Here is a 57,120-nt window from a genome sequence, read left to right as displayed (position 1 = left end):
AGCAGAATCCCCTTGTGCAGCTCGACCGCCATGTCGGCGAGTTTGGCCTGGGTGAGCTGGAACCCCCCGATGGGCCGCCCGAACTGCTCGCGCGTCTTCGCGTAGTCGACGGCGGCCTCGAAACAGGACCGGGCCGCGCCCATGGCACCCCAGACGATCCCGTAGCGGGCGTGGGAGAGACAGCCGAGGGGCCCGCGGAGTCCGGTGACGTCAGGCAGTACGGCGTCGGCGGGCAACCTCACGTCGTCGAGCACGAGTTCGCTGGTGACGGAAGCGCGCAGGGACCACTTGTGCTTGATCTCGGGCGCGGAGAACCCCGGGGTGTCGGTGGGCACGACGAACCCGCGGATGCCGTCGTCGGTCTGCGCCCATACGACGGCCACGCCGGCGACCGACCCGTTGGTGATCCACATCTTCCGGCCGTTGAGCACCCAGTCGCCGCCGCTGCCATCACGCTTGGCGTACGTACGCATACCGGCGGGGTCGGAGCCGTGGTCGGGCTCGGTCAGGCCGAAGCAGCCGATGACGTCGCCGGAGGCCATCCGCGGCAGCCAGTGCCGCTTCTGCTCCTCGCTGCCGTAGCTGTGGACGGCGTACATGGCGAGGGAGCCCTGTACGGAGACGAGGGAGCGGATTCCGGAGTCGGCGGCCTCCAGCTCCAGGCAGGCGAGGCCGTACTGCACGGCGGACGCACCGGCGCACCCGTACCCCTTGAGGGACATCCCGAGGGCGCCGATGCCGCCCAGCTCACGCGCGAGCCCCCTGATGTCCGGCAGCCCACCCTCCTCGAACCACCCGGCGACGTACGGCAGCACGCGGTCCGCCGCCCAGGTCCGCACGGTGTCCCTGATCGCCAGGTCCTCCGCGTCCAACTGGTCGTCGAGGCCGAGCGGGTCGGCGGGGTCGAAAGGGGGCAGCTTCGCGAACTCGGCCACAGGGAGCCCTCCGGTAACTCGATTAACTAGCACCGCTAGTTACGACGCTGGTCCTGACGGTACGACGGAGCGCGCACGCGCGTCCAGCGGGCTTTCACCCACCCCGACCGCCCGCCACAGCGTTTCCCACCGCGCCCTCCAGTGGCTGTCATCTGACGAGGTGGGCGTCCTCCGACGCTCCCGCACTCCACAGGAGACGTCCACCCCTCCGGATGACCGTCACGGGTGGTGCGTGGGTGGGAGAGTGCGGTGTTCACACCGGGACGCGTGCCCCCGCGACCTCCCGAGGGCCAGGCACGGCCACCGGCTCGGCGGCGCCGCCGCACATCACCCGCGGCAACCGCAACGCCATCACCGCCCCCAGCAGCAACAACCCCGCGCTCACCAGCAACGTCACATGCAGCCCGTGCACGAACGCGTCCCGAGCCGCCGCCCGCAGGGCAACTCCAGAGGGCCCCCCGAGCCGCCCGGCGACCTCGTACGCCTCGCCCAGCGAATGCCCCGCCGCGGCCGACGCCGACGCCGGCACCCCCGGCACCGACCCCACCCCCGGCGCGTACGCCGCGTTCATCACACTCCCGAGGAGAGCGATCCCGATGCCCGCGCCCAGCTGGTACGACGTCTCCCCGATCGCCGCGGCCCCGCCCGCCTGAGCCGCCGGAGCCTCGCTCAGCATCGACTCGTACGCCCCGAAGAGCGTCGTCTCCAGGCCGAAGCCCAGCAACACGAACCCGGACAGCATCAGCCCCGCGTTGTCCTCGCCGCCCATCGCCGTCAGCAGCACGACCGCCGCCGCGGTGAGACAGAACCCGGCGCACACCATCGTCCGCGGCCCGAACCTCCGCAGCAGCCGGGCCCCGGCGAGCCCGGCCGCCATCGCCGCCGCCGTCAGCGGCAGCAGTCGCAGCCCCGTCTGCAACGGCGAAAGCCCCAGCACCAGCTGCAAGTACTGCGCCGCGATCAGCTCAAGTCCGACCAGCGCGAGCATCGCCAGCACGATGCACCCGACGGACGTACTGAACGCGGGCCGCGCGAACATCCCCAGGTCCACCAGCGGATGCGTACGCCGCCGCTGCCTCCGTACGAAGAGAACCAGCAGCACCGCGCCCACCAGCAGCGGCACGACCGTCAGGAAGTTCCCGGCCCCTTCGCCGCCGCCCAGCCGCTTCACGCCCAGGACGACGCCGAACAGGCCGCCCGCCGCCGTCAGCGCGCCGACCACGTCCCACGGGCCCTCGCCCCCCTCGCCGCGCGACTCGGGCAGCAGCAGCCTGCCGATGGGCAGGCTGACCAGCATCAGGGGGATGTTGACGAGGAAGACCGACCCCCACCAGAAGTGCTCCAGCAGGAAGCCGCCGAGCAGCGGACCGACCGCCGCTCCCACCGCGGCCACCGCGCTCCAGACACCGATCGCCAGCGCCCGTTCGCGCCGTTCGGGAAAGACCTGGCGGAGGATCGAGAGCGTCGCAGGCATGATCATCGCGCCGCCGACGCCCAGCAGCGCCCGCGCCAGGATCAGTACCGGGGCACTGTCGGCGAGGGCCGCCATGCCGGAGGCGACGCCGAACAGTCCGTACCCGAGGAGCAGGATCCGTCTGCGGCCGACCCGGTCGCCCAGCGTGCCGAACAGGATCAGCAGTGAGGCGCAGACCAGCGGATAGATGTCGACGATCCAGAGCAGCTCTATCGCGCCGGGCCGGAGGTCCTCGCTGACGGCGGGCACCGCCACGTGCAGGACGGTCGCGTCGACCGCGACGAGCAGCAGGCTCGTACAGAGGACGAACAGGACGACCCAGCGGTTGGCACTCGCCCCGGCCGCCCGACGGCGCAGCGCTGCGGCAGCCGTGGTCGTCCCGGACATGTACGTACCTCCAAGATTCCCTCGCGTTCGACGGTCCGCGGGGTGGGGACTCCCCGGGAGCTTCGGCTTCGGCCGAGGAGGAGCGGTGACGGATGTCCTCGGGCCGCGCGGCGAAAAGCGAGTGGTCCGACAGCGTACGCGAGTTCACAGCGGCGAAAAGTGGCGGACCTCTCACCCGCCCGCGGGACCCGTGTGTCGTACACCACGCACCCGGCGTGGCCGCCCGCCGCCACACCCGCCCTCGTCCCGTACGCCGTCGATAATCGACCGGTGACAGATCCTGGCAGCCGCCCGCCACCCAAACCGCCCACGCTGCGCCGTGCCGCGCCCGCCCTCCTCGGGTACGCGGCCGTCCGCGTGCTGGGCCTGGTCGTGCTGGCCCTGTGGAGCGCGGCGCGGGACAAGAACGCGTACACGCTGCTCACCGCCCGCTGGGATGCGCTCTGGTACACGCGGGTCGCCGAACTCGGTTACGGCTACGAGGTGCGCCTCCCCAACGGTGACGTCCACTCGAACCTCGCCTTCTTCCCGCTGCTGCCCTGGCTGGAGCGGCTCCTGGCGTCCGTCACCCCGATGTCGTACGCCGACGCGGGCTTCGCGGTCAGCGCCCTCGCGTCACTCGCCGCCGCCTGGGGCGTGTTCGCGGTCGCGGATCATGTGTACGGCCGTCGTGCCGGCGTGTGTGCCGCACTGCTGTGGGCGGTGCTGCCCGTCGGCATCGTCCAGTCGATGGCGTACAGCGAGTCACTGTTCACGGCCCTGGCCGCCTGGTCCCTGTACGCGGTCCTCACCGGCCGCTGGCTGACGGCGGGCACCCTGGCCCTGCTGGCGGGTCTGACCCGCCCGGTGGGCCTCGCGGTGGTGGCGGCGGTGTGGGTGACGGCCATCGCCTCGTTCAGTACGTCGTCCAGTACCTCGTTCGTAGGGGAGCGGAGCGCGCCCGAGTCGTACGGCGCACCCGTCCGGCGGCGCGCCCTCGGCATGCTGATCGCGCCGCTCGGCGCCGCCGGGTACGTCCTGTGGGTCGGCCACCGCACCGGCAGGGGACCCCTGGGCTATCTGGACGTCCAGGCCGGCTGGCGCAACGGTTTCGACGGCGGCGCTGCGTTCGCCCGCTTCGTCGCCGACAAGTTCACGTCGTTCCCGTCGGCACTCGCCGGGGTCGGGCTGATCCTCGGTGTGGGCCTGCTGATCTGGCTGTTCGTCACCTGCGTACGGCAGCGCCAGCCGCTGCCGCTGCTGGTGTACGCGGGTGCCGTCACCGTGCTCGCCCTGTGCGCGTCGAGCTACTTCGGCTCGAAACCACGCCTGTTGCTGCCCGCGTTCCCTCTTCTGCTGCCGCTCGCCCTGGCCCTGAGCCGGCTGCGTACGCCCAGGTCGGTGCTGGTGACGGGCGTGGTCGCGGTGGCCTCCGCGGTCTACGGGGCGTTCTGGCTGAACGGCTCCGGTCCGCCCTGAGCGACCTTCCGGCGAATTCCGGACAACCATCCGGTGAACCAATTCGAAAGAGCCATTAAACAGTACTGCCGCATGATCAATGGAAATGAGGGGAAGACGGGCCCCGAATAGGGATTCCAGGGAATTAAACATCTCCCCTGAGAGGAATCCCACATCACATCGTCATTACAAAGCCGTGGATTGGGCGGAGATCCGAGCTCACTCGCTGTAACGTCGATTGGGTGCTTACCGAACGAAACCTCGCCCGTCTGGACCGGGTGTTCGCGAGGCTGGACCGGGAACCCGGACGGCCGACCCACATCGATGTGCCGAAGATGAGCCGGCACAGGATCGCGCTCCTTGTCGCGACCCTGGCCTTCTATCTCGCCATCGTGTGGGCCGTCGTGATCACCTCGTGGCTGGTCCGGCTCGACTGGCAGGTCATGTTCTTCCGGCCCTACCAGCAGTGGCCGGAGATCCACGCGTTCCTCGACTACTACGTGGTGCTCGGTCAGCGCGGCCCCACCGCCGTGATGATCTCGGCCTGGCTGGGCTGGCGCGCCTGGCGTCAGCACACTCTGCGCCCACTGCTCACGTTCGGCGCCGCACTGCTGATGCTCAACGTCACGGTCGGTGCCGCCAAGATCGGCATGGGCCGCCTCGGACCGCACTACGCGACCACCATCGGCTCGAACGAGATGGGCATGGGCGGGGATATATTTCCCAGCGGTCACACCGCCAACGCCGTGGTGACCTGGGGCATCCTGGCCTATCTGGCCTCGACCCCGTGGACCAGGCGCTGGCTGTCCGCCGGTTCGGCACTGATGTCGCTCGGCGTCGGCCTCACCACGGTCTATCTGGGGACGCACTGGCTGAGCGATGTCGTCCTCGGCTGGGTCGCGGGCCTGCTGGTCCTGCTGGCGCTGCCGTGGTGCGAGCCGCTGATCACCCGCACCGAGACCTGGATCCTGGACCTGCGCGACCGCAGGCGCGTCCGCGGTCCCGGCGCGGCACCCGTCCCGGCCCGGGTCGGCTCGTCGGCGCTGCTCAAGCCGCACGCGACCGCCGCGGAAGAGGCCACGGCCCGGGAGAACACCGCCCCGGCGGCCCGTTCGTCCCGAACGCCCGCGCACCCCGCGCATCCGGCACATCCGGCACATCCGGCGACGGCCACGCACGCGATCCGCTCGGAGCGCAGCCCGGTCACCCCGGTCGGCAGCCGCCGCCCGCCGCACGCGGACCGCGCCCCGCGCACCACCGGCAACCCTTCGGCCCGCCCCCTGCCCGGCAACGGCTGAGCCGCCGCCGGGGCGCCGTCCGGCCTCAGCCCTTCCAGCAGCGTGTCACCCTGCCCGCGGTGACCTCGAAGTTGAGCCGTCCCGACCGGTACTCCATGGTGATGATCGCCCCGGGCGGCAGCGACCGCACCGCGGACCAGCCTCTCCCCCGGGCGAGCCGCTCGGCCTCCGCTCCGTCGAGGCCGACATAGGTGTCCGGAGTGTCCTGGGGTTCTTCGGGCCTGGGAATCGGTGACATGCCCGCCACCGTAGGCGCCCACCGGCACCCGGGGAAGCCCGGGCCGCGACCGCACGCACCACTCCGTACGGCTCCGGTCACGCTTCTGTCACAAGATCACGCCATTCGCTTCGGACGATAATCCTCACGCGGCCCGATACGGAGAGACTGGTCACCCATACTTCCGACGGCCATTCGAACGTAATTCGCCGGCTCTCCGCGAGCCCCGATAAACCCTGTTCGCGATCGCCCGAAGGACAACTCCGGGACGGTGAATTGCGTCGGCGACCCCCACCCTGGCGCCTTACCTGCTTCTTACACACGTCATACATGTCGATGCCACACATCCCGGCCGGCGGCACGACGACAGAACGCATAAAACACCCACGACTTCCCCACATAACCTCCGCATCGCATCGTCACGACACCGCCTCCGAGCTGCTCGGAGTGCGCGGCGACCGTTCCACCGCGCGGGACAGCCGGTCCCGGGAGGTCCTGATGACGTCGACGAGTTCCACGGGCTCCAGCACCTCGAACTCGAAGCCCATCAGCATGACGTGGATGACCATCACGTCCAGGTTCGAGGCCCCGGTGCGCAGCAGACAGGCCTCTTCACCGTCCGGTTCCAGCGTCCCGGCGGAGGGCGAGATCCGCGCCGCGGCCTCCGCGCAGGGCACCAGCAGCCGGACGACGGCGTGGGAGGCGTACGCGCGCGTGGAGACGCCTCGGGAGACATAGGCGGCGAGATCGTCCGCGGGGGGCGTACGAGGGGCGAAGCGCGGTCCGTGCGGCGGCTTCGGCGTGATGCGGTCCGCCCGGAACGTACGCCAGTCGGCGCGGTCGACGTCCCAGGCGACCAGATACCAGCGCCGCTCGGTGCACACCAGGCGGTGGGGTTCGACCGTACGGCGGGACACGGATCCCTCGTGTCCCCGGTACTCGAAGCGCAGCAGTTCCGTGTCCCGGCAGAGGTGGGCGAGTTCGGTGAGGACGGCCGGGTCGACGGCGGAGGGCTGCGGCCCGCGGAGCATCGGCACGGTGAAGGCGTTCAGGGCCCCGACCCGTCGGCGGAGCCGGTCGGGCAGTACCTGTTCGAGCTTGGCCAGTGCCCGTACGGAGGTCTCGCCGATGCCCTCGATGCCCTGCCCGGCGGCGGTCCGCAGCCCGACGGCCACGGCGACCGCCTCGTCGTCGTCCAGCAGCAGCGGCGGCAACTCGGCACCGGCGCCGAGCCGGTAGCCGCCGCCGGTGCCCGGACTGGCGTCCACGGGATAGCCCAGGTCGCGCAGCCGGTCCACGTCCCGGCGGACGGTACGCGGGGTCACCCCGAGGCGGTCGGCAAGGTCGGGGCCGGACCATTCGCGGTGGGCCTGGAGCAGCGAGAGCAGTCGCAGCAGCCGTGCCGATGTCTCCAACATGGGAGGGAGTCTGCCAGCGGTCGCGGACAGCCACTGTCCTCAATGCACTCGGCGGTCTCCGATCCCCTCGGCGGTCCTGGACGGCACACCAGTCATGGCCGGTACGCCAGCTGCGGGACGTCGAAGCAGTCGGCGTTCATGTCCCCCTGCGAGACCCAGCCCCTGCCGTCCTGCCAGCGGGCGACCGACAGACACGTCCGGCGCGTCTTCGGCGGCTCGGCAGCCCGCTCGAAACGCACCGGAATCAACAGCCCGTCAGCCGTGTACCCCTTGTCCCCCGCTTCGCCGCCCTCGCCGCGGTTCATGAAGTCGTCGAGACACGCGCGCGTGACGCCCGTTCCCGTTTCCGCACAGGCCCGGGCGGCCTCCGTGAACCACATCGCCGCCGCCCACCCCTCCAACTGCCACTGCGAGTGCGTACCGAGCCTGGCGGTGGCCTCCCGGAACTCCCGTACGGCCGCCTGGTCCGTGTCCTCGAAGTTGCGGCTCGACCCGGTGACCCACAGGGCGTTGCGGCAGCGCGGGGAGTTCTTGTAGTCCTCCGGGACGGTGGAGGTCCAGTTCTGTACGTTCGTCACCTTGGCGGTGATCTCGGCACCCACGTCGTCCAGCGCCTCGCACAGTCGCGCGTTGCCGTGCGTGTCGAGGGCGTCGAAGACGAGGTCGGCGCCCTGTTCCTTCAGGTCGGCCGCCGCCGCGCGGAAGTTGGGCAGCGCGAAGTCGACCTGCTCGGTGACCACGTCGTAGCCCTCGGCCTCAAGGCCCCGGACGACCAGCCGGGCGTACGCGGCCGAGGCGGTCTGGTTGTACGAGACGACGGCGGCCGTGCGGGCGCCGTGCTCGCGCGCGAAGTAGCGGTAGACCTCCGTGCCGCCGTACAGCCGTCCGCCCCAGCCCGGGGTGCCGTCGCGGGGCGCGAGGCTGCCGTAGATCCCGTACAGGTGGGGGTAGGTGTCGTAGGCCGCGCCGATGGGCTGGCCGCCGATGTCGGGCACGCCCGCCCGGGAGACGCGGGAGGCGCCCGCGTAGTCGAGGGCGGTGGTGGCGACCAGGGCGACGACCGCGTTGCCGTCACTCCCCTCGCTGCCGTCGATCAGTTGGTGCACGCACTCGTTGTTGCCGACGCCGCTGCCGCCGTCGTCGCACAGCCGGACCTCGACCGGGCGGCCGTCGATGCCCCCGCGCGCGTTGAGCCGTTCGAACCAGGCCCTGGCGCCGTCGCGCGGGCCGGTGAAGGCGGCGGCGCCGACCGGGCTGGTGGCGCTCGTGATGATGCCGACGCGCAGGGGCGTCGCGGCGGCCGTCGGCGCTGTCGGGGTACCGCGGTGCTCGAAGTCGCTCTCCGGGAGGCGGCTGCCGCAGGCCGCGCTCAGCAGGAGCAGCAGCCCCAGGGCGGCCGGCTCAGCAGCCCGGAGCCGCCGTCGCATCGCCGCTCAGTCCGACCAGCGCGCAGAGCGTGTTGAGGGAGACCTTCCAGGTGCCGTCCTGTTCGACGGCGGTGCCGGAGGCGTTGGGCAGAGCCGTGGCGCCGTCGAGGAGGAGCACGTAGTTCACGCTCGCGGCGGTCGGCGAGGTGAACTCGACGTCGTCGACCTTCGCCTCGACCTGTCCACCGCGCTGGTCGCCGCTGAACGCCTGGAGGAGCAGGCCCAGCTTGTCGCCGTTCTCCAGGACCGCCTGCTTGTCCTTGAGGGAGACGGCCGGGTCGAAGAACTTCACCCAGTTCTGCCGGACCTCCTTCTCGGCCGCGACGGGATCGGCCGGACCGCTGCCGCCCGGCTCCGGCGATGTCTCCGCCGATTCCGCCGGTTGTGTCGGTTCCGCCGTTTCCGTGGAGGTCGAAGCGGTGGAGGTTCTCGTATCGCCGCCACCGCCGTCGCCGTCGTCGCTGCACGCCGCGAGGGCCGGGCCGAGGAAGAGCAGCAGGGCGGCCGTGATCACCGTGCCCCGCCGTGCGTTCCCCCGCCTGAGGTCGCTCCCGAGAACCATCTGGCTCACCACCGGGTGTCGGTCCGGGGCTTGGGTGCCCGGAGCTTTCAGGGTCGACCGACAGCAGGCATAGTGCAAGCCATTGGCCGGCTGGGACGGACACAGCCAGGACACACGACGTGTGGGAGCCAAGGATGCCGACAGCCCGATCAGCCCGGTCAGCCCGATCAGCCCGACCGCGGACCGTGCGTCCCGTCCTCTGGACGGGCTGGGCCGCGCTGGCGGCGGGCGCGGTGCTGTGCGTGCTCGGCTGGTACGGCGTCTCGGGAGAGCGGTTCGCCGAGCGGCAGCTGCCCTACCTCGCGTCCTGCACGGTCCCCGGCGCGGCGCTGATCGTCGCGGGCGCCGTTCTCCTCACCCACGGCCGTGACGCGCTCGCCGCGACCCGCGTGGAGGAGCTGTACGGCCTCCTGGTGACCGCCGGGCCCTCCGAGGCCGCCGGGGAGCCGGTCACCGCTCCCGTGGCTGTGAGCGGCCGTCTGCTGATGGTGCCGGGCGGCACCCTCTGGCACCGCGCGGACTGCCCGCTGGTCGCCGGGAAGCCGGAGGCGGTGCCCGTGGACGGCAAGCTCCTCGCGACCGGCGAACTGGACCCCTGCCCGATCTGCGAGCCGGACTCGGCGGACGACTGACCGATGTCCTCCCTGACGTACGACCTCACCCTCGCGGGCCTCTCGGTCGGCAGCGCGGCGGCGCTCACCGGGATCGGCCTGATCGTCACGTACCGCGCGACCGGCGTGCTGAACTTCGCGCACGGCGCGATCGCGATGGTGTGCGCGTACGCGCTGCGGGAGTGCACGGTCGAGTGGGGCTGGCCGCTGTGGCTGGGCGCGCTGGTGACGCTGTGCGTGCTCGCCCCGGCGATCGGCATCGCCCTGGAGCGGTTCGTGTTCCGGCCGCTCGCCGTCCTGGGCGGCGATCCGGCGCGGACCCTGGTCGCGTCGATCGGCGTGTTCGTGCTGCTGGTGGGCGGGGCCGCGCTGCTGTGGGGGCCGGGTGCGCGGGCGGACGCGCCGGAGCTGGTGTCGGCGGATCCCTGGGGGCAGTTGGCGGTGGTGCTGGTGCTGTCGGCCGCCGTGGGCGCGGTCACGCGGTGGACGCGGTTCGGGCGGGAGCTGCGTGCGGTGGTCGACGACCGGCGGCTGGCGGTGCTGAACGGCATCGACGCCGACCGGGTGGCCGCGGCGGGCTGGGCGTTCGGCTCGTTCACCGCCGGCCTGACGGGCGTTCTGCTGGCTCCGTACGTCCGGCTGGACCCGTACGGCATGCCGCTGCTGGTGCTGGAGGTGGTGGCCGTCGCCGTGGCCGCCCGGATGCGCAGCATTGCGGTGGCGGTGCCGGCCGCCCTGGGGGTGGGGGTCGCCCAGAGCCAGCTGACGCGTCTTCACCCGACGGGCTGGGCGCAGCCCCTGCTCCAGTCTGTCGGCGCCAACCTGTTCGTGGTCGCGCTGCTGGTCGCGGCCCTGGTGCTGCCGGGCATCGGCACCCGTGACGCGCTCCCGCGCGCGGCCGCGGCCCACCCGCCGGCACCACCGGCCCCGTCGGCCGCGTGGATCGTGGCGGGGGTGCTGTTCCTGCTTCCGCTGGGCTTCGCGGGCCAGGACCTGCATACGGCGGTGCAGGTGCCGGCCCTGGGTGTGGTGCTGCTGTCCCTGGTGGTGGTGACCGGCCGGGGCGGCCAGATCTCGCTGGGCCAGGCCGCCTACGCGGGTCTGGGCGCCCTCTTCACGGCCCTGCTGGCGGCGGGCCGCTTCCCGGGCCTGCCCCGCCTGCCGGAACCGGCCGCCCTGGCCCTGGCGGTGCTCCTGGTGGCTCCCCTGGGCCTGTTGACCGGCCGGCCGGCGATCCGCCGCCACGGTCTGGCACTGGCGCTGGCCACGTTCGCGGTGGGCGTCGGGGTCAGCCGCTTCGTCCTCACCCAGCCGTACGCCGTCTCGGGCCTGACCGTGAACCGTCCGGCGGGCTTCGGGGGCGACCGCGCCTACTACGTGCTGGAACTGGCCCTGCTGGCGGGCGCGCTGCTGGCCACCCGGCTCCTGCGCACGGGCCGGACGGGCCGGGCCCTGGCCGCGATGCGGGACCACGAGCCGGGCGCGTCGGCGGCGGGAGTGCGGGTCCCGTCCCTGAAACTGCTGGCCTTCGTCACGGGCGCCGCCCTGGCCGCCCTCGGGGGCGCCCTGCTCACCATGGGCCTGCGGGCCTTCGACCCCGGCGCGTTCGACCCCGTGCGCGGGCTGCTGTGGTTCGCCGCCGTGGTGGTCCTGGGCGCCGACAGCACCCTGGGCGCCCTGCTGGCCGCGGCCCTGCTGGTGGGACTGGACGCGGGGACCCGGGGCGGGGTGGCGGCGGCCCTGATCGGCGTTCTGGCGGTTCTGGCGGGCCGGTTCCCGGGCGGCCCGTACGAGGCCCTGCGCGCGGCGACGAGACGCCTGCGTCCGGAGCGGGAGGCGCGGCTGACGCCGTTGGGGACCGCTGTACGGGAGCGGCTGCGGGGCGAACGCGCACGACCGACCAGCGGCCCTCCCCCGCCCTCTCCGTCTCCCCCGCCGCCTCCTCCCCGGACCACCCCTCCCCGGCACTTCCGCTCCCCCTCGCCGTCCCTCGCCCCGCTCCTGCGCGCGCGTGGACTGCACGTCCGCTACGGCGGTTTCACGGCTCTCGACGGGGTGGACCTCGACGTCCGGCCGGGCCGGGTCACCGCGGTCGTCGGGCCCAACGGGGCCGGGAAGAGCACCCTGTTCCACTGTCTCGCCGGAACCGTGCGCCCCACGCGCGGGCAGGTGTTCTTCGGGGCGCGGGACGTCACACGGCTCGCCTCCCATGCCCGTACCCGGCTCGGTGTCGCGCGGACCTTCCAGCAGCTGGCCGTCTTCCCGTCGCTGACCGTGGCCGAGAACGTCCGTGTGGGCGCCGAACAGGGCCGTGTCCGCGATCCGGCGGCGGTGGAACGGGCGCTGCGGCTCCTCGGGCTCGACGGAGAGGTACGGGCGCTGCCCGCGGCCGGCCTGCCGACAGGCACCCTGCGCCGCGTCGAACTGGCCCGCGCGCTCGCCGGAAGCCCGCGCGTCCTGCTCCTCGACGAACCCGCCGCCGGGCTCGACACCGCCGAGGTCACCGCGCTGGCGCGGGTGCTGCGTGCCCTCGCCGCCGACGGCACCGCCCTGCTGGTCGTCGAGCACGACCTCGACCTGGTCGCCGGCCTGGCCGACGAGGTCCACGTGCTGACGGCGGGCCGGATCGTCGCGTCCGGACCGCCCGGCCGGGTCCTCGCCGCCCTGGAAGCGACGGTGGGCCGATGATTCTCTCCCTGCGGCACGCGCGCGTGCGGTACGGCCCGCTGGAGGCCCTGCACGGCGTCTCCCTCGACGCGCCCGGTCCGGGCATCACGGTCCTGCTGGGCCGCAACGGCTCCGGCCGTACGACCGTCCTGCGCGCCCTCGCCGGAGCGGTACCCCTGTCGGGGGGCGCGGTGGTGTGGGACGGGGTCGACGTGACCCGTGTGCCCGCGTACGAGCGGGCCCGCCGTGGACTGTGCCTGGTGCCGGAGCGGCAGGCCGTGTTCGGGTCGCTGACCGTCCGGGAGAACCTGGAGCTCGGGCTGGGCGATCCCGCCCCCGCGCTCGACGCCTACCCGCGGCTGGAGCCCCTGCTGGCGCGCCGCGCGGGCACCCTCTCCGGCGGTGAGCGGCGCATGCTCGCGCTCTCCCGCGTCCTGTCGGCACACGCACGCGTGGTGCTGGTCGACGAACCCGCGCAGGGCATGTCACCGGCGGTCGCGGCCCGCACGTACGAACTGCTGAACGCACTGGACGCCTGCGTGATCGTCGCCGAGCAGCGGCTGCCGCCGGTCCTGCACGGCCGTCGGGCTCTCGTGTACGAACTCCGCCGGGGCACTGTGGTGTTCGGTGGGGAGACGGCCGAACTGGCCGGCCCCTCGGGATGACCGGCGGCAGGACGACGGCGTGGAACACCGGTGCCCCACCCGGTCCTGGGACCGGGTGGGGCACCGTGCCCGAAGCAGGGGGAGCGGCTCAGAAGTCGAGCCTCTGTCCGGGCATGATCAGGTCGGGACTGTCGCCGATGACAGCCTTGTTGGCGGCGTAGAGGTGCTGCCAGGTGGTGGTGTACCGGGCGGCGATGCCGCTCAGGGTGTCGCCCGCGCGGACGGTGTAGTCGCCGCGGGACGAGCTGCGGCCGACGTGGGCCGTGGAACGCTCCGGTGCCTTCGACGGAGCCTTGGACGCGGTGGACTCGCCGGAACCGGTGGTCTTCCCCGCCGACTGCCCGGTGGACGGCTTGGCCGACTTCTTCGTCGGCTTGCTCGACTTGGTGGTGGCCGAACCGGAGCCCGAGTCGGAGCCCGACGCGGCGGGAGCGCTCCCGGAAGCCCCGGCGCGTGCCGAGCAGGTGGGCCACGCGCCCCAGCCCTGGGCGCCCTGGACCTTGGTGGCGACGGCGATCTGCTGGGACCTGCTGGCCCCGTCGGCGGTGGGCGCGTAGGCCGTGCCGCCGTAGGCGCGCCAGGTGCCGGCGGAGAACTGGAGTCCTCCGTAGTAGCCGTTGCCGGTGTTGATGTGCCAGTTTCCGCCGCTCTCGCACTGGGCGATGCGGTCCCACACCCCGCTGTCCGCCGCCGCGGCGTTGCCGGTCGCGGCCAGCAGGCCGAGCGGAGCGAGCAGTGCCGCTCCGGCGAGGACCGCCGTCTTGCGCGTCTTGCGGGTGTAACTATCGGCACACTCGGACATGTAGATCCCTCTCCACAGACCCGGGCTCCCCCTGACCGGGACGCGTCGGCCACGCATGAACGCGGTCGGCACGCCTCCGCCCCGTCCGTCGGCGGTGGTGCTGCGCGGTGTCTGGTTCTGCGCGGCCGACGGACGTACCCGAGCGGTGCTAGGTGCACACGGCGGAGGAATCTATGGAGCCTGACGAGCCGTTATCAACCAACTGCCTGTTGTCCCAGGCCAGTTCATGGTTACCTCCGGTATCAACGAATTCAGGCCACCCACTTCATACGTTCATTTCCTGATTTGTCGACCAACTACTCGGACAAACTGTGAGTCAGTTCACCAAACCAACTTCCGTAACCTGTCCGTTACTTGACATGGAGTGTCCGATTCCGTACCCAGTGTGACCGTCCGTACGGGGCGGTTCGAATCTGTTCGCCGTGCAGCGTGACCCCTGACACAGATCGCCGTTGTCCTCTTCATGAGCCCGGACTGTCCGGGCCCACCGGCCGGGGGCGACCCGGTCTCGCCACGCACCGCATCCCGAGGGAGCCACCCGTGCCGCGCATGCTCGATGTCAGCGACGAGGTCCGCGCCGAGATCGGCGACGAAGAAGCCGACCGTCTGCTCGCCGGCGACAACGCCCCGGGCAGTTACGACTGCACGTCCTGCCGCACGCCGGGCGACTCCGCCCAGGAGCGCACCAGCACCGTCCTCTTCATCGGGGACGAGACCGCCGTCCTCGCCTTCGCCCACGCGGGCTGCCTGCCCTCGCAGGTCGTCCAGGTCACCGAGGAGCAGCTCCAGGGCGCGGTCCGCTCCATCAACGCCGACGAGGAGGCCCCGATGGCCGCACCCGAGCAGGCCGTACTGGGCGTCACCAGCGGACTGGTCCTGATCGAGGGCGAGTTGCACCCCGCCCTGGTCGTCGAACCGACCGCCCCGATCGTCCGCCCCGGCGCGACCGGCGCAGGCGACGACTTCCTGCCGCTCCTCATCGAGCAGGGCTTCATGCCGCTGACCGAGCTGACGGAGGTGCCGCCCGTGCTGCACGGCTGGTCGGTGCTGCTCGCGGCGGGCCAGCTGCACGCCGTACTCCAGCCGGGCCCGAACGGCGGTTCCGCGGTGGCGTGGTGGCAGGCGCACCAGCCTCTCCAGGTCACCGAGAGCTGGCGCGCCGCCGCCAACAAGCACCAGCAGGTGCTGATGTTCGCGGCACCGGTCGGCTCGATCGGCCGCCAGCCCCGCGAGGACCTGCTGCGGGACGCGCTGGACAAGGCGGCGGGCATCGGCAAGCTGGTCGCCAGCGCGTTGCCTCTGGCGGGAACGTGAGCACCTTGCCTCCGGCAGGCACGCGGGCGCTGTAGACCGGGGGTGGTTCGGCACGGTGGCGACTCACGGTTGAGTGCTGGCTGGTCGCGCAGTTCCCCGCGCCCCTGAAGGGGCGCTCGCGCGCCCTGCAAAACACGTCGTCGGCCGCATCCGATGCGCGGTGGGGTCGTTTGGACGTACGTGCACACCTATGACGTCCCCCGCCGCCAGTCCTACCAGCCGATCCCGTCCGCGCGGTCGACCCAGGACTACCCCAGCGGCCCATCGGCCACGCCGATCTACGACTCGCTCTACGCCGAGTACGGCAAGTCCTTCCGCTCGCTGCCGGGCGACCGCAGCGGCGAGGACGACCTGGACTTCTCGGCCTTCGGGACCAGCCCGAACGGCCTCACTCCGTACGGCGGCTCGTACGGCCCGGGCACGGGCTCGTACAGCGCCTACAGCGCGGGGGCGTACAGCGCGCGCAACGGCGGCCAGGTCGGCGGGCAGCAGTCCGTGTGGCAGCGGGTCGGCCAACTCGACGCGCAGCAGGGACAGCAGACGGCGACCCCGACCGCCGTCTGGCCGACGGGCGGACGGCAGCAGCACTACACCGGGATGACCCACATCCCGGCGGCGCTGCCACCGGGCCCCCGCCGGGGTGTGTGACCACGACCCGCGCACGACCTGCACGTGACTGAGGGCGGCTCCGGATCGGAGCCGCCCTCAGTCACGTACGGGACGTACGACCGCTACTTCTTCCGGCCGCGCTTCTCGCGCACCCGGACCGAGATGTGGATCGGCGTGCCCTCGAAGCCGAACTCCTCGCGCAGGCGGCGCTCGATGAAGCGGCGGTAGCCGGCCTCGATGAAGCCGGAGGCGAAGAGCACGAACCGCGGCGGCATGGTGCCCGCCTGGGTGCCGAACAGGATGCGCGGCTGCTTGCCGCCCCGGACCGGGTGCGGGTGGGCGGCGACCAGCTCGCCGAGGAAGGCGTTCAGCCGGCCCGTCGGGACCCGGGTCTCCCAGCCGGCGATGGCTGCCTCGATCGCCGGGACCAGCTTCTCCATGTGGCGGCCGGTGCGCGCCGAGACGTTGACGCGGGGCGCCCACGCCACCTGGGCGAGCTCGGTCTCGATCTCCCGCTCCAGGTAGTAGCGGCGCTCCTCGTCGAGCGTGTCCCACTTGTTGTACGCGAGGACGATCGCCCGGCCCGCGTCGACGGCCATGGTGACGATCCGCTGGTCCTGGATGGAGATGTTCTCGGAGCCGTCGATCAGGATGACCGCGACCTCGGCCTTCTCCACGGCGGCGGCCGTGCGCAGCGAGGCGTAGTAGTCGGCTCCCTGCTGGAGGTGGACACGCTTGCGGATGCCCGCCGTGTCGATGAACTTCCAGGTGACGCCGCCGAGTTCGATCAGCTCGTCGACCGGGTCACGGGTGGTGCCCGCGATCTCGTTGACGACGACGCGCTCCTGGCCCGCCACCTTGTTCAGCAGCGAGGACTTGCCGACGTTCGGGCGGCCGATGAGGGCGATGCGGCGCGGGCCGCCGACCCCGGCGCCGAAGGTCTGCGCGGGCGCCTCGGGCAGCGCCTCCAGGACGGCGTCCAGCATGTCGCCGGTGCCGCGGCCGTGCAGCGAGGAGACGGGGTGCGGCTCGCCGAGACCGAGGGCCCACAGGGAGGTGGCGTCGGCCTCGCCGCTCGGCCCGTCGACCTTGTTGGCGCACAGGACGACGGGCTTGCCGGCCTTGCGCAGCAGCCGGACGACCGCCTCGTCGGTGTCGGTCGCGCCGACCTTGGCGTCGACGACGAAGACGACCGCGTCGGCCGCCTCGATCGCGTACTCGGCCTGCGCGGCCACGGAGGCGTCGATACCGAGGACGTCCTGCTCCCAGCCGCCGGTGTCGACGACCTTGAAGCGCCGCCCGGCCCATTCGGCCTCGTAGGTGACGCGGTCACGGGTGACGCCGGGCTTGTCCTCGACGACGGCCTCGCGGCGCCCGATGATGCGGTTGACGAGCGTCGACTTGCCGACGTTCGGCCGCCCCACGACGGCGAGCACGGGCAGCGGCCCGTGCCCCGCCTCGTCGAGCGCGCCCTCGATCTCCTCGGGGTCGAAGCCCTCCACCGCGGCGAGCTCCATGAACTCCGCGTACTCGGCATCGCCAAGCTCTCCGTGCTCGTACTCTCCCGAGCTCTCGGAGGGAATGTGGTCGTTCATGAAGTCCGTACCTCGTTCATCGTGGTGATCGGTGGAACCTCCCGGTATCGGGTGATCCACTACTGAAACCGCTCAAGTACTCAAGTGTCGCTCAGCGCTCAGCGGGACGCCCGGCGTTTTCCTGCCGCCCGGTGAGCCGTCTGGCGTTCTCCAGGTGCGCGGTGAGCTGCTTCTGGATGCGTACGGTCGCCTCGTCCAGCGCCGCGCGCGTACGCCGCCCGGTGCCGTCGCCCGCCTCGAACGGGTCACCGAAGACCACGTCGACGCGGCTGCGCAGCGGAGGCAGCCCCTTTATCAGCCGGCCGCGCCGGTCGGTGCTTCCCAGGACGGCCACGGGTACCACCTTCGCACCGCTGCGGACGGCGAAGTAGGCGAGCCCGGAACGCAGCGAGGCGAAGTCGCCCTCGCCGCGGCTGCCCTCGGGGAAGATCCCGAGGACCCCGCCCCTGGCCAGCACGCCGAGGGCCTGGGTGATCGCCGCCCGGTCGGCGGTCGAGCGGTCGACCTCCAGCTGGCCGGTGGCGCGCATGAAGGTGGCGAGCGGGCCGATGAACGCCTCCTTCTTGACCAGGAAGTGCGACGCCCTGGGGGCCACGCCGATGACCATCGGGCCGTCGATGTTGTGCGAGTGGTTGACGGCGAGGATCACCGGGCCGGTCGCGGGGACCTTCCAGGCGCCCAGGACGCGCGGCTTCCACAGCCCGTACATCAGGCCGACACCGATGCGCCGCCCGACCTCGGCACCCCGCTCGGTGGGCATCTCAGCCGCCTTCGGCACCTTCGACGGCTTGGCCGGAGCGCTCACTTCGCGTCCCGCTTCTCCTCGACGAGGGTGACGACGCACTCGATGACCTGCTGCAGGGTCAGCTCGGAGGTGTCGACCTCCACCGCGTCGTCCGCCTTGGCGAGCGGCGAGGTCTTACGGCTGGAGTCGGCCGCGTCCCGCTTCAGCAGCGCCTCACGGGTGGCGTTGACGTCGGCCCCCTTCAGCTCACCGCTGCGGCGGGCGGCACGCGCCTCCGGGGAGGCGGTGAGGAAGATCTTCAGGTCGGCGTCGGGCAGCACGGTCGTCCCGATGTCACGCCCCTCGACGACGATCCCCTTCTCGGCGGACGCGGCGATGGAACGCTGCAACTCGGTGATCCGGGCACGCACCTCCGGAACGGCGCTCACCGCGCTGACCTTGGAGGTGACCTCCTGGGTGCGGATCGGGCCGCCGACGTCGGTGCCGTCGACGGTGATCGTCGGGTTCTCCGGGTCCGTGCCGGAGACGATCTCGGCCTTGCCGGCCGCGTCGGCGATCGCGGCGGGGTCCGTGATGTCGATCCCGTTCGTCACCATCCACCAGGTGATCGCCCGGTACTGAGCCCCGGTGTCCAGGTAGCTCAGCCCGAGCTGCGCGGCAACAGCCTTCGACGTGCTCGACTTGCCTGTGCCGGAGGGCCCGTCAATGGCGACAATCACTGCGGCGCGATCCACTGTGGAGGCACCTTCCTGGTCCGGGGTGGTGGGGCGGGGGGCACTGGGTGCCCCGGACAAGGTTACTGGGTGCGAGTCACTCGTCCGGCCGCACACCATCAGCCCGTCCTGCGTTTGAGGACGAGGCCCCCTCAGCGCCGAAGCGGGCGTCTGGGGGCGGCAGCCCCCCGTCGAGGACCACACCGGCACCGCTCCCCTACTGCCGAATCGCCCAGCCCCGCTCCCGCAGCGAAGCCGAAAGCACCGGCGCGGCCTTCGGCTCCACCATCAACTGCACAAGCCCCGCCTGCTGCCCGGTGGCGTGCTCGATGCGCACATCCTCGATATTGACGCCCGCCCGCCCCGCGTCGGCGAAGATCCGGGCCAGCTGCCCGGGCTGGTCGTCGATGAGAACCGCCACGACCTCGTAGACCAGCGGAGCGGACCCGTGCTTGCCGGGCACCCGGACCTGGCCGGCGTTTCCGCGCCGCAGGACGTCCTCGACCCCGGAGACCCCTTCGCGGCGCTTCGCCTCGTCGGAGGACTGGAGGGACCGCAGCGCCTGAACCGTCTCCCCCAGGTCGGCGGCGACGTCCGTGAGGAGGTCGGCGACCGGCCCCGGGTTGGCGGAGAGGATGTCGATCCACATGCCGGGGTCGGACGCGGCGATCCGGGTCACGTCCCGGATGCCCTGCCCGCACAGCCGTACGGCCGCCTCCTCCGCGTTCTCCAGCCGCGCGGCGACGATGCTGGAGACCAGGTGGGGCATGTGGGAGACGAGGGCCACGGCACGGTCGTGGGCGTCCGCGTCCATGACGACGGGGACCGCGCGGCAGTGCGAGACCAGTTCGAGGGCGAGGTTCAGGACCTCGGTGTCCGTGTCGCGGGTCGGTGTCAGCACCCAGGGGCGGCCCTCGAAGAGGTCGCCGGTCGCGGCCAGCGGGCCGGACTTCTCGCGGCCGGACATGGGGTGCGAGCCGATGTACGACGCCAGGTCGAGGCCCAGGGCCTCCAGCTCGCGGCGCGGGCCGCCCTTGACGCTGGCCACGTCGAGGTAGCCGCGCGCGACACCCCGGCGCATCGCGTCGGCGAGGGCACCGGCCACGTGCGCGGGCGGCGCCGCGATGATCGCGAGGTCGACCGGCCCCTCCGGCGCCTCGTCCGTACCGGCGCCCAGCGCGGACGCCGTACGGGCCTGCTCGGGGTCGTGGTCGGCGAGGTGGACGACGACGCCGCGCGAGACGAGGGCGAGCGCGGCGGACGTACCGATGAGGCCCGTGCCGATGACGAGTGCGGTTCTCACTGGGCGATGTCCTTGCGCAGGGCCCCCGCGGCACCGAGGTAGACGTGCGCGATGTCCGCGCGGGGCAGGTCCGACTCGATGTGCGCGAGGATCCGGACCACCCGTGGCATCGCGCCCTCGATGTCCAGCTCCTGGGCGCAGATCAGTGGTACGTCGACGATGCCGAGCTTGCGGGCCGCGGCGGCCGGGAAGTCGCTGTGCAGGTCGGGGGTGGCCGTGAACCAGACGCTGATCAGGTCGTCCGCGGTGAGGCTGTTGCGTTCCAGGACCGCGGTGAGCAGCTCGCTGACCCGCTCGTCCATGTGTCCGGCCTCGTCCCGATCCAGTTGGACGGCGCCCCGGACCGCTCGTACCGCCACGGTGATGCTCCTCGCTGATGTACGTGTGCGGAGCCCATCCACGTGTTCGGATCCACCCGGATCCGCGGATCGGCTCTTGATCCGTCCAGCCTAGTCAGCCCGTGCGGAACGGACGCGCGGCGCCCGCCCGCTGAGACGCGCCGCACGACTCGGACCCGCTTCGGACCCGGCCTTGTCAATGTCACCCGATTCGCCCCAATCCGCGAGTTGGAGCGCGAACACGCCCATGCGCTCTGGACGCGGGGGCGCGGGTCCGCTCTGATAGCAGGAAACTCGCCTCGGGGGAGGCCCGATGAAACGCACCGGACCGCTTTTCACACTGCTCGCGGGACTGTTGTTGGCCCTGTTCATGCTGTCGCTCAACGCGACGACCGGGACGAAGCCGGCGTCGACGTCCCGGGCCGATTCACCCGCCGACAAGGTGTCACCGTCATCGGCGCCCACCGGTTCGAAGGCCTCTCCGTCTCCTTCCCGGCCCGCGACCCCGTCGGCGTCGCCCACCAAGGCTCCCGCACCGAACGCCGACTACGCGGGCCGTACGGACGACGACTCCTCCGCGGTGTCGGTCTCACTGCGCGACGGCAGGGCGATCGCGTACTTCTGCGACGGCCGCGACAAGGAGTCGTGGCTGAAGGGCGATGTCGAGGCCGACGGTTCCATGAAACTCACCGGCGACGGCGGCTCCGTACTGAACGGCACCCTCAAGGGCAGGAGCATCCGCGGCACCGTCGACATCGAGGGCGGGCACTACGCCTTCACCGCGGACAAGGCGGTCAAGCCGTCCGGGCTCTACCGGGCGACCGCGACCGTGCGGAACGCCAAGGTCGACGGCGGCTGGATCGTGCTGTCCACAGGGGAGCAGGTCGGCATCCTCAAGCGTGACGGCAAGCCCTCCCCCGCGCCCCGGATCGACCCGGAGACCGGCGCCGTGACGATCGACGGCCAGCGGCTGACCGCCCGCCCGGTCACACCCTGACAGCCCACTCATCGCAGGGAGCCGAACATGACCGTGGACCCGAACGCCGCAACCCAGAGCTTCCCTCCGCGTCCGCCGGCCCCCAGTGCCCCTAGCGCGGCCCGCTACCTCGTCCCGGCGCTCGTCGCCGCCGCCGTGGCGGTGGGCCTGGGGGCGTACGGCAAGGTCCACGACCCGGAGGGCACCGCCTTCAACCTGGCCGGGTTCAGCAGCACGAGCGCCGTGAAGTCCTGGCTCGCGACGACGGCGTTCGCCTTCGCGCTCGTCCAGGTCGTGTCGGCGCTGATGGTGTACGGGAAGCTGCCGGGCCCCGGCTGGTCGGCGACCCTGCACCGCTGGTCGGGACGGATCGCGTTCCTGGTGGCGGTTCCGGTCGCGGTGCACTGTCTGTACGCTTTCGGATATCAAACATACGATTCCCGCGTGATGTGGCATTCCCTCCTGGGATGCTTTTTCTTCGGCGTTTTCAGTGCAAAGATGCTGCTGCTCCGCTGGGACCGGCTGCCCGGCTGGCTGCTGCCCGTCATCGGCGGACTGGTCTTCACCGCCCTGACGATCCTCTGGCTCACTTCCGCCCTCTGGTTCTTCCGCAACTTCGGAGTGACGACATGACGCAAGGCCCGACGCGACGCACGATCCTCCTCGCGACGGGCGCGGCGGCGCTCACGGCGGGATGCAGCGAGTACGGCAACGAATCCGCGTCCCCGTCGGCCTCCGCCGGCTCTCCGGGCCAGGAGCTGGCCACCACGGCCGACATCCCGGTGGGCGGCGGCAAGATCTTCAAGGACGAGCAGGTCGTGGTGACACAGCCCAAGGAGGGCGAGTTCAAGGCCTTCACGTCGATCTGCACGCACCAGCAGTGCCCCGTGGCCAACGTCAAGGGCGGCACCATCAACTGCACCTGCCACGGCAGCAAGTTCAACATCACGGACGGTTCGGTGGCCAACCCGCCGGCGACGCAGCCGCTGGCCGAGAAGAAGATCACGGTGGCGGGAAATTCGATCCGCCTGGCGTGAGGTTCCCACGTAGTCTCCCGGAATGCGCCCGCATACCGACTCCGAGGGCTCCAAAGACTCCAGGGACTCCAGGGACACCGAAGGCCCTGAGACCCTGGTGCGCGACCACACCGTCTACGCCTGTGTGATGGGTTCGCGCGCCTTCGGACTGGCGACCGACGGCAGCGACACGGACCGGCGCGGGGTGTTCCTCGCGCCCACTCCCCTGTTCTGGCGCTTCGAGAAGCCGCCCACGCATGTGGAGGGCCCGGCGGAGGAGCAGTTCAGCTGGGAGCTGGAACGCTTCTGCACACTGGCTCTGCGGGCCAACCCGAACATCCTGGAGTGCCTCCACTCCCCTCTCGTGGAGTACGCCGACGACACGGGGCGCGAACTCCTCGCCCTGCGCGGGGCGTTCCTCTCCCGCCAGGCGCACGGGACGTTCGCGCGCTACGCGCTCGGCCAGCACAAGAAGCTGGAGGCCGACGTGCGCGTCCACGGCGCCCCTCGCTGGAAGCACGCGATGCACTTGCTGCGCCTCCTGATGAGCTGCCGCGACCTGCTGCGCACGGGCACGCTGACGATCGACGTCGGCGACGAGCGCGGCCCGCTGCTGGCGGTGAAGCGGGGCGAGGTGCCGTGGCCGGAGGTCGCGTCCCGGATGATCCGCCTCGCGGCGGAGGCCGAGGACGCGTCCCACCGCAGCCCGCTCCCCGAGGAGCCCGACCGCCGACGCGTCGAGGACTTCCTCGTCCGCGCCCGCCGCGCCTCAGCCCGCCAGGCGGACCCGTACGACGAAGTCGTGCAGGGCGTCCTGCACGGCGGGAGCATCCGGCAGCCCTGAGGCGGCCTGCGCCTCGTCCAGCACCCGGTGCAGCCGCTCCACATCGTCCGCCACACGCGCGTGGTCGACACCGGCCGGCCCGTGCTCCCGCTCCGCCTTGGCCGCGACCAGTTCCGGCAGATACGCCGGGGCCTCGCCGATCTCCCCGACCAGCGTGGGCAGATGGGCCTGCACCTCGCCGCCGCGCATCAGCTGAACGCCGGTGAGCAGCGCACGGAACGTGTAGAGCAGCGGCTTGAGTTCACCGCTCCTCTCGAAGAGCCGCCACTGAGTGACCGCGAAGCCCCGGTAGTGGTGGGCGTGGTGACCGGTGAGAACCCCGGGGGCGAGCGCGGCGAGTTCGCGATGGGTGTCGCTGGTGTGCACGACCAGCGGGGACAGCAACTGCTCCAGCACATAGCCGTTGCGGCGCAGCATCAGCCGTACGAACTTGCGCAGGTCGTGGGTGACGAGGTCCAGCTCGACACCGTCCCGCACCCACATCCGCGACCGGGTCTCGGCCGGCTCCCGGAGCCCGACCAGGTCGGCGGCCGGCAGCAGATGGACGCCCCGGAGGTCCACGTCCGAGTCGCGGGACGGGAAGCCGTAGAGGTGGGCGCCCGACACGGTGGCGAACAGCACCGGGTCGGGCTGCTCGGCGACCACGGACGCCAGATCGAGATCGGGGAGGTCCGCGAGGCCCGGCGCGTCATTCATCCGTCAAGCGTCCCAGAGCGCGCCCAGCGTCTGAAGGTCACCCCCGTACTCGATGCGGTCCGCCCAGCGGGTCGGCCAGGCGTCGGTGCCGTGGTGGGCGCCGGCGAAGGCTCCGGTCAGACAGGCGATCGAGTCCGAGTCGCCCGAGGTGCAGGCGGCCCGACGCAGGGCCGTGAGGGGCTCGTCGGGGAAGAGCAGGAAGCACAGCAGGCCGGTCGCCAGGGCCTCTTCGGCCGTCCAGCCGGCGCCGGTGGCGAGGCAGGGGTCGTCCTCGGGCGAGGCGGTGCGGACGGCGAGCCGGAGCCGGTCCAGGATCGCCAGGCACTCGTCCCAGCCGCGGGCGATGAAGTGCTCGGGGCTCGGATCGTGGCCGTGCGTCCACAGGTCGCCCAGCCAGCGGTGGTGGTAGCGGCTACGGCTCTCGTGCGCGTATGCACGGAGCAGGGTCACCAGTTCGACCGGCTCGGCACCCTGGGCGAGCAGCCGTACGGCGTGTGCGGTGAGGTCGGACGCGGCCAGGGCCGTCGGATGGCCGTGGGTGAACGCCGCCTGCAACTGGGCGGCTCCGGCGCGCTGTTCGTCGCTCAGGCCCGGGACGAGGCCCACAGGCGCCACCCGCATGTTCGCCCCACAGCCCTTGGAGTCGATCTGGCTGGCCTCCTGCCAGGGCAGCCGCTCGTTCTTGAGCAGGTTGCAGGCGACCATGCAGGTGTGGCCGGGTGCCCGGTTGTTGTCCGGTGACTGGAACCAGTTGACGAACTCCTCGCGCACCGGCCGTTCCATCCGCAGCGGAGCGAGCAGCCCCCGGTCCGTCGCCGTACGCAACCCGTGCGCGAGCGCCAGCGTCATCTGGGTGTCGTCGGTGACGATCGCTGGCGTGGGCAGCTCCATGTGCCGCCAGGGACCGTACGCGGCGAGGATCGACGGGATGTCCTTGAACTCGGTCGGGAAGCCCAGGGCGTCGCCGAGCGCGAGCCCGATCAACGCCCCACTGGCGGCGCGCTTCCTGACGGTCGTGGTGGTCATGCGGGGCGTCCTTCCGGTGACGACGGAGACGATGACGAACGAGAGGGTGCCGAAGGAGAGGGCGAGGGCGAGGAGCGGGGTGAGGCGGGCGACACCGCCGTGGTCGGGCGCAGCAGCGGCGGGTGCAGGGTGTCCGCGGTGCCCGCGCGGTACAGCGCGGCCGGTTTGCCCCGGCCGCCGGTGAGACGCGCGGCGCCCGGTACCGGTTCGACGAAGCCCGGGGTGGCGAGCACCTTGCGGCGGAAGTTGGGCGGGTCGAGCGCGGTGCCCCACACGGTCTCGTAGACCTGTCGCAGCTCGCCGAGGGTGAACTCGGGCGGGCAGAAGGCGGTCGCGATGCAGGAGTACTCCAGCTTGGCGCCGACCCGGTCGTGGGCGTCGGCCAGGATGCGGTCGTGGTCGAAGGCGAGCGGCCCGAGCGCGTTGTACCGCAGCCACTGGGCCTGTGCCGCGTCCCCGCCGCCGTGCGGTTCGGGCGCGTGCGGCAGCAGGGCGGCGAAGGCGACGGAAACGACCCGCATTCTCGGGTCGCGGTCGGGTTCGCTGTAGGTGCGCAGCTGCTCCAGGCGCAGCCCGGAGGCGTCCGACAGGCCGGTCTCCTCGGCGAGTTCACGCCGGGCCGCGTTCTCCGCGGACTCGTCGGGCAGGACGAAACCTCCGGGCAGTGCCCAGCGGCCGGCGTACGGCTCGTGGCCGCGCTCGACGAGCAGCACGTGCAGCGCGCCCGCGCGCAGGGTCAGGACGGCCAGATCGACGGTGACGGCGAACGGTTCGAAGGCGTACTTGTCGTACCCCTCGGGAGCCCGGCCCCGCGCCGTTCCGTTCACAGGTGCGGTCATGCCCGCCCACCCCCTTCACGGCCACTCTTTATGGTCACCATGACCAATAGTCATACCGACTATAAAGAGCCCGGCCGGGCCGCACAACCCTTCTTGACGACTCCCCTACGCAAAAAGCCCCTCAGTGACCCCTCAAGCGCCCGGGAGGGCCATGAGGCCCCGGGGGGCACCCGATGCCCTCCAGGGCGGCCAGGAGCGCTTCAGTGACCTTTCTGGGGACACAAAAGCGGCCGGCCCCGGAAAGATCCGGGACCGGCCGCCGACGACAGCACTCGGCGCGGGCGCTGAACGCGCCGCGCGTCTACAGATCGACTTCCTGCATCAGCATGCCGACCTCGGTGTTGGACAGGCGGCGCAGCCAGCCCGACTTCTGGTCGCCCAGGGTGATCGGACCGAAGGAGACGCGCACCAGCTTGTCGACCGGGAAGCCGGCCTCCGCGAGCATGCGGCGCACGATGTGCTTGCGGCCCTCGTGGAGGGTGACCTCCACGAGGTAGTTCTTGCCGGTCTGCTCGACAACCCGGAAGTGGTCCGCACGGGCGTACCCGTCCTCCAGCTGGATGCCGTCCTTGAGCCGCTTGCCCAGGTCGCGCGGGATCGGGCCCACGATGTGCGCGAGATAGACCTTCTTCACGCCGTACTTGGGGTGGGTCAGCCGGTGCGCCAGCTCACCGTGGTTGGTGAGCAGGATGACACCCTCGGTCTCGGTGTCGAGCCGGCCGACGTGGAAGAGCCGCGTCTCGCGGTTCGTCACGTAGTCGCCGAGGCACTGCCGGCCCTCGTTGTCCTCCATCGTGGAGACGACGCCCGCGGGCTTGTTCAGCGAGAAGAACTGGTACGACTGTGTGGCCACCGTCAGCCCGTCGACCTTGATCTCGTCGTGCTCGGGGTCGACGCGCAGCCCCTGCTCCACCACGATCTCGCCGTTGACCTCGACGCGCGACTGCTCGATCAGCTCCTCGCAGGCCCGCCGCGAGCCGTAGCCCGCGCGCGCCAGGATCTTCTGGAGCCGCTCGCCCTCCTGCTCGGCACCGGGGAACGTCTTGGGCAGCTTGACGTCCTTCTTGTCGGCGTACCGCTCCCGGTTGCGCTCCTCGGCCCGCGCGTCGTACTCACGGGAGGTCGCCGGGACCCAGCGTCCCCGGCCGGTGCTGTTCTGGCCCTGCCTGGGCCCGCCCTTGGCACCGCCGCGCGCGGAGGCACCGCGCCCGGACTTCGGACCGTCCGGAGTCGCGGCCGGCCCCACGTCGTAGCGGCGCTCCTCGGGACGCGGCTTACTGGGACGGCCCTGGGCCTGGCCCTGACCCTGGCCTGGGCCCTGACCGCGCCCCTGGGCCTGCCCGCGCCCCTGGCCCTGGCTCTGACCACGTCCCTGACCCTGGCCGCGCCCCTGGCCCTGGCCGCGCCTGTCGCCCCCGCCGCTGCCGGCGCCGCGAGAGTTACCGCGCCCGCCACCGCTCTTGCCGCCACCGCTACCGCTGCCGCTACTGCTTCGCATCAAAATTCCGTCTGGTCGTCTGCGTCGTCTGCACCCGGAGCATCGGGAGCATCCGGATCGAACGACGGAACACCTTCCTGCGTCTCGGCCTCGATCGCGTCCGCCTCCGGAAGGAAGGGTGCGAGCTCCGGGAGTTCGTCCAGGCCTCGCAGGCCCATCCGCTCCAGGAAGTAGTTCGTCGTCGTGTACAGGATCGCACCTGTTTCGGGTTCCGTGCCCGCCTCCTGGACCAGACCGCGCTGCAACAGGGTCCGCATGACCCCGTCACAGTTGACTCCGCGGACGGCCGAGACCCGGCTGCGGCTGACCGGCTGCCGGTACGCGACGACCGCCAGCGTCTCCAGCGCCGCCTGGGTGAGCCGGGCCTGCTGCCCGTCCAGCACGAAGCCCTCGACGGCCGCCGCGTACTCGGGCCGGGAGTAGAAACGCCAGCCGCCGGCGATCAGCCGCAGCTCGAAACCCCGCCCCTGGACGGTGTACTCGTCGGCCAGCGCGCGCAGGGCGTCCGCGATCTGCCGCCGGGGCCGCTGGAGTATCTTCGCGAGGTGTTCCTCGGTCGCGGGTTCGTCCACGACCATGAGGACGGCCTCCAGAGCGGGCCTGAGATCGAGATCGGCGACGGTCCGCAGCCCGTCCGTCACCTCGGCTGTCTCCTCGCTCACGCCTTCTTCTCCTCCTTCGCCGGCTCCGGCGGCCGGTCGAACTCGTCGGTGACCGTCGGCTCCCGATCACCCTCCCCGCCCGTCCAGCGCACCACCAGCTCCCCGAGGGCGGTCTCCTGGTCCAGGGTGACGGCCTTCTCCCGGTAGAGCTCCAGCAGGGCCAGGAAGCGCGCGACGACGGTAAGCGTGTCGTCGGTGTCCTCGACGAGGTCCTGGAAGGTGGCCAGGCCCAGCACCCGCAGCCGCGCGACCACGATCTGGGCCTGCTCCTGCACGCTCACCAGGGGCGCGTGGATGTGGTCGACGTACACCTGCGGCCTCGGCCTGGGCTGCATCGCCTTCACGGCGAGCTTCGCGAACCCCTCCGCCCCGATCCTGATGACGACCTCGGGCAGCAGTTCGGCGTGGTGCGGTTCCAGTCCGACGGTACGGGGATAGCGGCGGGCCTCGTCGTCGAGACGGCGGCTGAAGATGTCGGCGACCTGTTTGTACGCCCGGTACTGGAGCAGCCGCGCGAACAGCAGGTCACGCGCCTCAAGGAGGGCCAGGTCGGCCTCGTCCTCGACCTCGGCGGCGGGCAGCAGCCGAGCGGCTTTGAGGTCCAGCAGGGTCGCCGCGACGACCAGGAACTCGGTCGTCTGGTCGAGATCCCAGTCCGGCCCCATCGCCCGGATGTGCACCATGAACTCGTCGGTCACCTTGGAGAGGGCGACCTCGGTGACGTCGAGCTTGTGCTTGGAGATCAGCTGGAGGAGGAGATCGAAGGGCCCCTCGAAGTTGGCGAGCCGGACCTTGAAGATCCCGTCGTCGGCTTCGTCGTCGTCGGATTCGCCGTCATCGGGTTCGTCCGCCGCGGCGGGCTCGACAGCCTCGGCAGGCTGTTCCGGCGCGGATTCCGGCTCCGCCGGTGGAACCGGGGCCTCCGGTACTTCCCCGGCCCCGGCGACAACGCCCGCCGGCTCCTCGCCCGAAACCGGCGGCGCGCTCCCCGGACCCCGCCCCAGCACACGCCGACGACCGGCGGAGCCGGGGCCTGGGGCAGGGGCGTCGTTCGAGGTCATGGCCCAGGCAGGCTACCGCTAGCGCCCGCGCAACCGTCGTACGAGGATGCTCGCGTCGCCGCGGGACTCCAGATCCGCGAGGACCACCGCGACGGCCTCGCGCACGATCCGCCCGCGGTCGACCGCGAGCCCGTGTTCGCCCCGCAGCACGAGACGCGCGTGCTCCAGGTCCATCAGCTCCTCGGCGGAGACGTACACCGTGATCTTCTCGTCGTGCCGCTCGCGCCCGCTGGGCCGCCGCGAGGGGGCCCGTCCGCGCTTGCGGGACGCCGAGACCGACTGCGGTGACGGCCCCTGCTGCCCGGAGGCAGAACCTTCCTGCTCGCCCTGGCGACGCATCGGGCGCTCCGCGGTGGCACCCCGGCTGCGCGACTCCCCGGCGTCGGCGGAGTCCGTGCCGGCGGCGACATGCTCGTCGCCGGCGCCGTCACCGCCCTGGACGGGCACCGAGTGCGGCGCGTCCTCCGCGGCGGACCCGTCGCTCTCCCCGGCGGGGGCGGGCACCCGGGCCTCACCGTTGGTCTGGCGCCTGGGACTGGACGACTGGAGCGCCATGCCCCCGGTGGTGCGGAACAGCTCGTCGGCCCCCGGCAGACTCACTCGGCGTGACACCGGGCGAGCACCTCCCTGGCGAGCTGGCGATAGGCGGCGGCGCCGACGGAGTTCGAGGCGTACGTGGTGATCGGCTCGCCGGCGACCGTGGTCTCCGGGAAGCGGACCGTGCGCCCGATGACCGTGTGGTAGACGTGCTCGTCGAAGGCCTCGACGACCCGTGCGAGCACCTCACGGCTGTGCACCGTGCGCGAGTCGTACATCGTGGCCAGGATCCCGTCGAGCTCCAGCTCCGGGTTCAGCCGCTCCTGGACCTTCTCGATGGTCTCCGTCAGCAGCGCGACACCGCGCAGCGCGAAGAACTCGCACTCCAGAGGCACTATCACCTTGTGGGCCGCCGTCAGGGCGTTCACGGTGAGCAGGCCGAGCGAGGGCTGGCAGTCGATCACGATGTAGTCGTAGTCGGCCATGAGCGGCTTCAGGGCGCGCTGGAGCGTCGACTCGCGCGCGACCTCCGACACCAGCTGCACCTCGGCCGCGGACAGGTCGATGTTGCTCGGCAGCAGGTCCATGTTCGGGACCGCCGTCTTGAGCAGGACCTCGTCCGCGGACATCCCCCGCTCCATGAGCAGGTTGTAGACCGTCAGGTCGAGTTCCATCGGGTTCACGCCGAGGCCCACGGAGAGAGCACCCTGCGGGTCGAAGTCGACCAGCAGGACCCTGCGTCCGTACTCCGCGAGCGCGGCACCCAGGTTGATGGTCGACGTCGTCTTGCCGACGCCGCCCTTCTGGTTGCACATCGCGACGATCGTCGCGGGTCCGTGACTGGTCAGCGGACCCGGGATCGGGAAGTACGGCAGCGGGCGTCCGGTGGGACCGATGCGCTCGCGGCGCTGACGGGCCGCGTCGGGCGCGAGCGTGGCCGCGTACTCCGGATCGGGCTCGTACTCGGCGTCGGGGTCGTAGAAGTGCCCGTCGGGCAGTTCGTCGTAGTCGGCGAAGTGGTTGTGGACCCCGCCACTACCGTCGCCGGCCATGGCGTTCACGTGATGGCCATCCATGCTCATGTGTCCTGGCTGGGTCACCCCGGACGTCTGGTGACCCTGATGGGCTGCGAAGGTGCGGACCGCGACGGAGCCGACCGCCGCGAGCCCTACGGGGCCCGATTCCCGCGCCGGCATTCCTGGTTGACCACCCCCGGGAGTAAATGTCGACTCATTCACAAGTCGTCTTACCTCCTTGGTGACCAGGAAACTTCTCGATAGGTCAGCGTGGCACCATGCCGACGGTTGGCGACTCTATGGCGTGTCGGCCGTTCGCAGCAACACAATCCGCCGGACCCGGCCCGATGTGTCGGCAATGAAACATCCCTCTGTCAAGGGCGTACGGCCGTCGCACGGCAGGGTTCACCGGTGCGCGAATCGGTTGAAGCGTTACGTTCGAGGCGAGTTGAACGAGTTTCGCAAAGTGACCATACACACATCCGGCCGGACCCTGTCCGACAAGGTCCGGCGGGGTGCGGGGCGTTGACGATCCCTGTTGACGTATCGCCTTTTACCCGCTGATGACTTGGTCGTTTAGTCGACCGGGAGCACCTGCGAAGCAGCCAGGAAGGTCAGCCGAGCAGTGCATCCAACTCCACGTGCTCCAGGCCGTGCGCCTCCGCGACCTCGCGGTAGACGACCTTGCCGTCGTGGGTGTTGAGACCCCGGGCGAGCGCGGGATCACGGCGCAGGGCCGCCACCCAGCCGCGGTTCGCGAGTTCCACGATGTACGGCAGCGTGGCGTTGGTGAGCGCGTAGGTCGACGTGTTGGGCACCGCGCCGGGCATGTTGGCGACGCAGTAGAAGACCGATCCGTGGACCGGGAAGGTCGGTTCGGCGTGGGTCGTGGGGCGTGAGTCCTCGAAGCAGCCGCCCTGGTCGATCGCGATGTCGACGAGAACGCTCCCCGGCTTCATCCGCGACACCAGTTCGTTGGTGACCAGCTTCGGGGCCTTGGCGCCGGGGATGAGCACCGCGCCGATGACGAGGTCGGCGTCCAGGACGGCCTTCTCCAGCTCGAAGGAGTTGGACATGATCGCCCGGACCTTGGTGCCGAAGACCTTGTCGGCCTCGCGCAGTTTGTTGATGTCGCGGTCGAGCAACGTGACGTGGAAGCCCATGCCGACGGCGATCTGCGTGGCGTTCCAGCCGGAGACGCCGCCGCCGATGACGACGGCCCGCGCGGGCTGCGTACCGGGGACGCCGCCGGGGAGCACGCCGCGTCCGCCGACCGAGCGCATCAGGTGGTAGGCGCCGACCTGCGGGGCCAGCCGGCCGGCGACCTCCGACATCGGGGCGAGCAGCGGCAGGGCGCGACCGGGCAGCTCGACGGTCTCGTAGGCGATCGCCGTGGTGCCGGACCCGACGAGGGCGTCGGTGCACTCCTTGGACGCGGCCAGGTGCAGGTAGGTGAAGAGCGTCTGGTCCTTGCGGAGGCGGTGGTACTCCTCGGCGATGGGCTCCTTGACCTTCAGCAGCAGGTCGGCGGCGGCCCACACCTCGTCGGCCGTCGCGAGGATGCACGCGCCGGCGGCCACGAACTCGTCGTCCGTGATCGAGGAGCCGACGCCGGCGTTCCGCTCGATGACGACCTGGTGGCCGTGGCGCACCAGCTCGTGCACACCGGCGGGGGTGATGGCGACGCGGAACTCGTTGTTCTTGACCTCGCGGGGGATGCCGACCTTCACGTCGATCACGGTCCTTGGCTCAGAGGATGCGGGGGCATAGCAATACATACCCGGACGTGCGGGGGCACACCAGGAGACCGCAGGAGAAGGCGCGGTAGAGCCAGTCTAATGAAGGTGTTCTCGGTGTCTAGCCTTTCAATGCATCAATCTTCGACTGATGTACTACGGATTTCGTAGGCGTTAGCGTCGTGTTCCAGGTCGGGATCACCTTCGGGGCGGTCCGGCCCGCCCTCCCGGGGGTCCGGATCGTCGCTCAGCAGCCGCTCGGCGGCGGCCCGGTGCAGCCCGGCCGCCACCGGATCGCCGAGGTGCTCCAGCGTGTCGGCCGACCGAAGCTGGAGCGCCGCCTGGAGCCGTACGTCGTCGGCGCGGCGCGCCCACTCCAGCGCCTCCTGGCAGGTGCGCAGCGACTCCTCGGGCCGCCCCGCGTACTCCTGGACCCGCGCCAGCTCGCTCAACGCCCGTGCGTGCGCGGCCACATCGCCGTTCTTGCGGTAACCGGCCACCGCGGCCCGCCAGTTGCGCAACGCCTCGCCGTAGCGGCCCGCGTAGGTGTGCGCGGTGGCGATACGCCCGTACAGCCGGGCGGCGTCCTCGCGCTCGTCGCGCGCCAGGCGCTGGGCGAGCGCGCGCCCGTACCAGTCGGCGGCGCGGTCGTAGTCCCCGAGCTCCTGGTGTGCGCCCCCTACGGATTCCATCGCGCGCCCGGTCGCATACGGGTCGTTCGCCTCGCGTCCGGCGTCCAGGGCGGCCCGGTAGCGGGCCAGCGCGTCGTTCGTACGGCCCGTCTGCGCGTCCAGGTCGGCGAGGTTCAGCAGGGCGGCGGCCCGCTCGCGGGGCAGGTTCCGGCGCTCGGCGACATCGAGGACGAGGCGGTGGACGCCGTACAGGTCGGGCGCGGCGGCCTGGGTGCCGATGTGCGCGACCATCGCCTTGACCAGGGCGGACATCAGGCGGCGGGCCAGCGTGTCCAGCTCCCCGTCGGCCACGGCCAGCCGGGCGGCGGCGAGCAGGGCGGGCCGGCGGATGGTGAGCCAGTCGGCCGCCGCCCTCGGGTTCGGGAAGCGCAGCGAGCTGGGTGTGCCGAGGAGCTTCTCGCGGGCCTGCGGGCTGTCGGTCTCGGTGATCGCCCGGCAGGACACCAGCAGCCGTACCGTCCGCTCCAGCATCCGGGCCCGGGCCAGCTGGAGCTCCGCCGGACGGTCCTGGGACTCCGCGAGAGGGCGCAGGAGGGGCAGGAGGCAGCCGGGGACCTCGTACTGCGGCAGCGGCGACTCCACGGCCGTCAGGAGGCCCAGGGCGACGAAGTCGTCCAGGGTGGCGCGGGCGCCGCCGACCGAGCAGCCGGCCAGCGCCGAGGCGGTCTGCGGGTCGACCAGGCCGCCGGGGGCCAGGGCGAGCAGCCGCAGTATCCGGGCGGCCGGGGTGGGCAGCGAGGCGTAGACGAGGCGGAAGACCCGGCTGAGGGCGGTTCCCTCGTCGCTCTCGGCGTGCAGTTGCTTGGCGAGGTCGGAGACGGCCGCCTGGGGCCGGGCCGCGAGCCAGCCGCCGGCCAGCATCAGCGCGGCGGGCTGCCCCTGGCACACCTCGGCGAGGCCCTCGGCGGAGCGCGGGTCCACGGTGACGCGCACCGCCCCGGTGAAGCGCTCCAGCAGTTCCACGGCCGACTTGGTGTCCAGGCCGCCCAGGGTGCACGGGCGGACGTCGGAGATCCCGGTCAGCGGCCCCCCGGACACGGCGACGGCCAGGCAGTCGGGGTTGTCCGGCAGCAGCGCGTCGACCTGCTCGGCGTCGGCCGCGTCGTCGAGCAGGAGCAGCATCCGCCGGTCGGCCAGGGCGTCGCGCAGCGCCTCGGACAACTCGTCCTCGTCGGCGCCGGGCGGGGTGGGCAGCCCCAGGGCGGTCAGCAGCTCGCGGGCGGTGCGTTCGGTCGGCACGCGCGTGCCGTCGGGTTCGGCGAGCCGGGCGCGCAGCACCCCGTCCGGGTAACTGTCCGCGACCTGCCGGGCCAGCTCCTCTGCGAGGGCGCTGCGGCCCGAGCCGGGCTTGCCCGCGATGAGGAGCACGCGCGCGCGGGGCGCCTTCCGGCCCGCGAGGGTGTCGAGTCCGGCGCGCTCGATGTCGGCGCGCAGTTCCTTCAACTCTCTTGTCCTGCCGAGGAACTGACTGTCCGTAGGAACGGGCGGCCGATCGTTTCCGGACACCTTCGTGCCGCCTGTGTCCACCGCCTGATCCGTCACGGGCCACACTCCCGTCCACCTGCACGCGCAAGCCCGCCGGGACTCCGGTTCGGGCGTTTCCAGAGCCTAGTTCACGCTCTGCAACGATCTGCGCGGAGCGCGGCGGGCAGGTCGCCCGATCGGATCAGGCGATGGTCACACCGGACGCGACGGGCGACCCCCGAGGGCGCCTCGGGCCTCCTCGGACCGGCTCAGGCCTCGAAGGGCCGGGCCGGCCAAGACGCCTCTGCGGGGCGCAGTGCGTCGAGTCCGTCGCCCTTCTCGGCCGCCACCAGCGAGAGGACGCCCACGACGAGGCAGTTGTTGTGCAGTTCGCCGGCGAGGACACCCCGGACGAGTTCGTCGACGGGCACGCGCGCGTGCTCCATGTCGGACTCCTCGTCCTCGACCTCGAAGCGCTCCCCCTCGGCCTCGGACAGATTCCGGGCCAGGAAGATCCGTACGGCCTCGTCGCAGCCGCCCGCCGTGGGGTAGACGTCGGTCAGCACCCGCCAGTCCTCGGCCTTGACGTGTGCCTCCTCGTACAGCTCGCGCTGGGCGGCGTGCAGCGGATTCTCGCCAGGTACGTCGAGCAGACCGGCCGGGATCTCCCACATCCGCTGGCGGACGGGGTGGCGGTACTGCCGGATCAGCAGGACCCGGCCTTCGGCGTCGAGGGCGAGGACGCCGACGGAGCCGGGGTGGACCTGGTAGTCGCGGCCCACGACCGAGCCGTCGGGCATGACCACCTCGTCGGTGCGCACGGAGGTCTTGTTGCCCACGAAGGGGGTCTCCGTGGCCCGGATCTCCCACTCCTCCGGAGTGTCCTTGATGGTGGTCATGTCGACTTGTCCTCCCGCATCCCGCGACCCGCCCGTACACAGAGAACCGGCCCAGGGAACCGGCCCCGGGACCGGCACAGAAAACCGGGGCACGCACCCCCAAAGGCGCGCACCCCGGTCACCGTACAGCCCTCGCGCTACTTGCCCGTCTTGCGCTGAACGGCGGCCTTGACGAGGCCGGCGAAGAGCGGGTGGGGGCGGGTGGGGCGGGAGCGCAGCTCCGGGTGCGCCTGCGTGGCCACCAGGTAGGGGTGGACCTCGCGCGGGTACTCGACGTACTCCACCAGCTTGCCGTCCGGGGAGGTGCCGGAGAACTGCAGGCCGGCCTTCTTCTCCAGTTCGGCGCGGTAGCTGTTGTTGACCTCGTAGCGGTGCCTGTGGCGCTCCTCGACGTACTCCTTGCCGTCGTACACGTCGCGCACGATGGAGCCCTCGGCGAGCTTGGCCGGGTACATGCCCAGGCGCATCGTTCCGCCCATGTCGCCGTCGCCCGCGACGATGTCGAGCTGCTCGGCCATCGTGGAGATGACCGGGTGGGCGGTGGCGGCGTCGAACTCGGTGGAGTTGGCGTCCTCGATGCCGGCCAGGTTGCGGGCCGCCTCGATGACGATGCACTGGAGGCCCAGGCACAGCCCCAGCAGCGGGATCTTGTTCTCGCGGGCGTACTGGATCGCGCCGACCTTGCCGGACACGCCGCGGTCGCCGAAGCCGCCCGGGATGCAGATCGCGTCCACGTCCTCCAGCTGCTTCCTGGCGCCCGCGGGGGTCTTGCAGTCGTCCGAGGTGACCCACTTGATCTTCACGCGCGCGTGGTTCGCGAAGCCGCCCGCGCGCAGCGCCTCGGTGACCGAGAGGTAGGCGTCGGGCAGGTCGATGTACTTGCCGACCAGCGCCAGGTTGATCTCGTGGGTGGGGTTGTGGACCCGGTCCAGGAGGTCGTCCCACGTCGTCCAGTCCACGTCCCGGAAGGGCAGGTCCAGCTTGCGGACGACATAGGCGTCCAGGCCCTCGCGGTGCACGGTCTTGGGGATGTCGTAGATCGAACGGGCGTCGGGACAGGCCACCACCGCGGCCTCGTCGACGTCGCACATCAGGGAGATCTTGCGCTTGATCGCGGTGGGGACCTCACGGTCGCACCGCAGCACGATCGCGTCCGGCTGGATACCGATGTTCCGCAGGGCCGCCACGCTGTGCTGGGTCGGCTTGGTCTTCAGCTCGCCGGAGGGGCCGATGTAGGGCAGCAGCGAGATGTGGACGACGAAGACGTTGTCGCGGCCGACCTCGTGGCGGACCTGACGCACCGTCTCCAGGAAGGGCAGCGACTCGATGTCGCCGACCGTGCCGCCGACCTCGGTGATGACGACGTCGACCTCGTCGGTGGCCATGCGGCGGATGCGGTGCTTGATCTCGTTGGTGATGTGCGGGATGACCTGGACGGTGTCGCCCAGGTACTCGCCGCGCCGCTCCTTCGCGATCACCGTCGAGTAGATCTGGCCGGTGGTGACGTTGGCCGAGCCGTCGAGGTCGCGGTCGAGGAAGCGCTCGTAGTGGCCGATGTCCAGGTCGGTCTCGGCGCCGTCGTGAGTGACGAACACCTCACCGTGCTGGAAGGGGTTCATCGTGCCGGGGTCGACGTTGAGGTAGGGGTCGAGCTTCTGCATGACGACCCGCAGTCCGCGCGCCTTGAGAAGCATGCCGAGGCTGGAGGCGGTCAGCCCCTTGCCGAGCGAGGAGGCGACACCCCCGGTGACGAAGATGTGCTTGGTCGTCGTGGCTGAGCTGTTTCGAAAAGCAGCGGGTGTCATGGCCAAGGCGGGGCTCCCGTGGTCGCGGTCTGGGGTGCGGTACGGCCGCCCGGCCCGGAGCTTTCCGGGTTTTCACTGGAGGAGCCGTCGCTGCGGTTCGGGGGTTTCCTGCCCACCGGTCCACGGGCTACCAGGGTATCAGCGACCCGGGGAGATGGCTTCCGGCCACGCTCCGCGCACAGGCGGCCACGCATCCCGTACACGAGTCACCACCACCCTGTCCGGCGCTCACCCGAAACAGTGTCCGCTCACCCGAGCTTCACTCGTTCAGCGGACCCGGGTTGTCCGGAGCGGCACGCGGATCATCTGAGTGCGTCGTATGCTCCTCGGACACTCGCTGCCGAGCCCGGCCGGCAACACGGCACCACCCCAGCCCGTAACCCCGGAACAACGAGCGCTCGTCAGTCCGTTGAGCAAAGATTTGGTGTTTGCTTCATCGCTCAACGACGCTTGAAAACGAACCCTTGACCGCAAGATCGAGACCCCCTTTCTCCTTTTGGGGGCGACGTGGCCGTTCGACTGGAGTTGCACGTGGCCGGGCTCATCGAGGACTACGCACTCATCGGGGACATGCAGACCGCCGCGCTGGTCTGCCGGGACGGCACAGTCGACTGGCTGTGCCTGCCCCGCTTCGACTCCCATGCCGTCTTCGCGGGACTGCTCGGCACCGAGGAGCACGGCTTCTGGCGCCTCGGTCCCGCGCACGCGGCGGACGCCGAACCCCCCGTGGCGGCCCGGCGCCGCTACCGGGGCGACTCGCTGATCCTCGAATCCGAGTGGGACACCCCGCGCGGCACGGTCAGAGTGACCGATTTCATGCCCCCTCGCGACGGCGCCCCGCAGCTGATCCGCATCGTGGAGGGCGTCAGCGGCCGGGTGCCGATGCGCTCGGCCCTGCGCATGCGGTTCTCCTACGGCCGTGTCGTGCCGTGGGTGCACAAGCACGAGGGGCGGACGGTCGCCGTCGCCGGTCCCGACTCCGTGTGGTTCGACACCACCGCCGAGACGTACGGCAAGTCCCTGACGACGTACGCCGACTTCACGGTCGCGCCGGGAGACCGGATCGCGTTCACGATCTCCTGGGAGCCCTCGCACAAGCAGCCGCCCGCGCTGCCCGAGCCGGAGCAGTCCCTCGACGCCACCGAGGAGTTCTGGCGCGAGTGGGTCGAGCAGTGCACGTACCACGGCCCCTACCGGGAGGCCGTCGTCCGCTCGCTCATCACGCTGAAGGCTCTGACGTACGCGCCGACCGGCGGCATCGTCGCCGCGCCCACCACCTCCCTCCCGGAGGACATCGGCGGCGTACGCAACTGGGACTACCGCTACACCTGGCTGCGCGACGCGGCCATCACCCTGTCCTCCCTCCTGCGCACCGGCTACCGCGACGAGGCCCGCGCCTGGCGCGAATGGCTGCTGCGCGCGGTCGCCGGCGACCCGGAGAACCTGCAGATCATGTACGGCATCGCGGGCGAACGGGAGCTGGGCGAGGCCGAGTTGGACTGGCTGCCCGGCTACGAGAACTCGGGCCCCGTCCGGGTCGGCAACGGCGCCGCGCACCAGCTCCAGCTGGACGTGTACGGCGAGGTCACCGAAGCCCTGCACCTGGCCCACATGACGGGTCTGGCCCGCAACGACTACGCCTCCCTGCTCCAGTTGAAGCTGATCCGCTATCTGGAGCAGCACTGGGACGAGCCCGACGAGGGCATCTGGGAGGTGCGCGGTCCGCGCCGGCACTTCGTGCACTCGAAGGTCATGGCCTGGGTCGCGGTGGACCGCACGATCAAGCTCATCGAGTCCGGCGACGCGGACGGCCCGCTGGAGAAGTGGATCGAACTGCGCGACGACATCCACCGGGACGTGTGTGAGAAGGGTTACGACAAGGAGCGCAACACCTTCACGCAGTCGTACGGCTCGAAGGAACTGGACGCCTCCCTGCTGCTGATCCCGCAGATGGGTTTCCTGCCTCCCGACGACAAGCGGGTCATCGGCACCATCGAGGCCATCCAGCGCGAACTGTCCACCGAGGACGGCTTCATCCTGCGCTACCCGACGACCTCGGGCGGCGACGAGAACCTCGACGGTCTGCCGGGCGACGAGGGCGCGTTCCTCGCCTGTTCGTTCTGGATGGCGGACGACCTGGCGATGATCGGCCGGGTCGACGAGGCCCGCAAGCTCTTCGAGAAGCTCCTCGCCCTCCGCAACGACCTGGGCCTGCTGGCCGAGGAGTGGGACCCGCGTCTCAAGCGCCAGGTGGGCAACTTCCCGCAGGCCTTCAGTCACGTCCCGCTCATCGACACGGCACTGAGGCTGACCGCTTCGGGGGCGTACGGCGGCTGAGCTCGTGCGGGACCCAGGTCCCGTGTCCTCTGCCCATGGGCGATGTCCACCGGCGTAGATCACTTCACATCACTACCGGGAGAACCCATGACCGTGAGCAAGAACATCAACAACCCCGTGGGCATGGGCGGTGGCCAGCGCAAGAAGCTGTCCCGCGCGGAACGGCAGAACAACGGTCCGCACCGCAACCTCGACCGCCGGACCGCAGCCGACCAGAAGGCGGAGCTGGTGCGCCTGATGCGCGAGAAGACGGGCGCGGCCGAGGGCGGCGGGCAGGCGGGCGACGACACCGCACAGAGCTGACGTACCGCCGCCGCGGGGCGACACCACGACTCCGGTGGACCTCCCGGCGCGGATCCCACAGCGCGACCGACGGGCCGCGCCCGCCTAGTCTGGTAAGCACATAAATGCCCCTTTTTGGAAGGTGGCGGCCATGGCTTCCCTCTCCACGGCGGGCGCGGCCCTTTCCGCGCTGCGCGAGGATCTGACCGGCGACGTGCTCGCCCCGGGGGACCCGGGATACGACGACGCCCGGATCGTCTTCAACGCCATGATCGACCGGCGTCCGGCGGTGATCGCGCAGTGCGCGGACGAAGCCGACGTGGTCCGCTCCGTGCGCTTCGCCCGCGATCTGGACCTGCCGGTCGCGGTGCGCGGCGGCGGCCACAGCGTGGCGGGCATGGGCGTGAACAACGGCGGTCTGGTGATCGACCTGCGCCGGATGCACGAGGTGACCGTCCATCGGGCGGCTCATTCCGTACGGGTCCAGGGCGGGGCCCTGATGAGCCACCTGGACCGGGCGACCCAGCCGCACGGGCTGGCGACCACCGGCGGCCGGGTCTCCACCACAGGGGTCGGCGGCTTCGTGCTGGGCGGCGGCAGCGGGTGGCTGGAGCGTTCCTGCGGCCTCGCCGTCGACAACCTCATCGGCGTCGACCTGGTGACCGCCGACGGCACCGCGGTGCACGCGAGCGCCGAGCAGAACCCGGAGCTGTTCTGGGCCCTGCACGGCGGCGGCGGAAACTTCGGCGTCGCCACCTCGCTCACCCTGAGGCTGCACGAGCTGCCCGCGTTCTCCATGGCCCTGGTCCTGTACCTGCCGGAGTTCGGCGAGGAGGCGACACGCACCTACCGCGACGTGATCGAGGCGGGTCCGGTCGAGGCGAGCGGCGGAGTCATCTATCTCACCGGCCCGCCCGAGGAGTTCGTACCTCCGCACCTGGTCGGACAGCTGCTGTGCGGCGCTCTGCTGGCGTACGCGGGTCCCGAGGAGGACATGCGCAAGCTCGCCGAACCGCTGCTGGCGCTGCCCCACGAGGCGGAGGTCGTCACCGAGATCCCGTACGCGGACCTTCAGTGCATGCTCGACGACCCGCCCGGCATGCGGAACTACTGGTCGGCGGAGTACCTGACGGGCGCGCCCGACGACTTCGTGGCCGTGTTCTGCGCCGCGGGAAACTCCGTACCGGCGCCGACGGGCACCACACATGTGCTGTTCCCCCTGGGCGGCGCGGTCGCCGACGGCCCGTCCGAGTACCCCGTCCCCTACCGCGACGCCCCGTGGGCCGTGCACCCCTTCGGTATCTGGGAGGACCCGGCGGACGACCAGCGCTGCGTCCAGTGGGTCCACGACGTCCGTACCGGCGTCCGGCCGTGGAGCACCGGCGCGGTCTACCTCAACTTCATCGGCGACGAGGGCGCGGAGCGCGTGATCGCGGGCCTGGGCGCCGAGAACACGCGCCGGCTGGCGTCGGTGAAGCGCCAGTACGACCCGGACAACGTCTTCCGCTTCAACCACAACATCGTTCCGGCGTAGGCGAGCCGCCCGTGCCGCCGATGCGCAGGTCGTCAGCCGTACGCGGGTGCGGGTAGCGTCCGCTGTATGGACAGCCGTACGGACAGCCGTTTCGAGACCCGGGGCGCCGGCATCACCGTGCGGCGGGCGCTGGAGCTGCCCGGGCTGCGCAGCGGGCTGCCGGAGATCCTGGCGGGCGCCGACCGGCTGGGGCGGACCGTGCGCTGGGTGCACGCGGGTGAGGTCCCGCACATCGCCTCGCTGCTCAAGGGCGGCGAGCTGCTCCTGACCACCGGGTACGGACTCGGCACCCGTCCGGCCGAGCAGCGCGCGTTCGTCCGAACCCTCGCCGAGCGGGGCATCGCGGCGCTCGTCGTCGAGCTGGGCCCCCGCTTCACCCGGCTGCCCGCGGCGCTCGTCGAGACGGCCGTCTCGACCGGTCTCCCGCTGGTGCAGCTGCACCGCGAGGTGGCGTTCGTGGCCGTCACCGAGGAGATCCACACCGAGATCGTCAACGGCCACTACGCGCTGCTCCAGCGGGCCGAGGAGGTCCACCGGCGCTGCACGGAGGCCCTGCTGGGCGGCGGCGGCATTCCGCAGGTCCTGGGCATCCTGGCCGACTTCGGCGGCAACCCGGTGTTCCTGGAGACGACGGACGGCCAGCTCCTGTACGCCGCCGGATCCGGCCCCGAGGGCGCCGACCCGCTCCAGGTATGGGAGGGCCTGCGCGCCCAGCACAAGGACGCGCCGCCGCCCGCCGGTTCCGTGCTCGTCGATGTCCCCGGGGGCGGCCCCGGCACCGGCTCGGTCCGCGCACGCCTGGTCCTGCTGCCCGTCCTCGAACCCCTCGCCCCCGTGCACCGCATGGCCGCCGAGCGGGCCGCGGGCATCCTGGCCGTCGTCCTGATGCAGGCCCGCCAGGAGGAGGAGCTGGCGGCGCGTGGCCGCGGCGACTTCCTCACCGACCTCGCCGAGGGCCGTGTCGACGCGGAGGCCGCGCCCGCGCAGGCCCGCGTCCTCGGCTTCAGGCCGGGTTCCGGCCCACTGCTGCCGATGGTGATGCGACTCGGCGACACCATGTCACCGGGCGGCGGCTGGGCGGTGCTGGCGCGGGCGGTCACGGAGGAGCTGGCGTCGGTGGGCGTGCCGGTGCTGCTGGGCGTACGGCCGGTCGAGGGGCGTGTGCCGCTGCTGGTGGGCCTGCGTACGGAGGCGGAGCGCCCGGCGGTCGCCGACCGGGTCGCGGCGGCGCTGTGGGCGGGGGTGGAGCGCGCCGGGATGCAACGCCCGGGCGCGCGGTCGCCGGTCGTCGTGGTCGGTGTCCCCGGCGGCTGGGCGGCCGCCTCGGCGGGGCTGCGCCACGCGGCGGAGACGGCGACGGCGGCCCAGGGCCTGCCGGACCGCCCCTGGTACGACGCCCGTCGCCTGGACATCGACCTGCTGCTGTGGCGCCTGCGCGACCAGCCGGACCTGGCGGCCTTCGTGGACCGCGCGATCGGCCCGCTGCGCGCCCACGACGACCGCTCCAAGCCGCCGCTGCTGCCCACCCTGGAGACGTATCTGGCCCATGCGGGCCGGAAGGCGGAGACGGCCCGCGAACTCCACCTCAACCGCCAGACCCTCTACAACCGCCTCGCGCGGATCGGGGAGTTGCTGGGCACCGACCTCGACGACCCGCAGACGGTACTGGCGTTGAGCCTGGCGCTACGGGCGCGCAGGCACGTGACCTGAACCCGTGGACCCGTGGAAGGTTCTTCAGGTCAGCGGCCGGGGCTGAGTGAACTCGTCGTAGACGCTCAGCACTTGGGCGACGGTCTCGTCCTCGGTGGGCCAGGTGCCGATCTGCCGGGCACCCCGCTCCCGGAGGACCTCCCGGCGCTCCGGGTCCCCGAGGAGCCGTACGACGGCCCTGCCGAGCGCCACCGCGTCGCCGTACGGGACGAGTTCGGCCGCGTCCCCGACCAGCTCCGGAACGCCTCCCACGGCGGTCGCGATCAGCGGCACGCGCGCGTGGAGGGCCTCCTGGGCGAGAACGGAGCGCGACTCCCAACGGCTGGGCAGAAGTGCGAGATCGGCGGCGAGGAGCAGTTCGCTCACATCGTCGCGCCGTCCGATGAGCCGGACCGGCAGCCCCTCGTTCTCGATGCGGCCCTGCAACTCCGCCCGCAGGGGCCCCTCCCCCGCGATCACGAGGAGCGGCTCGGGATCGAGGCCCTGCCACGCGCGTACGGCGTCCAGCAGGACGTCGTACCCCCGGTGCCGGTCGAGAGCGCCGACGGCCATGAGCAACGGGCGGTCGGTGGCGCCGAGTTCGGCCCGTGTCTTCCACCGGTCGGCCTCGTCCCGTCCCAGGGAGCCGCGCGGGGCGGGCAGCGCCACGGCGGACAGCCGGGCGTCCCGGGCCCCTCGCCGCCGGGCCCGGTCCACGAGGTCGGAGGAGGTCCCGAGGACGACGGCGGCCCCCTTCACGACCCGACGCTCCAGCACCTTCAGCAGCTGGGCGCGCGGCCCCTCCGCATACGTGCGGTTGTGCCAGGTGACGATGAGCGGGGTGCGGCGCCCGCTGAGCGCGAGGGCGGCCCGGAAGGAGGCGTGCAGCCCGTGCGCGTGCACGAGGTCGGCGTTCGAACAGGCCGCGCGCAGCGCCGCCACCGAGCCGGGGTCGCTGCTGCGCGGGATGGGCACGTGCTCGGCACCGGCGCCCGTGAAGTCGTAGGCGCTGTCGGCGTCGGAGGGGGCGCACACGGTGACCCGCACGCCTCTCTCGACGAGCCCCGCTGCCAGCGAACGCACATGCGCGCTGCTGCCGGCGTTGCCGCCGCCGAGCACCTGCACGGTGCGCAGCGGCGACTGACCGTGCGGTGAGTGGCTGCTCGCGGGACTCACGTGGCCGGGGGCTCCTGGTTCGGCATCGGGCGGTCACGAAGAAAGGACACGGAGAAACGTACAGAAGGTTTGGGCGGAAGGGGTGTACCGCGCCACTTCCTCCGTGTACGGGGGTATTCCACGCTCCTTCAAGGATGCCAGTACGTACGGGTGTTCCGGACCACGGAGGGGTGGGACGGGTCACTCGCACGGGTGAGAGAGACCGCACCGGAGGTCATCCGTTCGAACGTCAGCCGTCGGCCCGGGCCGCCGCCAGCAGCTCCTCGGCGTGCGCCCGCGCCGTCTCCGAGTCCTCCTGCCCGGCCAGCATCCGCGACAGCTCCCGTACCCGGTCCTCGCCCTCCAGGACCTTCACGCCGGAGCGGGTCACCGACCCGTCGTTGGTCTTCTCGACCAGCAGTTGCCGGTCGGCGAACGCGGCGACCTGCGGAAGGTGGGTGACCACGACGACCTGTGCGCTCTTCGCCAGCCGGGCCAGCCGCCGTCCGATCTCCACGGCCGCCTTGCCGCCCACACCGGCGTCGACCTCGTCGAACAGATAGGTGGGCACCGGGTCGGTCCCCGCGAACACGACCTCCACGGCCAGCATCACGCGGGACAGCTCACCCCCGGAGGCCCCCTTGGCGATGGGCCGGGCGGGCGCCCCCGGATGCGGGGCGAGCAGCAGTTCGACCTCGTCGGCACCGGACGGCCCGTAGGCGACCGTGCGTCCGTCGACCTCGACGCCCTCCGGGTCCTCGGTCTGCCTGATGTCGAAGGACACGCGCGCGTGGGGCATCGCCAGCGAGGCCAGCTCGGCGGTCACGGCGTCCGCGAACCGCGAGGCGGCCTCCGTCCGCGCGTCCGTCAACGCCTGCGCCATCCCGCTCAGTTCGCCGCGCAGGACGTCCCGCTCGGCGGTCAGCTCGCCGATCCGTTCGTCGTCGCCGTCGAGTTCGAGCAGCCGCGCGGCGCCCTCCTCGGCCCAGGTGAGCACTCCGGCCACGTCGGAGCCGTACTTCCGGGTCAGCGCGGTGAGCGCGGCCCGCCGTTCCTCGACGGCCGCCAGGCGCAGCGGATCGGCGTCCAGGTCGTCGGCGTACCCCGCCAGCTCCCCTGCGACGTCCCCGAGCAGGATGCCGACCTCACCGATCCGGTCGGCGAGCGCGGCCAGGGCCGAGTCGTGCGACCGCACGGCCTCCAGGGCCCGATGAGCGCCCGCGACGAGCGTGGCGGCGTCGATGCCCTCGGGGTCCTCGGGGTTGCCGGCGAGGGCGGCGTGGGCGACGGTCGCGGCCGAGGCCAGCGCCTCCGCGTGCCCGAGCCGCTCCGCCTCCTCGGCGAGTTCGGTGTCCTCACCGGTGCGCGGCTCCACGGCGGCGATCTCGTCGAGCCCGTACCGCAGCATGTCGGCTTCCTGGGCCCGCTCACGCGCGCGCGTGGTGATCTCGTCCAGCTCGTTGGAGACGGCCCGCAGCCTCCGGTACGCCTCCCCGTACTTGGTGAGCGGCGCGGCGACCGCGTCCCCCGCGTACCGGTCGAGCGCCGCCCGCTGCCGGGACAGCTTGAGCAGCCCCTGCTGGTCGGTCTGCCCGTGCACGGCCACCAGTTCGTCGGCCAGCTCGGCCAGCACACCCACGGGCACGGAACGCCCGCCCAGGTGCGCCCGCGAACGCCCCTCGGCGGAAACGGTACGGCTGATGAGCAGCGCCCCGTCGTCCAGCTCCGCGCCGGCCTCCTCGGCCCGTACGACGGCGGCACCGCCCGGGGGCACGGTGATCCGCCCCTCGACGACCGCGTTCTTGGCCCCGATCCGCACCAACGCCGCGTCGGCCCGGCCACCGAGCAGCAGCCCCAGGCTGGTCACGACCATGGTCTTACCCGCACCGGTCTCACCGGTCACGGCGGTAAAGCCTGGCGACAGCTCGACGACCGCATCGTCGATGACGCCGAGCGACCGTATCCGCATCTCCTCCAACACGAACACGACCATACGAGGTCGGCCGACCAATGTGCGACGCCCCCCACCTCGAATAAGAGAACGCGCAGGTAACGAAAGGAGATCCGCCTCACTTTGTCACCCAGGGGAGTGGACCTGCCCCGACAGGGGCGCGGCGAACCGCGCGAACAACCACAGCGCACCCGCACCCGCCGACGAGACGGATCCACCCCCACAGACCGCGCTAGTGAGGCGCCCCCCGCCACCCGGAAACAGGCAACGCGAACTTGGCCACCAGCCGATCGGTGAACGACGCATGGTGCAGCCGGGCCAGCCGAACCGGCACAGCCCCCCGCCGAACCTCCACCCGCGCCCCGGGCGGCAACTCGACGGTCCGCCGCCCGTCACACCACAGCACCCCCGGCGGAATGTGCGGCAGCACCTCCACGGCGAGCACGGAATCCGGCGAGGTCACCAGCGGCTTCGCGAACAGCGCGTGCGCACTGATCGGCACCATCAGCAGCGCCTCGACCTCCGGCCACACCACGGGCCCACCGGCGGAGAAGGCGTAGGCGGTCGATCCGGTAGGGGTCGACAGGCAGATGCCGTCGCACCCGAACCCGGTCACCGGCCGCCCGTCGATCTCCAGCACGACCTCCAGCAGCTTCTCCGCGGACACCTTCTGCACGGCGGCCTCGTTCAGCGCCCAGTCGGTGTGCACGATGTTCCCGTTCTGGTGCACGACGACGTCGATGGTCATCCGTTCCTCGACCTCGTACGCCTTCGTCACCACCCGGTCGACAACCTTGTCGAGGTCGTCGCGCTCGGCCTCGGCGAGGAAGCCGACGCTGCCGAGGTTGACGCCGAGCATCGGCACCCCGGACGCCCGGGCGAACTCGGCGCCGCGCAGCAGCGTGCCGTCGCCGCCCAGCACGATGAGCAGCTCGCACCCGTCGAGGCACTGTGCGGTGGCCTCCTCGACCAGCTCCACCTCCGGCGGCAGCGGCAGGTTGGCCGCCTCCGCCGCGAGCACCCGCACCCCGAGTCCGGAGCGAACGAGCCCCTGGACCACGAGCTCGGCGCTTCTGATCGCGGCCGGCCGTCCGGTGTGGGCAAGCAGGAAAACAGTACGATCTCGGGTCTGAGTCAACGAGGCCCCTCCGCCACTGCACGGTCAACATCGGCCGGGTTGAGTTCGGGTGCGCCGGCCCGCAGCCACAGAAAGTACTCGACGTTCCCCGACGGCCCGGGCAGCGGGCTGGCGGTCACGCCCTGCACCCCGAGCCCCAACTGCCCTGCGCGGGTGGCGACTCCGCGTACCGCCTCGGCACGCAGTTCGGGACTGCGTACGACTCCTCCACTGCCCAGCCGTTCCTTCCCCACCTCGAACTGTGGTTTGACCATCATCACCAGGTCGGCATCGGGTGCCGCGCACCGCGCAAGGGCGGGCAGCACGAGACCGAGCGGGATGAAGGACAGATCCCCCACGACAAGATCCACTGGTTCCCCATCGATCGCTTCGAGCGTCAACTCGCGTACGTTCGTACGGTCCTTGACGGTGACGCGTTCATCGCTTCGGAGAGACCAGGCGAGTTGTCCGTAGCCCACGTCGACGGCCACGACGTGCGCGGCACCGGCGCGCAGCAGCACGTCGGTGAATCCGCCGGTGGACGCGCCGGCGTCCAGCGCCCGCCGCCCGCCGACCTTCAGCCCCTGCGGTACGAAGACCTCCAGGGCGCCCGCGAGCTTGTGGCCGCCCCGGGAGACGTACTCGGGATCGTTGTCGTCGGCGACGACGACGATCGCGGCGGCCGTCTCCACCTGGGTGGCGGGCTTGGTCGCGACGGTCTTGCCGACGGTGACCCGCCCGGCGGCGATCAGCTGACTCGCGTGCTCGCGCGAGCGCGCGAGTTTCCGCCGCACCAGCTCGGCGTCAAGGCGGCGGCGTGCCACTCCTGCCACGTTCGGTTCAGCTCCTGTTGCCGTACGTCGATGGGGGCGCCGGAGGTCCCGGGCGGGCGTCGAGCGCGGTGAGCGTGTCGCGCAGCCCCCGGTGTACATCCTCGTACACCTCGACGTGTCCGTCCGTGGCGAGGTGGTCCGCGTCGCCGAGCCGGTCGAGCAGGGCGTCGACGTCGGCGTTGCCCGTGGCGGCGCGGGGGATGTCCAGGGGGGCCGGGGCGGCGGGGTCGGCCCCGGTTTCGACGGCCGCCGCGGAAACCGCGTCCGGAACCGGATCCGGGACCGGAACCGGTGTCTCCTCCGGGCCCTCGGCCGGCCGCGCTGAGTCGTTCATGCCCTGACGCTACCGCGAACGGCTGAGGTACCGTCGTTCGCGATGGCGACGATTGAGGAGTGCCGCAGCGCACTCGACAAGCTCTCGGACAACATGGCGGGCGCGAGCGGGGACGTACGCGAGGCGGCGGCCCTGGACCGCTCGCTGAGCTGCCGTATCACCGATCTGGACGTCACCTTCGTGGGACGGCTGCGGGGCGGCCGTATCGAGGTCCAGGACACCCTCCAGGGCCCGCCACCGGAGAAGGCCGAGATCCGGCTCACCATGACCGGCGACGACCTGGTGGCGATGGTCTCCGGCGAGCTGAACTTCGCGAAGGCGTGGGGCTCGGGCCGGGTGAGACTGGAGGCGGGCCTGCGGGACCTGTTCCGTCTCAGGAAGCTCCTCTAGCCGCGTTCAGGAGGCTTCCGCAGTCACCCTGGTACGGGTTCTGCGCGCGGCCGGTACGACCAGCGGCGTCCCCGTCTCCGGATCGTCGATGACCTGGCAGCGCAGCCCGAACACCTCCTCGACCAGCCCGGCCGTGACGATGTCGCCCGGCGCGCCCTCGGCGACGACCGAGCCGTCGCGCAGTGCGATGAGATGCGTGGCATAGCGGGCCGCGTGATTGAGGTCGTGGAGGACGGCGACCAGGGTCCGCCCCTGTTCCTCGTGCAGTTCGGCACAGAGGTCGAGGACGTCGATCTGGTGCTGGATGTCGAGATAGGTCGTCGGCTCGTCGAGCAGCAGCAGCGGTGTCTGCTGGGCGAGCGCCATCGCGATCCACACGCGCTGCCGCTGCCCGCCGGACAGCTCGTCGACATAGCGGTCGGCGAGTTCGGCGACGCCGGTCGACTCCATGGACTCCCGGACGATCCGCTCGTCGTCGTGGGACCACTGGCGCAGGATGCCCTGGTGCGGGTAGCGGCCCCGGCCCACCAGGTCGGCGACGGTGATCCCGTCGGGCGCGATCGACGACTGCGGCAGCAGCCCGAGCGTCCGCGCGACCTTCTTCGCCGGCATCGACTGGATGACCTGACCGTCGAGCAGCACCCGGCCCTCGCTCGGCTTCAGCATCCGCGACAGGGCCCTGAGCAGCGTGGACTTGCCGCAGGCGTTCGGGCCGACGATGACCGTGAACGAGTTGTCGGGGATCTCCACCGACAGCTGCTCGGCGATCACACGCTGGTCGTAGGCGAGGGTCACGCTCTCGGCGGACAGGCGGTTCACGGTGTTGGTGCCCTTCTCGACGTTCTCGTTCGCGTTCGCGTTCGCTGAGCCGCTCGCAGCCGGCTCGCTCCCCGGTCGGCTCATATCCGCCCCGCCTTCCGTTCCGAAACCAGCAGCCACAGCAGATACACCCCGCCGAGCACCCCGGTCACCACCCCCACGGGCAGCTGATCGGCCCCGAAGAGCCGCTGCGACGCCCAGTCGGCCACGATCAGCAGGGCGGCGCCCATGCACATGGACGGCAGCAGGTTGGGGCCCGGCGAGCGGGTCAGCCGCCGAGCGAGCTGCGGCGCGGTCAGCGCCACGAAGCCCACGGGCCCCGCGGCGGCCGTGGCAGCCGCGGTGAGCAGCACGGCGGCCAGCATCAGCACCAGCCTTACGCGCTCGACGCGCACCCCGAGTGCGTACGACACGTCGTCGCCCATCTCCGTCATCCGCAGCCCGCGCGCGTTCACGAGCACCACGGGTACGAGGGCCACGCACAGCCACAGGAGCGGCCAGACCTGGTCCCAGCCCCGCCCGTTGAGGGAACCGGTCATCCACACGACCGCGCGGGTCGCGTCCACGAGGTCTGCCTTGGTGATCAGGTAGCCGTTGACCGCCGTGACGACCGCGGAGACCCCGATACCGACGAGCACCAGCCGGTACCCGTGCACACCCTGCTTCCAGGCCAGCAGATAGATGGCGAACCCGGTCACCAGCCCGCCCACCAGTGCCCCTGCCGTGACCGCGGCGGCACTCCCGGAGAACAGCACGATCATGACCAGCGCACCGGCCGTCGAGCCCTGGCTGAGGCCGAGTACGTCCGGACTGCCCAGCGGATTGCGGGAGATGGACTGGAACAGCGCGCCGCCCAGTCCGAGCGAGGCTCCGACCAGCAGCCCCACCAGCGCCCGGGGCAGCCGCAGTTCGTTGACGATGAACTCCTGGCCGGCGTTCCCGTCGCCCAGCAGCGTCTTGAGGACGTCCCCGGCCGGGATCGGGAAATCGCCGGTTCCGATCAGCACCACGCTCGCGGTGAGCGCGGCCAGCAGCAGCGCCACGACGACGACCAGCGCCCGCGCGTCCAGCCGGAGGGAGAGGCCGCCCGGGGTCCGTACGACACGGTCGGCACGGCGGGCTCGCAGGGCAGGGTTGCTCTTCACAGCTGCGCAGTCCTCCGCCGTCGTACGAGAAAGATGAAGACCGGGCCGCCGACGACCGCGGTGACGATGCCGACCTGGAGTTCGGCGGGCCGGGCGACCATCCGGCCGATGACATCGGCGCCGAGCAGCAGCACCGGCGAGAGGACGGTCGCGTACGGCAGGATCCAGCGCAGGTCGGGCCCGGTGAAAGACCGTACGACGTGCGGGACCATCAGCCCGACGAAGACGATCGGACCGCAGGCGGCGGTCGCGGCCCCGCACAGCACGGTCGCCGCGGCCATGGACAGCGCGCGGGTGCGGTTCAGGTCGGCGCCGAGGGCGCGGGCGGTGTCGTCGCCCATCGCCACGGCGTTGAGCGGCCGGGCGAGCAGCAGCGCGAGGACCGCGCCGGCCACGATGAACGGCAGGACCTGGGTGATGGTGTCGTCGGTGGCCGAGGCCAGCGAGCCGACCGTCCAGAAGCGCATCCTGCTGAGCGCGGCGTCGTCCGTGATCATCACGGCCTGGAGATAGCCGTAGAGCGCGGCGCTGATCGCGGTGCCCGCGAGCGCGAGCCGCACGGGTGTGGCACCCCGGCTGCCCCCGAGGAACCAGACCAGCGCGCCGACGGCGGCGGCCCCGAGGAAGGCGAACCACACATAGCCGCTGAGGGAGGTGACGCCGAAGAAGGTGATGGCGGTGACGACGGCCGCGGACGCGCCCGCGTTGATGCCGAGCAGCCCGGGATCGGCCAGTGGATTCCGGGTCAGCGCCTGGAGAACGGCTCCGGACAGCCCCAGCGCGGCGCCGGCGAGCAGTCCGAGGAGGGTGCGGGAGACGCGCTCACCGACGACGACATCGCCGTAGGTCCCCGAGTCCTGGAACAGGCCGTGCCAGACCTGCTCCAGGGAGAGCTCCTTCGCGCCGATCGCGATGCTCGCGAGGGCTACGAGGAGCAGGATCCCCAGGGAGACGAGGAGCCCGACCGCTCGTATCGCCTGACGGTTCGGGGGCGCGGGGGCGGTCTCCGCGCGCGGCTCGGGAGGACTGTCGACAAACACGAGGTTAGGTTAGCCTACCCTCCCTTAAAACCCGTTGGCTGTCCCCCGCGGCGCCGCCACAGGGCTGCCACAGGGCCCCGAGACGCGGCCGTCTCCGATCGTCACAGCCCCAGCCGCGCGAGCGCCTTCCCCCCGTCCAGCCCGCACACGCCGTCCCCCGCCGCCGTCCAGGCCGCCGCGCAGAGCGCGCGAAGCCCGTCGAGCGCCTCCCCGTCCCCTGTGAGCTCCAGCCGCTCCTCCCCCGCGGTGGCGGTCCATCCCCCGCACCGGAAACCGCCGCCCCCGTCCGTCTCCGTCACCTCCGGCTGCCCGGTCAGCAGCCCTCTCAGGTCGGCGTCGACATAGGTGGGCCGGTGCTGCGGAGGCGCGGCCAGGAGCTGGGCGCCGTCAGCCACTCCGGTCAGCACCAGCAGCGAGTCGACCTCCCCGTTGAACGCGCCCTCGATGTCCGTGTCCAGCCGGTCCCCGACGACCAGTGGCCGCTCGGCCCCGGTCCGCAGCACCGTCTCCCGGTGCATCGGCGGCAACGGCTTGCCCGCCACCCGGGGCTCGGCCCCGGTCGCGATGCGCACGACCTCGACCGCGGCTCCGTTGCCCGGCGCGATCCCTCGTGCGCTGGGGATCGTCAGGTCGGTGTTGGACGCGAACCAGGGCACCCCGCGCGCGATGGCGTAGCACGCCTCCGCGAACCGCCCCCAGGGCAACTCGGGCCCGCCGTACCCCTGTACGACCGCCACCGGCTCGTCCTCGGCCGACTCGACGGGCTCAAGCCCGCGCTCGCGCAGCGCGACCCGCAGCCCCTCGCCACCGATCACCAGCACGCGCGCGCCCGCCGGAACCTGGTCGGCGATCAGCCGGGCCACGGCCTGCGCGGAGGTGATGACGTCCGAACCCTCCGTCGCTATGCCCAGCTCGGTGAGGTGCTCGGCCACCGCGTCCGGCGTCCGCAGCGCGTTGTTGGTGACGTAGGCGAGCCGCATACCGCCGTCCCGCGCGACACCCAGCGACTCGACGGCGTGCACGATCGCGTTGCCCCCCGCGTACACCACCCCGTCGAGGTCGAGCAGCGCCGTGTCGTACGCCTCGCTGAGGGCCCGCGCGCTGCCCTCGGGCCGCGTCCTGACGGTCTGGCTCATTGTGCATCGCTCCTCGTTCGACCGGCTTTCCCCAGATCATCCCCCATGCCACTGACAGCCCTACGATGCACCAATGAACACTGCAGGTCCCGCGGACGTACCGGCTCCCATGGGCCTTCAACTGACCCCTTTCCGGGGCCTGCGCTACGATCCCGACCGGGTCGGCAGCCTGGCCGCCGTGACCTCTCCGCCGTACGACGTCATCGTGCGCCCGGACGGCCTGATACACCTCGAATCTGCCGACCCGCACAACATCGTCCGGCTGATCCTCCCCCAGGCGGCCACCCCGTCGATACGCAACGAACAGGCGGCGGACACCCTGGACGACTGGCTGGCCGAGGGTATCCTGACCGCCGATCCCGAGCCCGCCCTGTACGTCTACGAACAGCGCGACACGACCGGCCACCTCCAACGCGGGGTCATCGGCGCCCTGCTCCTGTCGGAGCCGTCGGAGGGGGTCGTCCTGCCCCACGAGGACGTCATGCCGCACGTGGTCGCGGAACGGGCGGCCCTGATGCGCGCCACCTACGCGAACCTGGAACCCCTCCTCCTGACCTACCGGAGCGACGACTCCGCCACCACGTCACCGTGCACCACGAGCGCGGTGGTCGAACGCACGGCCGACCTCCCTCCGCTGCTCTCGACGACCACCGAGGACGGTTTCGGCCACCGTCTCTGGGCGATCACCGACCCTGCCGAACTGGCCGGGATCCAGCGGGACCTGACACATCACCAGGCCCTGATCGCCGACGGCCACCACCGCTGGGCCACATACCTGCGTCTACGCGCGGAGCATCCGTCCCCGAGCCCCTGGGACCACGGCCTGGTACTCCTCGTGGACACCGCCCGCTACCCCCTGCGCGTCCGCGCGATCCACCGCCTCCTGCACGGCCTCCCGGTCTCCGAGGCCCTGACAGCCCTGGGGGGCCACTTCCGGGTACGTCACCTGACGACCGCGCTCCCCGAGGCACTCACCGCCCTCGCGGAGGCGGCCACCGCGGGCAACGCCTTCCTGCTGGCCGGCGACGGCGCCTTCCACCTCGTGGACCGACCCGACCCGTCCCTCCTGGACCGTACGATCCCGGCCGACCGCCCACAGGCCTGGCGCACCCTGGACGCGACGGTCCTGCACACCACGCTCCTCGACCACATCTGGCGCATCCCCGAGGACTCGCCCGCACACATCGCGTACATCCACGACACGGCGGCCACCGTGGAGAAGGCCGAACAGGACGGCGGTACGGCCGTCCTGATGCACCCGGTCCGCGAGGAGGTCGTCCGGGACCTGGCCCGCCAGGGCGTCACGATGCCCCGCAAGTCGACGTCCTTCGGCCCCAAACCGGCCTCGGGCCTGGTCCTGCGCACGCTGTCCCACTGAAACGCAGAAGGGCGGGACCCCGACCGGGATCCCGCCCTTCACTGCTCTACCGCTTACCGCAGGTCAGCGCTTGTCACTCTCGGCGTCGTCCGAAGCACTGTCGTCACCGTCGTCGCTGACATCGCCGGATACAGCCGCTTCAACCGTCCCGACCACCTCGGTCGCCTCATCCGCCTCGATCACCTCGACCGACGCGGTGGCGTCGGCAGCCTCGACCTCAAGGGACTCGACGCCCTTGTCATCGAAGTCGCCCTCATCCCCGTCGTCATCCCCGTCCTCGTCCTCGCTCTCGTCGAAGGCGTCGACGAACTCCACGCCCTCCAACTCGGCGAGCCGGTCCGAGGCGTTCGTACTGCCGTCCTTGTCGGATTCGACGGCCTTGGCGAACCACTCCCGCGCCTCGTCCTCCCGCCCGGCGGCGAGCAGAGCGTCCGCGTACGCGTACCGCAGGCGCGCGGTCCACGGCTGTACGGAGTTGGAGGCCAGCTCGGGACTCTGGAGGGTCACGATGGCCGCGTCGAGCTGATCCATGTCACGCCGGGCGCCTGCCGCGACGAGCCGCATCTCGACCTGCCCGGCCTTGTCCAGCTTGTGCACCTCGGGCGCCCCGGCCATCTCAAGCGCCTTCTCGGGCCGCCCGAGCCCACGCTCGCAGTCGGCCATGACGGGCCACAGCTCGACGTTCCCGGTCATCCGCCGAGCCGCACGGAACTCGGCCAACGCCTCGCTGTACTTCTGGTTCGCGTACGCGGCGAACCCGGCGGCCTCTCGTACGGCGGCCACGCGCGAAGCCAGTCGCAGAGCCACCCGCGAGTACCCGTAGGCGCTCTCGGGATCCTCGTCGATGAGCCGGGCGACCATCACCAGGTTCTTGGAGACCTCTTCCGCCAGCCCCTTGGGCAGGCTCATCAGCTCCTGGCGTACGTCCTTGTCGATCTCGTCACCCGTGACGTCCTCGTGGATCGGCAGCCGCTTGATCGGCTCGCGGTCCCGGTCACGCTCGTCGCGGAACCCGCCACCACGCCGGTCATCGCCCCGACTGTCGTCACGTCCACGGAAGCCACCGCCACTGCCACCGGGCCGACCTCCACGGTCGTCACGTCCACGGAAGCCACCGCCTCCGCCGGCGGGACGGCCACCGCGGTCGTCACTGCGCCCACGGAACCCACCACGGTCGTCATCACGCCGGGCGAACCCGCCGCGCTCGCCACGACTGTCGTCCCGGCCACGGCTGTCGTCCCGACGGAAGCCACCCCGGTCGCCTTCACGGCGGTCGTCATCACGCCGGAAGCCACCACGATCACCGCGACTGTCGTCGCGTCCACGGAAACCGCCGCCCCCACCGGCGGGACTGCCACCGCGGTCGTCGTCCCGGCGGAAACCGCCACCACCACGGTTGTCGTCGCGACGGAACCCGCCACCACCACCGGCCGGACGACCACCACGGTCATCCTGCCGATCATCCCGACGAGCAAACCCACCGCCAGCGGGACGACCACCACGGTCATCACTCCGCCCACGGAACCCACCACGATCATCATCACGCCGGAAGCTGGAACGCTCTCCGTCCCGGCGGTCATCACGTCGATCGTCACGCCGGTCGTCGCGACGGGGGGCTGCCGACCGGTCGTCACGCCCACGGAAGCCACCGCCACCTGCGGCGGGACGGTCACCGCGGTCGTCACTGCGCCCACGGAACCCACCGCGGTCGTCGTCCCGGCGGAAACCGCCGCCCCCACCACGGTTGTCATCGCGACGGAACCCGCCACCACCACCGGCCGGACGACCACCACGGTCATCCTGCCGATCATCCCGACGAGCAAACCCACCACCGGCGGGACGACCACCACGGTCGTCACTCCGCCCACGGAACCCACCACGGTCGTCGTCCCGGCGGAAACCGCCGCCCCCACCACGGTTGTCATCGCGACGGAACCCGCCACCACCACCGGCCGGACGACCACCACGGTCATCCTGCCGATCATCCCGACGAGCAAACCCACCACCGGCGGGACGACCACCACGGTCATCACTCCGCCCACGGAACCCACCACGATCATCATCACGCCGGCCGAAGCCACCGCGGTCACCGCCACCGCCACGGTTGTCGTCCCGCCGGAAAGCAGGTCGGTCACCACGGTCGTCACGACGGGGTCCCGCAGGACGGTCCGAGCGCTCCGGACGGTCCGAACGGTCGTCACGACGGAAAGCGGGACGAGCACCACGATCACCGTCGCGACGGTCATCCCGGCGCGCGAAACCACCGCGCTCACCACCACGGTTGTCGTCTCGGCGGAAACCGCCGCCGGCGGGCCGATCGCCCCGGTCGTCACGACGCGGAGCTGCGGACCGGTCGTCACTGCGACCGTAACCACCTGTTGTCGGCCGGCTCCCACGATCGGAAGAACCACCACGATCGTCGCGTCGGTCGTTGTCGCGGCGCGGAGCCCCTCGGTACCCGCCACGGTCGCCGCGGTCACCACTGTCCCGGCGGCGCTGGTCGCGCTCCGGGCGCTCGTCGGGAGAGTTGGTGGACATGATGGGTGACTCCTGTCTTCGGTACCGCAAGTCATTCTCGCGCAGCCGACTAACCGGCGCGCTCCGGGCAGTGTGCTTGTTGAAAAACAAAAGGACCCCTGGTCCCAGCGTGAACGCTGGGACCAGGGGTCCTCCAAAGATTGTTCGGCGGCGTCCTA

Annotated in this window: 51 protein-coding genes, 1 rRNA gene and 1 pseudogene (2 of these 53 only partly in view); 17 read left to right on the top strand and 36 right to left on the bottom strand. The window is 71.6% G+C overall.

Translation table 11 applies throughout. The features are described from left to right. Together OG595_RS34320 and OG595_RS34315 are read right to left on the bottom strand one after the other, a co-directional pair. Positions 1-935: the 5' portion of an acyl-CoA dehydrogenase family protein gene (locus OG595_RS34320; RefSeq protein ID WP_329278883.1), read on the bottom strand. 262 nt of this gene lie to the left of the window's left edge; the window shows 935 of its 1,197 coding nt (coding positions 1-935); it begins with the start codon at positions 933-935; its stop codon lies off the left edge, out of view. Between the two features lie 253 nt (positions 936-1,188). Next, positions 1,189-2,796 (bottom strand): MFS transporter, encoded by a 1,608-nt coding sequence (locus OG595_RS34315; RefSeq protein WP_329278881.1) that lies wholly within the window; start codon positions 2,794-2,796, stop codon positions 1,189-1,191. 270 nt (positions 2,797-3,066) lie between these two features. Between OG595_RS34315 and OG595_RS34310 the strand changes: the two genes are divergently transcribed. Further along, on the top strand, positions 3,067-4,254 hold the full coding sequence (locus OG595_RS34310; RefSeq protein WP_329278879.1) for a mannosyltransferase family protein: 1,188 nt from the start codon (positions 3,067-3,069) through the stop codon (positions 4,252-4,254). A gap of 221 nt (positions 4,255-4,475) precedes the next feature. Then, positions 4,476-5,531 (top strand): phosphatase PAP2 family protein, encoded by a 1,056-nt coding sequence (locus OG595_RS34305; RefSeq protein ID WP_329278877.1) that lies wholly within the window; start codon positions 4,476-4,478, stop codon positions 5,529-5,531. Between the two features lie 25 nt (positions 5,532-5,556). On the opposite strand, the gene OG595_RS34300 is transcribed toward OG595_RS34305, so the two are convergent. The 4 genes from OG595_RS34300 to OG595_RS34285 all read right to left on the bottom strand — a co-directional run bounded on the left by OG595_RS34300 (position 5,557) and on the right by OG595_RS34285 (position 9,155). Beyond that, entirely contained in the window at positions 5,557-5,769 is a 213-nt protein-coding gene (locus OG595_RS34300) for an I78 family peptidase inhibitor (RefSeq protein WP_329278875.1), read from the bottom strand. Between the two features lie 398 nt (positions 5,770-6,167). Continuing rightward, on the bottom strand, positions 6,168-7,166 hold the full coding sequence (locus OG595_RS34295) for a helix-turn-helix transcriptional regulator (RefSeq protein ID WP_443073274.1): 999 nt from the start codon (positions 7,164-7,166) through the stop codon (positions 6,168-6,170). A gap of 92 nt (positions 7,167-7,258) precedes the next feature. Beyond that, positions 7,259-8,593 carry an ABC transporter substrate-binding protein gene (locus OG595_RS34290; protein ID WP_329278874.1) on the bottom strand — a complete coding sequence of 445 codons (1,335 nt, stop codon included), beginning with the start codon at positions 8,591-8,593 and terminating at the stop codon, positions 7,259-7,261. After that, complete coding sequence (locus tag OG595_RS34285; RefSeq protein ID WP_329278873.1) at positions 8,568-9,155, bottom strand: hypothetical protein; 588 nt, start codon at positions 9,153-9,155, stop codon at positions 8,568-8,570. Before OG595_RS34285 ends, OG595_RS34290 begins: the two co-directional genes overlap by 26 nt. Positions 9,156-9,289: 134 nt before the next feature. Between OG595_RS34285 and OG595_RS34280 the strand changes: the two genes are divergently transcribed. The 3 genes from OG595_RS34280 to OG595_RS34270 are packed head-to-tail and all read left to right on the top strand — an operon-like array spanning position 9,290 to position 13,098. Beyond that, positions 9,290-9,787, top strand: a complete 498-nt coding sequence (locus OG595_RS34280) for a hypothetical protein (RefSeq protein ID WP_329278872.1) — start codon at positions 9,290-9,292, stop codon at positions 9,785-9,787. Between the two features lie 3 nt (positions 9,788-9,790). Beyond that, positions 9,791-12,454 carry an ABC transporter permease subunit gene (locus tag OG595_RS34275; protein ID WP_329278870.1) on the top strand — a complete coding sequence of 888 codons (2,664 nt, stop codon included), beginning with the start codon at positions 9,791-9,793 and terminating at the stop codon, positions 12,452-12,454. Continuing rightward, positions 12,451-13,098 carry an ABC transporter ATP-binding protein gene (locus OG595_RS34270; RefSeq protein WP_329278868.1) on the top strand — a complete coding sequence of 216 codons (648 nt, stop codon included), beginning with the start codon at positions 12,451-12,453 and terminating at the stop codon, positions 13,096-13,098. The genes OG595_RS34275 and OG595_RS34270 overlap by 4 nt, the downstream gene beginning before the upstream one ends. Before the next feature lie 88 nt (positions 13,099-13,186). Here OG595_RS34270 and OG595_RS34265 read toward each other — a convergent pair whose 3' ends face one another. After that, on the bottom strand, positions 13,187-13,900 hold the full coding sequence (locus OG595_RS34265; protein WP_329278865.1) for a transglycosylase family protein: 714 nt from the start codon (positions 13,898-13,900) through the stop codon (positions 13,187-13,189). 540 nt (positions 13,901-14,440) lie between these two features. Here OG595_RS34265 and OG595_RS34260 point away from each other — a divergent pair. Then, a complete protein-coding gene (locus tag OG595_RS34260) occupies positions 14,441-15,214 on the top strand; it encodes a hypothetical protein (protein WP_189151711.1) in 774 nt (257 codons plus the stop codon). A 180-nt stretch (positions 15,215-15,394) separates the two neighbouring features. After that, positions 15,395-15,862, top strand: a complete 468-nt coding sequence (locus OG595_RS34255; RefSeq protein WP_329278862.1) for a hypothetical protein — start codon at positions 15,395-15,397, stop codon at positions 15,860-15,862. 83 nt (positions 15,863-15,945) lie between these two features. Here the strand turns inward: OG595_RS34255 and der are convergent, their stop codons facing one another. The 5 genes from der to aroH form a co-directional block, all read right to left on the bottom strand. Then, positions 15,946-17,418, bottom strand: a complete 1,473-nt coding sequence (der, locus tag OG595_RS34250; protein WP_329278860.1) for a ribosome biogenesis GTPase Der — start codon at positions 17,416-17,418, stop codon at positions 15,946-15,948. A 91-nt stretch (positions 17,419-17,509) separates the two neighbouring features. Beyond that, positions 17,510-18,262, bottom strand: coding sequence for a lysophospholipid acyltransferase family protein (locus OG595_RS34245; protein ID WP_329278858.1), 753 nt, complete (start codon positions 18,260-18,262; stop codon positions 17,510-17,512). Further along, the gene (cmk, locus tag OG595_RS34240; RefSeq protein ID WP_329278856.1) at positions 18,220-18,897 is read right to left on the bottom strand and encodes a (d)CMP kinase; all 678 of its coding nucleotides are present in this window, start codon (positions 18,895-18,897) and stop codon (positions 18,220-18,222) included. The genes OG595_RS34245 and cmk overlap by 43 nt, the downstream gene beginning before the upstream one ends. A 196-nt stretch (positions 18,898-19,093) precedes the next feature. Further along, a complete protein-coding gene (locus tag OG595_RS34235; RefSeq protein ID WP_329278854.1) occupies positions 19,094-20,179 on the bottom strand; it encodes a prephenate dehydrogenase in 1,086 nt (361 codons plus the stop codon). After that, positions 20,176-20,538 (bottom strand): chorismate mutase, encoded by a 363-nt coding sequence (gene aroH / locus OG595_RS34230; protein ID WP_189151717.1) that lies wholly within the window; start codon positions 20,536-20,538, stop codon positions 20,176-20,178. The genes OG595_RS34235 and aroH overlap by 4 nt, the downstream gene beginning before the upstream one ends. A gap of 292 nt (positions 20,539-20,830) precedes the next feature. On the opposite strand from aroH, the gene OG595_RS34225 reads away from it, so the two are divergent. The 4 genes from OG595_RS34225 to OG595_RS34210 are packed head-to-tail and all read left to right on the top strand — an operon-like array spanning position 20,831 to position 23,353. Beyond that, positions 20,831-21,514 carry a hypothetical protein gene (locus OG595_RS34225; protein WP_329278851.1) on the top strand — a complete coding sequence of 228 codons (684 nt, stop codon included), beginning with the start codon at positions 20,831-20,833 and terminating at the stop codon, positions 21,512-21,514. A gap of 27 nt (positions 21,515-21,541) precedes the next feature. Then, the gene (locus tag OG595_RS34220) at positions 21,542-22,126 is read left to right on the top strand and encodes a DUF6529 family protein (protein ID WP_329278848.1); all 585 of its coding nucleotides are present in this window, start codon (positions 21,542-21,544) and stop codon (positions 22,124-22,126) included. Beyond that, positions 22,123-22,530, top strand: coding sequence for a Rieske (2Fe-2S) protein (locus OG595_RS34215; protein WP_329278846.1), 408 nt, complete (start codon positions 22,123-22,125; stop codon positions 22,528-22,530). The genes OG595_RS34220 and OG595_RS34215 overlap by 4 nt, the downstream gene beginning before the upstream one ends. A 22-nt stretch (positions 22,531-22,552) precedes the next feature. Further along, the gene (locus OG595_RS34210) at positions 22,553-23,353 is read left to right on the top strand and encodes a nucleotidyltransferase domain-containing protein (protein ID WP_329278844.1); all 801 of its coding nucleotides are present in this window, start codon (positions 22,553-22,555) and stop codon (positions 23,351-23,353) included. Here the strand turns inward: OG595_RS34210 and OG595_RS34205 are convergent. The 12 genes from OG595_RS34205 to OG595_RS34150 form a co-directional block, all read right to left on the bottom strand. Then, a complete protein-coding gene (locus OG595_RS34205) occupies positions 23,279-24,049 on the bottom strand; it encodes a nucleotidyltransferase domain-containing protein (RefSeq protein ID WP_329278842.1) in 771 nt (256 codons plus the stop codon). The two genes, OG595_RS34210 and OG595_RS34205, sit on opposite strands and share 75 nt — an antisense overlap. 3 nt (positions 24,050-24,052) lie before the next feature. Then, positions 24,053-25,075 carry an ADP-ribosylglycohydrolase family protein gene (locus OG595_RS34200; RefSeq protein ID WP_329278840.1) on the bottom strand — a complete coding sequence of 341 codons (1,023 nt, stop codon included), beginning with the start codon at positions 25,073-25,075 and terminating at the stop codon, positions 24,053-24,055. Further along, entirely contained in the window at positions 25,072-25,914 is an 843-nt protein-coding gene (locus OG595_RS34195; RefSeq protein ID WP_329278837.1) for an NUDIX hydrolase, read from the bottom strand. Before OG595_RS34195 ends, OG595_RS34200 begins: the two co-directional genes overlap by 4 nt. A gap of 301 nt (positions 25,915-26,215) precedes the next feature. Further along, positions 26,216-27,412 (bottom strand): pseudouridine synthase, encoded by a 1,197-nt coding sequence (locus tag OG595_RS34190; protein WP_329278834.1) that lies wholly within the window; start codon positions 27,410-27,412, stop codon positions 26,216-26,218. Further along, the gene (gene scpB, locus OG595_RS34185) at positions 27,412-28,074 is read right to left on the bottom strand and encodes an SMC-Scp complex subunit ScpB (RefSeq protein ID WP_329278831.1); all 663 of its coding nucleotides are present in this window, start codon (positions 28,072-28,074) and stop codon (positions 27,412-27,414) included. The genes OG595_RS34190 and scpB overlap by 1 nt, the downstream gene beginning before the upstream one ends. Next, positions 28,071-29,135: a segregation and condensation protein A gene (locus tag OG595_RS34180; RefSeq protein ID WP_329278829.1), complete on the bottom strand. Its 1,065-nt coding sequence runs from the start codon at positions 29,133-29,135 to the stop codon at positions 28,071-28,073. Before OG595_RS34180 ends, scpB begins: the two co-directional genes overlap by 4 nt. 18 nt (positions 29,136-29,153) lie before the next feature. Next, entirely contained in the window at positions 29,154-29,747 is a 594-nt protein-coding gene (locus OG595_RS34175) for a hypothetical protein (RefSeq protein WP_329278827.1), read from the bottom strand. Continuing rightward, positions 29,732-30,868, bottom strand: coding sequence for a ParA family protein (locus OG595_RS34170; protein WP_329278824.1), 1,137 nt, complete (start codon positions 30,866-30,868; stop codon positions 29,732-29,734). Before OG595_RS34170 ends, OG595_RS34175 begins: the two co-directional genes overlap by 16 nt. A 434-nt stretch (positions 30,869-31,302) precedes the next feature. Continuing rightward, positions 31,303-32,418, bottom strand: coding sequence for an alanine dehydrogenase (ald, locus tag OG595_RS34165; protein WP_329283437.1), 1,116 nt, complete (start codon positions 32,416-32,418; stop codon positions 31,303-31,305). Between the two features lie 143 nt (positions 32,419-32,561). Next, entirely contained in the window at positions 32,562-34,658 is a 2,097-nt protein-coding gene (locus OG595_RS34160) for a tetratricopeptide repeat protein (protein WP_329278822.1), read from the bottom strand. Between the two features lie 191 nt (positions 34,659-34,849). Beyond that, a complete protein-coding gene (locus tag OG595_RS34155; protein ID WP_329278820.1) occupies positions 34,850-35,479 on the bottom strand; it encodes an NUDIX hydrolase in 630 nt (209 codons plus the stop codon). 137 nt (positions 35,480-35,616) lie between these two features. After that, a complete protein-coding gene (locus OG595_RS34150; RefSeq protein ID WP_329283435.1) occupies positions 35,617-37,284 on the bottom strand; it encodes a CTP synthase in 1,668 nt (555 codons plus the stop codon). A gap of 531 nt (positions 37,285-37,815) precedes the next feature. On the opposite strand from OG595_RS34150, the gene OG595_RS34145 reads away from it, so the two are divergent. From OG595_RS34145 to OG595_RS34130, 4 genes are all read left to right on the top strand, one after another. Further along, positions 37,816-39,621, top strand: coding sequence for a glycoside hydrolase family 15 protein (locus OG595_RS34145; protein ID WP_329283433.1), 1,806 nt, complete (start codon positions 37,816-37,818; stop codon positions 39,619-39,621). An 87-nt stretch (positions 39,622-39,708) separates the two neighbouring features. Beyond that, positions 39,709-39,924, top strand: coding sequence for a DUF6243 family protein (locus OG595_RS34140; protein WP_329278818.1), 216 nt, complete (start codon positions 39,709-39,711; stop codon positions 39,922-39,924). A 130-nt stretch (positions 39,925-40,054) separates the two neighbouring features. Continuing rightward, entirely contained in the window at positions 40,055-41,437 is a 1,383-nt protein-coding gene (locus tag OG595_RS34135; protein ID WP_329278816.1) for an FAD-binding oxidoreductase, read from the top strand. A gap of 66 nt (positions 41,438-41,503) precedes the next feature. Further along, the gene (locus OG595_RS34130) at positions 41,504-43,147 is read left to right on the top strand and encodes a PucR family transcriptional regulator (RefSeq protein WP_329278814.1); all 1,644 of its coding nucleotides are present in this window, start codon (positions 41,504-41,506) and stop codon (positions 43,145-43,147) included. 24 nt (positions 43,148-43,171) lie between these two features. Here the strand turns inward: OG595_RS34130 and OG595_RS34125 are convergent, their stop codons facing one another. From OG595_RS34125 to OG595_RS34105, 5 genes are all read right to left on the bottom strand, one after another. Continuing rightward, positions 43,172-44,302 (bottom strand): glycosyltransferase family 4 protein, encoded by a 1,131-nt coding sequence (locus OG595_RS34125; protein ID WP_329278812.1) that lies wholly within the window; start codon positions 44,300-44,302, stop codon positions 43,172-43,174. A 229-nt stretch (positions 44,303-44,531) separates the two neighbouring features. Next, complete coding sequence (gene recN, locus OG595_RS34120; protein ID WP_329278810.1) at positions 44,532-46,274, bottom strand: DNA repair protein RecN; 1,743 nt, start codon at positions 46,272-46,274, stop codon at positions 44,532-44,534. 190 nt (positions 46,275-46,464) lie between these two features. After that, a complete protein-coding gene (locus OG595_RS34115; protein ID WP_327693933.1) occupies positions 46,465-47,370 on the bottom strand; it encodes an NAD kinase in 906 nt (301 codons plus the stop codon). Then, positions 47,367-48,182: a TlyA family RNA methyltransferase gene (locus OG595_RS34110; protein ID WP_329278807.1), complete on the bottom strand. Its 816-nt coding sequence runs from the start codon at positions 48,180-48,182 to the stop codon at positions 47,367-47,369. Before OG595_RS34110 ends, OG595_RS34115 begins: the two co-directional genes overlap by 4 nt. Before the next feature lie 7 nt (positions 48,183-48,189). Then, entirely contained in the window at positions 48,190-48,516 is a 327-nt protein-coding gene (locus OG595_RS34105; RefSeq protein ID WP_329278805.1) for a hypothetical protein, read from the bottom strand. Between the two features lie 42 nt (positions 48,517-48,558). Here OG595_RS34105 and OG595_RS34100 point away from each other — a divergent pair, with 42 nt between their 5' ends. Beyond that, on the top strand, positions 48,559-48,906 hold the full coding sequence (locus tag OG595_RS34100) for an SCP2 sterol-binding domain-containing protein (protein WP_329278803.1): 348 nt from the start codon (positions 48,559-48,561) through the stop codon (positions 48,904-48,906). A 6-nt stretch (positions 48,907-48,912) separates the two neighbouring features. Here the strand turns inward: OG595_RS34100 and OG595_RS34095 are convergent, their stop codons facing one another. The 4 genes from OG595_RS34095 to OG595_RS34080 all read right to left on the bottom strand — a co-directional run bounded on the left by OG595_RS34095 (position 48,913) and on the right by OG595_RS34080 (position 53,046). Further along, positions 48,913-49,809 carry an ABC transporter ATP-binding protein gene (locus tag OG595_RS34095; RefSeq protein ID WP_329278801.1) on the bottom strand — a complete coding sequence of 299 codons (897 nt, stop codon included), beginning with the start codon at positions 49,807-49,809 and terminating at the stop codon, positions 48,913-48,915. Further along, positions 49,806-50,870 (bottom strand): FecCD family ABC transporter permease, encoded by a 1,065-nt coding sequence (locus tag OG595_RS34090; RefSeq protein ID WP_329278799.1) that lies wholly within the window; start codon positions 50,868-50,870, stop codon positions 49,806-49,808. The genes OG595_RS34095 and OG595_RS34090 overlap by 4 nt, the downstream gene beginning before the upstream one ends. Continuing rightward, entirely contained in the window at positions 50,867-51,910 is a 1,044-nt protein-coding gene (locus tag OG595_RS34085; RefSeq protein WP_329278797.1) for a FecCD family ABC transporter permease, read from the bottom strand. Before OG595_RS34085 ends, OG595_RS34090 begins: the two co-directional genes overlap by 4 nt. Positions 51,911-52,011: 101 nt before the next feature. Beyond that, entirely contained in the window at positions 52,012-53,046 is a 1,035-nt protein-coding gene (locus OG595_RS34080; protein ID WP_329278795.1) for an HAD hydrolase-like protein, read from the bottom strand. A gap of 73 nt (positions 53,047-53,119) precedes the next feature. On the opposite strand from OG595_RS34080, the gene OG595_RS34075 reads away from it, so the two are divergent. Further along, positions 53,120-54,424, top strand: coding sequence for a DUF1015 domain-containing protein (locus OG595_RS34075; RefSeq protein ID WP_329278793.1), 1,305 nt, complete (start codon positions 53,120-53,122; stop codon positions 54,422-54,424). Positions 54,425-54,487: 63 nt separating this feature from the next. Here the strand turns inward: OG595_RS34075 and OG595_RS34070 are convergent, their stop codons facing one another. The 3 genes and pseudogenes from OG595_RS34070 to rrf all read right to left on the bottom strand — a co-directional run. Further along, positions 54,488-55,333, bottom strand: a complete 846-nt coding sequence (locus tag OG595_RS34070; RefSeq protein WP_329278791.1) for a hypothetical protein — start codon at positions 55,331-55,333, stop codon at positions 54,488-54,490. A 546-nt stretch (positions 55,334-55,879) separates the two neighbouring features. Next, positions 55,880-56,962: pseudogene (locus OG595_RS45465) on the bottom strand (hypothetical protein); the annotation flags it as partial. 142 nt (positions 56,963-57,104) lie between these two features. Further along, positions 57,105-57,120: ribosomal RNA gene (gene rrf, locus OG595_RS34060) — 5S ribosomal RNA — on the bottom strand; it runs 101 nt beyond the window's last position.

Source organism: Streptomyces sp. NBC_01451, from assembly GCF_036227485.1.
Taxonomy (GTDB): domain Bacteria; phylum Actinomycetota; class Actinomycetes; order Streptomycetales; family Streptomycetaceae; genus Streptomyces.
This window is presented reverse-complemented; position numbering and strand designations above follow the sequence as displayed.

Excerpts from the sequence above, each read along its gene's own strand:
- OG595_RS34205 (WP_329278842.1), bottom strand. The coding sequence starts at position 24,049 with ATGAATGACGCGCCGGGCCTCGCGGACCTCCCCGATCTCGATCTGGCG.
- OG595_RS34210 (WP_329278844.1), top strand. The coding sequence starts at position 22,553 with ATGCGCCCGCATACCGACTCCGAGGGCTCCAAAGACTCCAGGGACTCC.
- recN (WP_329278810.1), bottom strand. The coding sequence starts at position 46,274 with ATGGTCGTGTTCGTGTTGGAGGAGATGCGGATACGGTCGCTCGGCGTC.
- OG595_RS34075 (WP_329278793.1), top strand. The coding sequence starts at position 53,120 with ATGAACACTGCAGGTCCCGCGGACGTACCGGCTCCCATGGGCCTTCAA.
- OG595_RS34200 (WP_329278840.1), bottom strand. The coding sequence starts at position 25,075 with ATGACCACCACGACCGTCAGGAAGCGCGCCGCCAGTGGGGCGTTGATC.
- der (WP_329278860.1), bottom strand. The coding sequence starts at position 17,418 with ATGAACGACCACATTCCCTCCGAGAGCTCGGGAGAGTACGAGCACGGA.
- OG595_RS34290 (WP_329278874.1), bottom strand. The coding sequence starts at position 8,593 with ATGCGACGGCGGCTCCGGGCTGCTGAGCCGGCCGCCCTGGGGCTGCTG.
- OG595_RS34150 (WP_329283435.1), bottom strand. The coding sequence starts at position 37,284 with ATGACACCCGCTGCTTTTCGAAACAGCTCAGCCACGACGACCAAGCAC.
- OG595_RS34300 (WP_329278875.1), bottom strand. The coding sequence starts at position 5,769 with ATGTCACCGATTCCCAGGCCCGAAGAACCCCAGGACACTCCGGACACC.
- OG595_RS34215 (WP_329278846.1), top strand. The coding sequence starts at position 22,123 with ATGACGCAAGGCCCGACGCGACGCACGATCCTCCTCGCGACGGGCGCG.
- OG595_RS34270 (WP_329278868.1), top strand. The coding sequence starts at position 12,451 with ATGATTCTCTCCCTGCGGCACGCGCGCGTGCGGTACGGCCCGCTGGAG.
- OG595_RS34280 (WP_329278872.1), top strand. The coding sequence starts at position 9,290 with ATGCCGACAGCCCGATCAGCCCGGTCAGCCCGATCAGCCCGACCGCGG.
- OG595_RS34295 (WP_443073274.1), bottom strand. The coding sequence starts at position 7,166 with ATGTTGGAGACATCGGCACGGCTGCTGCGACTGCTCTCGCTGCTCCAG.
- OG595_RS34140 (WP_329278818.1), top strand. The coding sequence starts at position 39,709 with ATGACCGTGAGCAAGAACATCAACAACCCCGTGGGCATGGGCGGTGGC.
- OG595_RS34095 (WP_329278801.1), bottom strand. The coding sequence starts at position 49,809 with ATGAGCCGACCGGGGAGCGAGCCGGCTGCGAGCGGCTCAGCGAACGCG.
- OG595_RS34180 (WP_329278829.1), bottom strand. The coding sequence starts at position 29,135 with ATGACCTCGAACGACGCCCCTGCCCCAGGCCCCGGCTCCGCCGGTCGT.
- OG595_RS34225 (WP_329278851.1), top strand. The coding sequence starts at position 20,831 with ATGAAACGCACCGGACCGCTTTTCACACTGCTCGCGGGACTGTTGTTG.
- OG595_RS34135 (WP_329278816.1), top strand. The coding sequence starts at position 40,055 with ATGGCTTCCCTCTCCACGGCGGGCGCGGCCCTTTCCGCGCTGCGCGAG.
- OG595_RS34285 (WP_329278873.1), bottom strand. The coding sequence starts at position 9,155 with ATGGTTCTCGGGAGCGACCTCAGGCGGGGGAACGCACGGCGGGGCACG.
- OG595_RS34070 (WP_329278791.1), bottom strand. The coding sequence starts at position 55,333 with ATGAGCCTGCCCAAGGGGCTGGCGGAAGAGGTCTCCAAGAACCTGGTG.
- OG595_RS34220 (WP_329278848.1), top strand. The coding sequence starts at position 21,542 with ATGACCGTGGACCCGAACGCCGCAACCCAGAGCTTCCCTCCGCGTCCG.
- OG595_RS34130 (WP_329278814.1), top strand. The coding sequence starts at position 41,504 with ATGGACAGCCGTACGGACAGCCGTTTCGAGACCCGGGGCGCCGGCATC.
- OG595_RS34265 (WP_329278865.1), bottom strand. The coding sequence starts at position 13,900 with ATGTCCGAGTGTGCCGATAGTTACACCCGCAAGACGCGCAAGACGGCG.
- OG595_RS34315 (WP_329278881.1), bottom strand. The coding sequence starts at position 2,796 with ATGTCCGGGACGACCACGGCTGCCGCAGCGCTGCGCCGTCGGGCGGCC.
- OG595_RS34190 (WP_329278834.1), bottom strand. The coding sequence starts at position 27,412 with ATGCGAAGCAGTAGCGGCAGCGGTAGCGGTGGCGGCAAGAGCGGTGGC.
- OG595_RS34105 (WP_329278805.1), bottom strand. The coding sequence starts at position 48,516 with ATGAACGACTCAGCGCGGCCGGCCGAGGGCCCGGAGGAGACACCGGTT.
- OG595_RS34155 (WP_329278820.1), bottom strand. The coding sequence starts at position 35,479 with ATGACCACCATCAAGGACACTCCGGAGGAGTGGGAGATCCGGGCCACG.
- OG595_RS34080 (WP_329278795.1), bottom strand. The coding sequence starts at position 53,046 with ATGAGCCAGACCGTCAGGACGCGGCCCGAGGGCAGCGCGCGGGCCCTC.
- OG595_RS34170 (WP_329278824.1), bottom strand. The coding sequence starts at position 30,868 with ATGCCGGCGCGGGAATCGGGCCCCGTAGGGCTCGCGGCGGTCGGCTCC.
- OG595_RS34100 (WP_329278803.1), top strand. The coding sequence starts at position 48,559 with ATGGCGACGATTGAGGAGTGCCGCAGCGCACTCGACAAGCTCTCGGAC.
- OG595_RS34275 (WP_329278870.1), top strand. The coding sequence starts at position 9,791 with ATGTCCTCCCTGACGTACGACCTCACCCTCGCGGGCCTCTCGGTCGGC.
- OG595_RS34195 (WP_329278837.1), bottom strand. The coding sequence starts at position 25,914 with ATGACCGCACCTGTGAACGGAACGGCGCGGGGCCGGGCTCCCGAGGGG.